44 protein-coding genes and 1 tRNA gene (2 of these 45 only partly in view) are annotated in these 57,671 nt (G+C 36.2%); 37 read left to right on the top strand and 8 right to left on the bottom strand.

The window, feature by feature from the left end; translation table 11 throughout:
• The 4 genes from CSC80_RS17805 to CSC80_RS17790 form a co-directional block, all read left to right on the top strand.
• Positions 1-1,214, top strand: partial view of a ribonucleoside-diphosphate reductase subunit alpha gene (locus CSC80_RS17805; protein ID WP_071339823.1) — the 3' portion only. The gene continues 583 nt to the left of window position 1, outside the view; only the last 1,214 of its 1,797 coding nucleotides appear in the window; its start codon lies beyond the left edge, outside the window; it ends in the stop codon at positions 1,212-1,214.
• A 356-nt stretch (positions 1,215-1,570) separates the two neighbouring features.
• Positions 1,571-2,650, top strand: coding sequence for an efflux RND transporter periplasmic adaptor subunit (locus tag CSC80_RS17800; protein WP_099193274.1), 1,080 nt, complete (start codon positions 1,571-1,573; stop codon positions 2,648-2,650).
• A complete protein-coding gene (locus CSC80_RS17795) occupies positions 2,650-5,730 on the top strand; it encodes an efflux RND transporter permease subunit (protein ID WP_058105481.1) in 3,081 nt (1,026 codons plus the stop codon). The genes CSC80_RS17800 and CSC80_RS17795 overlap by 1 nt, the downstream gene beginning before the upstream one ends.
• A gap of 1 nt (position 5,731) precedes the next feature.
• Complete coding sequence (locus CSC80_RS17790; protein WP_074674407.1) at positions 5,732-7,036, top strand: TolC family protein; 1,305 nt, start codon at positions 5,732-5,734, stop codon at positions 7,034-7,036.
• Between the two features lie 78 nt (positions 7,037-7,114).
• On the opposite strand, the gene CSC80_RS17785 is transcribed toward CSC80_RS17790, so the two are convergent.
• Together CSC80_RS17785 and pta are read right to left on the bottom strand one after the other, a co-directional pair.
• A complete protein-coding gene (locus tag CSC80_RS17785) occupies positions 7,115-8,299 on the bottom strand; it encodes an acetate kinase (RefSeq protein WP_099193273.1) in 1,185 nt (394 codons plus the stop codon).
• Positions 8,300-8,309: 10 nt separating this feature from the next.
• On the bottom strand, positions 8,310-10,403 hold the full coding sequence (pta, locus tag CSC80_RS17780; RefSeq protein WP_099193272.1) for a phosphate acetyltransferase: 2,094 nt from the start codon (positions 10,401-10,403) through the stop codon (positions 8,310-8,312).
• A gap of 431 nt (positions 10,404-10,834) precedes the next feature.
• Between pta and CSC80_RS17775 the strand changes: the two genes are divergently transcribed.
• The 6 genes from CSC80_RS17775 to CSC80_RS17750 all read left to right on the top strand — a co-directional run bounded on the left by CSC80_RS17775 (position 10,835) and on the right by CSC80_RS17750 (position 16,297).
• Positions 10,835-11,275, top strand: coding sequence for a thioredoxin family protein (locus CSC80_RS17775; RefSeq protein WP_099193271.1), 441 nt, complete (start codon positions 10,835-10,837; stop codon positions 11,273-11,275).
• A 25-nt stretch (positions 11,276-11,300) separates the two neighbouring features.
• The gene (locus tag CSC80_RS17770) at positions 11,301-12,254 is read left to right on the top strand and encodes an FAD:protein FMN transferase (RefSeq protein ID WP_099193270.1); all 954 of its coding nucleotides are present in this window, start codon (positions 11,301-11,303) and stop codon (positions 12,252-12,254) included.
• Between the two features lies 1 nt (position 12,255).
• The gene (locus CSC80_RS17765) at positions 12,256-12,465 is read left to right on the top strand and encodes a DUF4266 domain-containing protein (RefSeq protein WP_058105487.1); all 210 of its coding nucleotides are present in this window, start codon (positions 12,256-12,258) and stop codon (positions 12,463-12,465) included.
• A gap of 57 nt (positions 12,466-12,522) precedes the next feature.
• The gene (locus tag CSC80_RS17760; protein ID WP_099193408.1) at positions 12,523-13,809 is read left to right on the top strand and encodes a DUF3570 domain-containing protein; all 1,287 of its coding nucleotides are present in this window, start codon (positions 12,523-12,525) and stop codon (positions 13,807-13,809) included.
• Positions 13,810-13,836: 27 nt separating this feature from the next.
• Positions 13,837-15,312 (top strand): malate dehydrogenase (quinone), encoded by a 1,476-nt coding sequence (gene mqo, locus CSC80_RS17755; protein ID WP_099193269.1) that lies wholly within the window; start codon positions 13,837-13,839, stop codon positions 15,310-15,312.
• 109 nt (positions 15,313-15,421) lie between these two features.
• A complete protein-coding gene (locus CSC80_RS17750; RefSeq protein WP_099193268.1) occupies positions 15,422-16,297 on the top strand; it encodes a DUF6268 family outer membrane beta-barrel protein in 876 nt (291 codons plus the stop codon).
• Between the two features lie 59 nt (positions 16,298-16,356).
• Here the strand turns inward: CSC80_RS17750 and CSC80_RS17745 are convergent, their stop codons facing one another.
• Both CSC80_RS17745 and CSC80_RS17740 read right to left on the bottom strand, forming a co-directional pair.
• Positions 16,357-18,558 carry a molybdopterin cofactor-binding domain-containing protein gene (locus tag CSC80_RS17745; protein ID WP_099193267.1) on the bottom strand — a complete coding sequence of 734 codons (2,202 nt, stop codon included), beginning with the start codon at positions 18,556-18,558 and terminating at the stop codon, positions 16,357-16,359.
• Between the two features lie 48 nt (positions 18,559-18,606).
• Entirely contained in the window at positions 18,607-19,071 is a 465-nt protein-coding gene (locus CSC80_RS17740) for a (2Fe-2S)-binding protein (protein WP_099193266.1), read from the bottom strand.
• A 236-nt stretch (positions 19,072-19,307) separates the two neighbouring features.
• On the opposite strand from CSC80_RS17740, the gene sbnA reads away from it, so the two are divergent.
• The 5 genes from sbnA (at position 19,308) to raiA (ending at position 24,488) form a co-directional block, all read left to right on the top strand.
• Entirely contained in the window at positions 19,308-20,309 is a 1,002-nt protein-coding gene (sbnA, locus tag CSC80_RS17735; RefSeq protein ID WP_099193265.1) for a 2,3-diaminopropionate biosynthesis protein SbnA, read from the top strand.
• Between the two features lie 12 nt (positions 20,310-20,321).
• Complete coding sequence (locus CSC80_RS17730) at positions 20,322-22,139, top strand: FAD/NAD(P)-binding protein (RefSeq protein WP_099193264.1); 1,818 nt, start codon at positions 20,322-20,324, stop codon at positions 22,137-22,139.
• Positions 22,114-23,586, top strand: coding sequence for a Y4yA family PLP-dependent enzyme (locus tag CSC80_RS17725; RefSeq protein ID WP_236973432.1), 1,473 nt, complete (start codon positions 22,114-22,116; stop codon positions 23,584-23,586). The genes CSC80_RS17730 and CSC80_RS17725 overlap by 26 nt, the downstream gene beginning before the upstream one ends.
• 93 nt (positions 23,587-23,679) lie before the next feature.
• Positions 23,680-24,078 (top strand): VOC family protein, encoded by a 399-nt coding sequence (locus tag CSC80_RS17720; RefSeq protein ID WP_099193263.1) that lies wholly within the window; start codon positions 23,680-23,682, stop codon positions 24,076-24,078.
• A gap of 107 nt (positions 24,079-24,185) precedes the next feature.
• Entirely contained in the window at positions 24,186-24,488 is a 303-nt protein-coding gene (gene raiA / locus CSC80_RS17715; protein ID WP_058105497.1) for a ribosome-associated translation inhibitor RaiA, read from the top strand.
• Positions 24,489-24,655: 167 nt separating this feature from the next.
• Here the strand turns inward: raiA and CSC80_RS17710 are convergent, their stop codons facing one another.
• Positions 24,656-25,108 carry a PA2169 family four-helix-bundle protein gene (locus CSC80_RS17710; RefSeq protein ID WP_058105498.1) on the bottom strand — a complete coding sequence of 151 codons (453 nt, stop codon included), beginning with the start codon at positions 25,106-25,108 and terminating at the stop codon, positions 24,656-24,658.
• A gap of 239 nt (positions 25,109-25,347) precedes the next feature.
• Between CSC80_RS17710 and CSC80_RS19535 the strand changes: the two genes are divergently transcribed.
• From CSC80_RS19535 to CSC80_RS17680, 7 genes are all read left to right on the top strand, one after another.
• Positions 25,348-25,491, top strand: coding sequence for a hypothetical protein (locus CSC80_RS19535; RefSeq protein WP_175518911.1), 144 nt, complete (start codon positions 25,348-25,350; stop codon positions 25,489-25,491).
• Between the two features lie 157 nt (positions 25,492-25,648).
• Entirely contained in the window at positions 25,649-26,878 is a 1,230-nt protein-coding gene (locus tag CSC80_RS17705) for a PD40 domain-containing protein (RefSeq protein ID WP_099193262.1), read from the top strand.
• Positions 26,879-26,943: 65 nt separating this feature from the next.
• Positions 26,944-28,728 (top strand): PorP/SprF family type IX secretion system membrane protein, encoded by a 1,785-nt coding sequence (locus CSC80_RS17700; protein ID WP_099193261.1) that lies wholly within the window; start codon positions 26,944-26,946, stop codon positions 28,726-28,728.
• 681 nt (positions 28,729-29,409) lie between these two features.
• Positions 29,410-30,042 carry a response regulator transcription factor gene (locus CSC80_RS17695; protein WP_058105522.1) on the top strand — a complete coding sequence of 211 codons (633 nt, stop codon included), beginning with the start codon at positions 29,410-29,412 and terminating at the stop codon, positions 30,040-30,042.
• A gap of 243 nt (positions 30,043-30,285) precedes the next feature.
• On the top strand, positions 30,286-31,773 hold the full coding sequence (locus tag CSC80_RS17690) for an FGGY family carbohydrate kinase (protein WP_099193260.1): 1,488 nt from the start codon (positions 30,286-30,288) through the stop codon (positions 31,771-31,773).
• A gap of 1 nt (position 31,774) precedes the next feature.
• Entirely contained in the window at positions 31,775-33,100 is a 1,326-nt protein-coding gene (gene xylA, locus CSC80_RS17685) for a xylose isomerase (RefSeq protein ID WP_099193259.1), read from the top strand.
• 159 nt (positions 33,101-33,259) lie between these two features.
• The gene (locus CSC80_RS17680; protein WP_071339803.1) at positions 33,260-34,276 is read left to right on the top strand and encodes a LacI family DNA-binding transcriptional regulator; all 1,017 of its coding nucleotides are present in this window, start codon (positions 33,260-33,262) and stop codon (positions 34,274-34,276) included.
• Between the two features lie 2 nt (positions 34,277-34,278).
• Here CSC80_RS17680 and CSC80_RS17675 read toward each other — a convergent pair whose 3' ends face one another.
• Positions 34,279-35,652, bottom strand: coding sequence for a Gfo/Idh/MocA family oxidoreductase (locus tag CSC80_RS17675; RefSeq protein WP_099193258.1), 1,374 nt, complete (start codon positions 35,650-35,652; stop codon positions 34,279-34,281).
• Between the two features lie 141 nt (positions 35,653-35,793).
• Here CSC80_RS17675 and CSC80_RS17670 point away from each other — a divergent pair, with 141 nt between their 5' ends.
• The 4 genes from CSC80_RS17670 (at position 35,794) to CSC80_RS17655 (ending at position 40,585) form a co-directional block, all read left to right on the top strand.
• Positions 35,794-37,185 (top strand): sialate O-acetylesterase, encoded by a 1,392-nt coding sequence (locus CSC80_RS17670; RefSeq protein ID WP_099193257.1) that lies wholly within the window; start codon positions 35,794-35,796, stop codon positions 37,183-37,185.
• A gap of 118 nt (positions 37,186-37,303) precedes the next feature.
• Positions 37,304-39,025 (top strand): GMC family oxidoreductase, encoded by a 1,722-nt coding sequence (locus tag CSC80_RS17665; RefSeq protein ID WP_058105506.1) that lies wholly within the window; start codon positions 37,304-37,306, stop codon positions 39,023-39,025.
• Positions 39,026-39,029: 4 nt separating this feature from the next.
• A complete protein-coding gene (locus CSC80_RS17660) occupies positions 39,030-39,752 on the top strand; it encodes a gluconate 2-dehydrogenase subunit 3 family protein (RefSeq protein WP_058105523.1) in 723 nt (240 codons plus the stop codon).
• A gap of 11 nt (positions 39,753-39,763) precedes the next feature.
• Complete coding sequence (locus tag CSC80_RS17655) at positions 39,764-40,585, top strand: sugar phosphate isomerase/epimerase (protein ID WP_099193256.1); 822 nt, start codon at positions 39,764-39,766, stop codon at positions 40,583-40,585.
• Positions 40,586-40,675: 90 nt separating this feature from the next.
• Here the strand turns inward: CSC80_RS17655 and CSC80_RS17650 are convergent, their stop codons facing one another.
• Positions 40,676-42,448, bottom strand: a complete 1,773-nt coding sequence (locus tag CSC80_RS17650) for an arylsulfatase (protein ID WP_099193255.1) — start codon at positions 42,446-42,448, stop codon at positions 40,676-40,678.
• 102 nt (positions 42,449-42,550) lie between these two features.
• Here CSC80_RS17650 and CSC80_RS17645 point away from each other — a divergent pair, with 102 nt between their 5' ends.
• The 11 genes from CSC80_RS17645 (at position 42,551) to cls (ending at position 57,052) form a co-directional block, all read left to right on the top strand.
• A complete protein-coding gene (locus CSC80_RS17645) occupies positions 42,551-43,288 on the top strand; it encodes a M15 family metallopeptidase (protein WP_236973431.1) in 738 nt (245 codons plus the stop codon).
• A complete protein-coding gene (locus tag CSC80_RS17640; protein ID WP_099193254.1) occupies positions 43,278-44,207 on the top strand; it encodes an alpha/beta hydrolase in 930 nt (309 codons plus the stop codon). The genes CSC80_RS17645 and CSC80_RS17640 overlap by 11 nt, the downstream gene beginning before the upstream one ends.
• A gap of 167 nt (positions 44,208-44,374) precedes the next feature.
• A tRNA-Pro gene (locus tag CSC80_RS17635) sits at positions 44,375-44,448 on the top strand.
• Between the two features lie 493 nt (positions 44,449-44,941).
• On the top strand, positions 44,942-46,096 hold the full coding sequence (locus tag CSC80_RS17630) for a glycoside hydrolase family 5 protein (protein WP_099193253.1): 1,155 nt from the start codon (positions 44,942-44,944) through the stop codon (positions 46,094-46,096).
• Positions 46,097-46,320: 224 nt separating this feature from the next.
• The gene (locus CSC80_RS17625) at positions 46,321-46,716 is read left to right on the top strand and encodes a hypothetical protein (RefSeq protein WP_236973430.1); all 396 of its coding nucleotides are present in this window, start codon (positions 46,321-46,323) and stop codon (positions 46,714-46,716) included.
• A gap of 93 nt (positions 46,717-46,809) precedes the next feature.
• Positions 46,810-51,195, top strand: coding sequence for a CusA/CzcA family heavy metal efflux RND transporter (locus CSC80_RS17620; protein WP_099193252.1), 4,386 nt, complete (start codon positions 46,810-46,812; stop codon positions 51,193-51,195).
• Positions 51,196-51,200: 5 nt separating this feature from the next.
• Entirely contained in the window at positions 51,201-52,388 is a 1,188-nt protein-coding gene (locus CSC80_RS17615) for an efflux RND transporter periplasmic adaptor subunit (RefSeq protein WP_099193251.1), read from the top strand.
• 9 nt (positions 52,389-52,397) lie between these two features.
• Complete coding sequence (locus tag CSC80_RS17610) at positions 52,398-52,814, top strand: transcriptional repressor (RefSeq protein WP_058105528.1); 417 nt, start codon at positions 52,398-52,400, stop codon at positions 52,812-52,814.
• A gap of 34 nt (positions 52,815-52,848) precedes the next feature.
• Positions 52,849-53,211, top strand: a complete 363-nt coding sequence (locus CSC80_RS17605; RefSeq protein WP_099193405.1) for a DUF3703 domain-containing protein — start codon at positions 52,849-52,851, stop codon at positions 53,209-53,211.
• Positions 53,212-53,224: 13 nt separating this feature from the next.
• On the top strand, positions 53,225-55,237 hold the full coding sequence (locus CSC80_RS17600) for a heavy metal translocating P-type ATPase (RefSeq protein WP_099193250.1): 2,013 nt from the start codon (positions 53,225-53,227) through the stop codon (positions 55,235-55,237).
• Between the two features lie 405 nt (positions 55,238-55,642).
• Positions 55,643-57,052, top strand: coding sequence for a cardiolipin synthase (gene cls, locus CSC80_RS17595; RefSeq protein WP_099193249.1), 1,410 nt, complete (start codon positions 55,643-55,645; stop codon positions 57,050-57,052).
• An 11-nt stretch (positions 57,053-57,063) separates the two neighbouring features.
• Here cls and CSC80_RS17590 read toward each other — a convergent pair whose 3' ends face one another.
• On the bottom strand, positions 57,064-57,671 hold the 3' portion of the coding sequence (locus CSC80_RS17590) for a hypothetical protein (protein ID WP_099193248.1). Its footprint extends 31 nt past the window's final position; 608 of the gene's 639 nt are visible here — the last part of the coding sequence; the start codon falls outside the window, past its right edge; its stop codon occupies positions 57,064-57,066.

Raw genomic sequence — 57,671 nt, 5'->3', positions numbered from 1 at the left:
CTCCTTACTTACCGGTAGAACACGCTGATATTGAAGAGTTTTTGGAAATTGGTACTGAAGGTAACCCTATTCAAGAATTGACTCATGGCGTAACTGTTACGAATGAGTGGATGCAAGAAATGGTAGATGGTGACAATGAAAAACGTTCTATCTGGGCCAAAGTTTTACAGAGAAGAGGTGAAATGGGCTACCCGTATATCTTCTTTAAGGATAATGCCAACAATGGTGCTGCAGATGTATACCAAGAAAAAGGTCATAAGATTTATGCTAGTAACCTATGTACGGAGATTATGTTGCCATCTAGTGACGAGTGGTCTTTTGTATGTGTATTGTCTTCTGTAAACGTTCTTCACTACGATAAATGGAAAGATACAGATGCTGTAGAAACTATGGTATTCTTTTTAGATGCGGTAATTACGGAATTCTGTGAAAAATTAGAAGTATACCGCGATTCTGAAAATAGAGAAGATCGCCAAACCTTTTTGTTCATGGAACGCGCTTATAATTTTGCAAAAGATAACAGAGCGCTAGGTTTAGGAGTATTAGGTTGGCATTCATTATTGCAATCTAAAATGTTGCCTTTCAACAGTCAAGAAGCCTATAATCTAAATAGTGAGATATTTAAAACTATTAAGGAGAAATCTTATAGTGCTTCTGAAGAGTTGGCAGATAAATTTGGAGAGCCAAAGGTTTTAAAAGGTTTTGGAAGAAGAAATGCGACATTGAATGCAATTGCACCTACAACGTCATCTGCATTTATATTAGGTCAGGTTTCTCAAGGTATAGAACCAATTTGGTCAAATACATACGTAAAGGATATTGCCAAGGTGAAAACTACCATAAGAAATCCATTCTTAGTTGATCTTTTAGAGGAGAAAGGCATGAACACTACTGAGGTGTGGAGAAGCATACGTGATTTTGATGGATCTGTACAGCATTTAGATTTCCTTTCTGATTTGGAGAAAGATGTATTTAAGACCTATTCAGAAATTGACCAGATGGACATTATCTATCAAGCAGCAAATAGACAGAACCATATTGATCAAGGTCAATCCGTTAACATTATTGTTCATCCAGAAATGCCAGTTAAGGAAATCAATAAGATTCACGTAACAGCATGGAAATTAGGATTGAAGTCATTGTACTACCAACATAGTATGAATGCTGCCCAAAAATTCAAGCAAAAGAAAGATTGTGCTAGTTGTGAGGCATAAATAATTGTTCTAGAAATAGAATATACAGTTTAAGGTCCGGTGTTTTAGAGAACTAAAAAATTCTACTAAGGCACCGGCTTTTTTTATTAAACAGTTTGTGTTATAATCTTAGTGTAGATACGTTCAGCGTAAATATTCTGAGAGGTTAAAAAATGTTAAATAATAAGGTATATTAAACCATTTTTAAATTTTGAAGTCATATTTAATTGCCTTTATGATAGTCTTTGATATCATTTTTTATATAGTTGAAAATATGGTGCTAAAACCTTGTTAAATATAGCTTAAGATATCCCCAAAATAGGTGTTTAGGTTTAGATTTGTTAGTAGCCAAACTAACTAAAAACAATCCACCACCTATGAAAACAAAATACATTGTTTACGGTATCTTGCTGATAGGGTTGACCGCTTTGATCGTTTATCGAATAAATGCCAATAATGAAATTGGAGAGCCTAAACTGTCAGAGGAATCATCAACAGCTACAACCGTAAAAGGCCTTGTTTTACAAGAACAAGAATTTAATGACAATATTTCTCTCTCTGGAACTATTGAAGCCAATGAACAAATAGAAATTAGAAGTGAAATATCAGGAGTTGTAGAGAGTATTAATTTTGAGGAGGGTAGTAAAGTGGTAGAAGGTCAAGTACTTTTTACGGTAAATGATGTTGAGCTACAGGCACAACTGTCAAAAGTACAAACGGCACAAAAATTAGCTTCTGAAAATGAACGAAGGGCAAAATTGCTTTTAGAGAAACAGGCTATTAGTCAAGAAGAATATGAAATTGCAAGTGCGGATTTTCAGTCCGCAAGTGCAGAATCACAACTCATACAAGCCCAATTATCAAAAACTATTGTTAGGGCGCCGTTCTCAGGTACCATTGGTTTACGTTCCATATCAAAGGGAACCTATGTAACACCATTAACACCTATTGCTAAGTTGGTGAATACCAGTAAACTTAAAATCACCTTTTCCATACCCGAAAAGTATGCATCCCAGGTGGAGATTGGTACAAATCTCACTTTTACCACTTCAGAGGCCAATATAAGTCATGAGGCTACCGTGTATGCTATAGAACCTGAGGTTGAAATTGCTACCAGAACCTTGAAAATGAGAGCAATTGCAGAGAATAGTGATGGGGAAATTTATCCAGGTACTTACGCAAACGTGCTTTTGCCTTTAGAAAGCGTTGATAATGCGTTATTGGTTCCGTCAGAATCTTTGATTCCGGTACAGAACGGTAAACGCATTTTTATATCTGAAAAAGGTAGGGCGAAAGAGATAGATGTAGAGATTGGTACAAGAACTGGAAATGAAGTTAGGGTTTTGACAGGCTTAAAAGCCGGTGATACCATTTTAACTTATGGCGTAATGGCCTTAAAAAATGGCACACCGGTGGAAATAGATTTTAATCAACCAGAAGCAAGAACAGGGGAATAATGAATCTATCTACTTTAAGCATAAAAAGACCGGTACTTGCCATAGTAATGAATGTGACCCTGGTTCTTTTTGGAATTATAGGTTATACGTATTTAGGAATTAGGGAATTTCCGTCAATTGACCCGGCACAAGTTTCGGTAAGAACTACATATTCTGGTGCCAATGCAGATATTATAGAATCTCAAATTACCGAACCACTGGAGAAGGCCATTAATTCTATTGACGGCATTAGAAATTTAAGCTCATCTAGTGTACAAGGTTCAAGTTCTATTAATATAGAATTTAATCTAGACAAAGATCTTGAAGAAGCAGCAAACGATGTTAGGGATAAGGTGTCACAAGCAATTAGAAGTTTGCCCGATGATCTTGACTCTGCGCCTGTGGTGTCTAAATCTGATGCGGATGCACAAAGAATATTGTCAATGACCGTTCAGAGCGATAATAAAAATATTCTTGAATTATCCGACTATGCTGAAAACGTTATCGCTCAAAGAATAGAAACCATACCAGGCGTTAGTAGTGTGCAGATTTGGGGTCAACGAAGATATGCCATGAGGCTCTGGATAGACCCTTTAAAACTTTCCTCATATGGATTAACGGTTTCAGATGTACAAGATGCATTATTGGCACAGAACGTAGAATTACCATCGGGAAAATTAACCGGCGATAACACAGAGCTAACAGTAAAGACCATAGGTAATTTAAGTACTGAAGAACAATTTAATAATATCATTATCATGGCAGATAATGATAAGTTAGTGCGTTTAAGTGATATAGGTCAAGCTTCATTAGAGGGTGAGAACATGGAGACTAAAATGAGCGATTCTGGTCAGCCCATGGTAGCTACTGCGGTAATACCACAACCCGGTACTAACTATTTGGAAATCGCAGATGCTTTTTACGAAGAATACGAAAACCTTAAAAAAGATTTACCTGAAGGTTTTAAATTGAATATTGTAATTGATGACACCGTCTTTGTAAGACGGGCGGTTACCGAAGTAGCCGAGACCTTACTTATTTCGGTAATTCTGGTAATATTGGTCATCTTTGTTTTCTTTAGAAACTGGTCAATGGCCATGCGCCCTTTAATTGATATTCCTGTATCCTTGATAGCTACGTTTTTCGTAATGTGGTTGTTTGGTTATTCAATAAATGTTTTAACACTTTTGGCTATTGTATTGGCGACGGGATTGGTTGTTGATGATGGTATCGTTGTGACCGAAAATATTTATAAAAAGGTAGAAGAGGGTATGAGTCCCATTGAGGCGGCTATCAAAGGGTCTAATGAAATATTTTTTGCTGTAATATCCATATCAATAACATTGGCAGCCGTATTTTTGCCCGTCATCTTTTTAGAAGGGTTTGTAGGAAGGCTATTTAGGGAGTTTGGGGTAGTACTTGGAGCAGCTGTACTAATTTCGGCATTTGTGTCTTTATCGTTAACTCCCATGCTCAATGCCTACTTAATTAAACCGGGTAAACAAAAGCAAACAAAATTTTATCATGTAACTGAGAAATACTTTTTGCAAATGAATAAATCCTATGCAGAATCGCTAAGGGTTTTTATGAAAAGAAAATGGTTGAGTTTCCCTATTCTAGCGGGCTGTATAGCTTTAATTGCGGTATTTTATATTCTTCTACCAAAAGAAACGGCTCCTTATGATGATCGTAGCTTTATACGTTTAAGTGTTAATGCTCCAGAGGGTTCTTCTTATGAGTATATGGATAGGTTAATGACCGATATTACCGAATTGATAAATGATTCGGTACCAGAAAAAAAGGTGAGTTTGGTTTTGACTTCACCTGGTTTTGGTTCTTCATCTGTGAACAGCGGTAGGGCTAATATTGCATTGGTGGATCCTAGTGAGCGTGATCGATCGCAAAGAGAGATAGCCAATGATTTAGGTGAATGGGCAAAAGCTTATGTAGGAGGAAAATCTAACGTATCGGAACGCCCAACTATTTCAGTGAATAGACGTGGAGGTCCACCGATACAGTATATTATTCAAGCTCAGAATTTTGATAAGTTAAAGGAATACATACCGGAATTTATGGCAGAAGCTGAGAATGATGAGACCTTTTCTTATGTAGATGTCAATTTGAAATTTGATAAACCGGAGCTATATGTTTCCATAGATAGGGAGAAAGCGGAGACATTAGGAGTATCTGTTATAGATGTAGCCCAGACTTTGCAATTGTCATTAAGTGGTCAGCGTTTTGGCTATTTTTTAAAGAATGGAAAACAATATCAAGTAATAGGTCAGTTTGATAAGGAGGATAGGAATGCACCAATGGACCTCACATCTATATTTGTAAAGAACAAGGACGGATTACTTATCCAATTGGATAATTTAGTGCATACTACTGAGCATAGTAGTCCGCCACAATTATATCATAACAATCGCTATATGGCAGCTACGGTTTCAGCAAATCTTGCGCCTGGAAAAACTATAAATGATGGTATTGCCGCAATGGAAAGAATTAAGGAAAATGTACTTGATGATACCTTTACCACTGATTTGGGAGGTGAGTCTCGTGATTTTGTTGAGAGTAGTTCCAATACACTCTTTGCATTTGGACTAGCATTATTACTGATATTTTTGATTTTAGCGGCTCAATTTGAAAGCTTTATTGACCCTTTTATCATCATTTTAACGGTGCCTATGGCGGTTGCCGGTGCACTGTTTTCATTGTGGTTGTTTGGGCAATCTTGGAATATATTTAGCCAGATCGGTACTATAATGCTAATTGGTCTTGTAACTAAGAATGGTATTTTGATTGTTGAGTTTGCAAACCAATTAAGGGAGCAAGGTATTGAAAAAAGTGAGGCAATTATGAAGGCTTCAGAATCAAGGTTAAGACCTATTTTAATGACCAGTTTAACCATTGCATTAGGCGCTCTACCAATTGCGTTATCTCTTGGAGCGGCATCAACTAGTAGAATAGGTATGGGGGTAGTAATTATAGGAGGTACCATGTTTTCTTTACTATTGACCCTTTTTGTGATACCTGCCCTGTATTTATTGTGGTCTAGGGAGAAAGTAGAGAGACCGGAGTTTAAAGTACTTGAAACCAACTAGAATGAATATAACCAAGTTACCATTTTTATTATTGATTATTTTACATCTTAACGCCGCCGCACAAGAAATTCTGACTATTGAAGATGCCGTTAAGATTACAGTCAAAAATAACTATCAGATTATTACGGCCGCCAACAATTTAAAAATTGATTCTGTCTCCGTAAGTCCAGGTTTTGCTGGTATGCTTCCTACTTTAGAAGCAAGTATTGAAGATAATAATAGTGTGCAGAATTTATCACAAACAAGAACAGATGGTTCTCAAGTAGAACAGGACAATGCTAAAAATAATAGTTTGGACTATGGAGTAACTTTAGATTGGACCTTATTTGATGGGTTAAGTATGTTTGCGGCATATGATCAATTGAAACAGAACCGGGAATTAGGTGCAGAAGAATTAAAGCAAGTGGTATTGACCAAAGTTGGCGAGGTAATGATCACCTACTACGATTTGGTACAACAACAACAGCAATTAGCCGCTTTGGACAGTACTATTTATATTTCAGAACAAAGAGTAGAATTGGCTAGAAATAGATTCTCTATTGGAAAGGCCTCTAAATTGGAAGTTTTAAATGCGCAAGTAGATTTAAATACCGATCAAACTTTAATGCAACGCCAAAAAGAACTGTATGCAAATACCAAAATTCAGTTGAACGAACAATTGGCGAGAGACTTAACAACCGATTTTAAGGCAGTACCCGAAATATTCGTTGATCAGAGTTTATTGTTACCTGATTTAGAATCTAAATTAATGGCCAATAATCCAGAATTAAATGCAGAGAGAATAAGTAAGAGAATTAGTGAGTTGGAACTTAAACAGGTTAAGGCATCAAGGTACCCCACCATTTATGCTACTACAGGTTATAATTTTGGAAAATCAGAATCTAGTCTTGGTTTTACAACAAGTTCGGAGTCTAACGGATTTAGTTATGGATTTGGGGCAACATTAAATTTATTTGATGGATTTAATCAAAATAGGAATGAGAAAATAGGAAAAATGGAATTGGAAAACGCAGCAATAGCTATTAAAGAAAAAGAACAACAGCTGCTTTCTACTTTGAGTACAACCTATCAAACTTATTTGACCAATATTAGTTTAATTGAACTAGAGGGAAATAATGAAGCAATAGCGAAAGAAAATTTAGACATAACGGTAGAAAAGTACAGGATAGGAATTATTCCTACAATAGAGTTTAGAACGGCACAACTTAATTATATAAATGCAAGGGTTAGGTTTAGTAATGCAAAGTTTCAAGCCAAACTATCTGAAATTATTTTAAAACAAATGTCTGGAGAATTGGACATATGAAACTGGTTCATTATATATGGGAAAGCCTTGGAATTTAGCCATCAATTACAGAACAATTTCCAAGGCTTATAATTAGAACTAATTAATTAATTGGTAAACCTGTTTGGCAATTTCCAATTCTTCATTTGTAGGGATTACCAGAATTTTTACCTTAGAATCCGTGGTATTTATTTCTCTAACATTTTTAGATCTTAAATCATTTTTGGAGTCGTCTAAGTGAAGATTAAAACACTCCATATCCTTACACACAAGTTGGCGCATTAAACTGGAGTTTTCTCCAATACCGGCAGTGAAAATAATAGCGTCTAAACCGTTCATTGCTGCAATATAGGCGCCTATGTATTTTTTAATTCGGTAGGCATTCATTTCTAAGGCAAGAATGCAGTCGGTATTACCTTTACTCGCCTCTACTTCAATATCACGAAGGTCATTGTAACCTGTAAGGCCTAGCATTCCACTTTTTTTGTTCAAAAGTTCATTTACTTCATCTAAACTATACCCAAGTGTTTTCACCATATAAAAAATAATGGAATGGTCAATATCTCCACTTCGTGTACCCATTACCAATCCGTTAGACGGTGCAAATCCCATACTATGATCTATGCTCTTACCATTTTTGATAGCGGTAATACTACAACCATTTCCCAAGTGAATGGAAATGAGCTTGGTATTTTGATTGCCTAAATATTCATTTGCTTTTTCCGAAACATATTTATGGCTGGTACCATGAAATCCATAAGCCTGAACTCTCTTTTCTTCGAACAGGATATTGGGAACGGCATATTTTTTAGCTTTTATGGGTAACGTACCATGAAAGGCAGTATCGAAAACAACGATTTGCTTAGATGATTTAAAAATTTCTTCCGCCATTAGTATTCCTTCTAGATTGGCAGGGTTGTGTAAAGGGGCTAGGGGAGAAAGCGATTTTATTTTTTGCTTAACTTCTTCATTGATTAAAGTAGTATCAACATAATCTTTACCACCATGTACCACACGATGACCAATGGCATCTATTTCCTCAGTACTATCGATCACGCCCATTTCAGCATCAAGCAAAAGAGAAGTAATTCGCTCCAGACCAGCTTTGTGAGTTGCAATTTCATAGGTTTTTTCAACCTTATGTGTATCCGTTTTATAGGTTGAAATAGCTTGGGTACTACCAATACGCTCTATAGATCCTTGACAAATAATCTTTGCCGCAGGCATATCTAAAAGTTGATATTTTATAGATGAGCTACCAGAGTTGATAATTAAAATATTCATGAAAATGAGTTTAGAATCCTTCTGCTTGAATAGCAGTAATTATTACGGTGTTAAAAATATCATCTACGGTACAACCTCGGCTTAAATCATTAACCGGTTTATTTAGACCTTGTAACATTGGTCCGATCGCCAAGGCACCAGTTTCTCTTTGTACCGCTTTATAAGTATTATTTCCTGTATTCAAGTCAGGGAATATAAACACGCTAGCTTGTCCTGCAACTTCAGATTCGGGCAATTTACTTAAACCAACTTTGGCATCAACTGCTGCATCATATTGAATGGGACCTTCCACTTTTAGGTCGGGTCTTTTATCTTTTATGATTTCAGTAGCTTTTCGTACTCTATCAACATCTTCACCAACACCCGATGCTCCTGAAGAATATGATAGCATGGCTACTTTAGGTTCTATGCCAAATGCAGCGCTTGTTGCCGCAGATGAAATTGCAATTTCAGATAATTGCTCTGAAGTAGGATTAGGGTTAATGGCACAATCTCCAAAAACAGTGACCCTATTGGGTAAACACATAAAAAATATAGAAGATACTATAGAAACACCAGGCTTTGTTTTTATAAACTGTAATGCAGGTCTTATGGTATGTTGGGTGGTATGTACGGCACCGGAAACCATGCCGTCAGCATGCCCTTTATAAACCATCATGGTACCATAATATGATACGTCTTCCATTAAATCTTTGGCCATTGCCAAGTTTACGTTTTTATGCTTACGTAATTCAAACAGGGTAGTGGCGTAATCTAAAAAATTGTCAGATGTTGTAGGGTCAATAATGTTTATGGTGCTAAGGTCTATGTCAATATCCAGTTCAGTGATTTTTGAAATAATCTGATCTCTATTGCCTAAAAGTGTAATGGTTACCGCTTCGGCATCTATCAGCATTTTGGTTGCCATCAGAATTCGTTCATCTGAACCTTCGGGCAGTACAATATGTTTTTTAGATGATTTGGCTTTTTGCAGAAGGTTATATTGAAACATTCTAGGGGTAATGCCCTTAGCTTTAAAAGTGATTAACCTTTCGGCCAGTTCTTTGGTAGGAATGTGTTTTTCGAACTCTTGTATTGAGGTCTGTATTTTTTCGGTATTTTCAGCATAAATACGAGGTCTAATAGTCCCTATTTTATTGGTGACATAGAAGGTGCCTCTTGCTACAGATAGAATGGGAATGATGTCTGAAAGTCCCTCTATCAACTTTATAATGGATTCTTCCGGTAATAAACCACCGGTTAGAACAATACCGGACAAGCTAGGGTAGTTCGTAGAAATATTGGCCTGTAGCGCCCCTAAAATAATATCTGCGCGATCACCAGGTGTAATCACCAAGCTATCATCTTTTAAATGCGTTATGTAGTTACGTAATTGCATGGCGCCAACACTAAAACTACCAACTTGATTATTGATATAATCTTCACCAAAAAGAATCTTGGCATCTAGTTCTTGGGCAATTTCCTTTAAAGTAGGGCTACCTAAAATTGGGTTTACAGGTATGGTACCTACCAATACGTCATTGGGTAGTTTCTCTTTTAATCCTTCAGAAACTATAGAGACATTTTCTGGTTGTACTTTATTGGCTACGATTAAAAGTACATCTACACCTTTTTCTTTAAAAGAGTCATAGGCCATGTAAAGATTACCGACCAGTTCACCTAAAGTTTTGTTTTTTCCGCTTGCTAGAATAACTGCAGGTATACCTAGGTTTTTTGCAATAAGCACGTTGATATCCCATTCAATTATGGCACCTTCTCCAGAAAAATCTGTTCCTTCCACTAAAACGAAATCGAACTTGTTTTCAATAGTTTTATACTTGTGTATAATATGCCCTACAATTTCATCGTCTTTATCTAGGTTTTTTAATTGTACTACTTGGCTTCGTGTATATGCAAAAGCTTCTTCTGGCTTCATATCTACATTAAAGTAGCTTAAAACAGTGTCAATATGATTGTCGGTTTTCCCTTCGGGAACATCATCGATAATAGGTCTGAAATAACCAACCTTGGCAGTTCTACCTAAAAGAAGTTGCATAAGACCTAATGAAATAATTGATTTTCCACTATTTGGTTCTGTAGTAACAATATATATAGCTTTACTCACGTGTAAATGGGATTAGTGTTTATCAAATTTATAGGATTTTGTCAGGGAATACTATTCATGGGTTATAAACTGACATTTTTGTTTAAAAAATCATGTTTTTATAATGTGTAGTTTTTGAAATAAACACAACTTATTGATTCTAAATTTTCAAGTTTCAAAAATATAGATCAAGGGTATTCTTAAATATGATGAAAATCATATAATAGAGAAAGATGTTTAAAGAGTTTTGGGGGAATACTATCTCAAATCTTGACTAGCTTACATATAATAACACATTGGTCATTTAAAGTAGTGAACATCAGTATCATCAAGTACACAATTTTTACTAAAAGGTGCGTTAAGCTATTAGAGGCTATTGCATTGCCGTAGCTTTTAAAACGCAGATACTGCAAAGTGCTTTGTATTAATCTGTTGTAGCAGAATTGAATTTTATGAAAAAATACGTAATTACAGTTTTGATGTTGGTCATAGGGTTAAGTACCGCTATTGCCCAAGATTGGCAGACGGATTTTACTGAAGCAAAAGAACTTGCTAAAACTCACAATTTGCCTATTGTCCTTGTTTTTCAAGGTTCAGATTGGTGTGCACCTTGTATTAAATTGGATAGATCGGTGTGGTCAACAGATGAGTTTAAGGAGTATGCCATGGACCATTATATTATGTTACAAGCAGATTTTCCACGTAGAAAAAAGAATGCATTGCCAGTAGTGCAATTAAATAAGAACAAGGTTTTAGCAGAAAAGTACAACCGGCAAGGTATCTTCCCCTTCGTGGTAGTAATGAATGCGGATGGTAAAGTTTATGGCGAAACCAGTTATAAAAAACTGTCACCAAAAGAATACATTGCAGAATTAAATTCATTCATAAAATAGCTTGAAAAAACTAGTTCTCATAGTAATGATATGTTCTGTTGGTCAGCTTCTGGCTCAAGAGCCTTTTAAGCGTACTATGAAATTAATGGGTAGCCGTTTTGATATCACGGTTGTGGCTAAAGATCCTATTGAAGGTGAAGAGTATATTAATTTGGCTGTCAGTGAAATAACAAGAATAGAAAAGTTGATTTCTTCTTGGGACCCAAATTCACAGACATCGGAAATTAATAAAAATGCAGGCGTAAAACCTGTTAAAGTTGATGCGGAATTGTTCAAATTAATACAAAGGGGAATAGGAATTTCTACATTGACCGATGGTGCTTTTGATATTAGTTATGCATCAATGGATAACATCTGGAAGTTTGACGGTAGCATGACTGAAATGCCTGAGGAAGCAACCATTAAAGCATCCGTTTCTAAAGTAGGATATCAAAATATCCTATTGAATAAAGAAAATCTTACCGTTTTCCTCAAATTGAAGGGTATGAAAATAGGTTTTGGAGCAATAGGAAAAGGTCATGCGGCGGATAAGGCAAAAGAACTATTGATTTCCAGAGGTGTGGTAGCAGGTATTATAAATGCATCTGGAGATATGAATACTTGGGGAAAGCAACCTAATGGTGATAGTTGGCAAGTAGGCATTACCAACCCAATGAATAAGAACAAGGTGTTTGCATTATTACCCTTGGATAATGGAGCGGTGGTCACCTCAGGTAATTATGAGAAGTACGTAACTTTTAATAATACCAGATATACACATATTATTGATCCCCGTAGCGGTTATCCGGCAACGGGAATAGTTAGCGTAACAGTATTTGCCCCAAAGGCAGAACTTGCAGATGCGCTTGCAACATCTGTTTTTGTAATGGGTAAAGAAGTGGGTTTAAATAGAATAGAGCAGTTGCCAAAGGTAGAGTGTATCATTATTGACGACTTGGGTACTATAATTACATCTAAGAATATTCAAATAAATAAGTAAAATGAAAAGGATTTTAATTGTGTTGGTAATGATTGGTGGTCTTAGTAGCTGCACGGTATTAAAGGAGTACGATAAAGTAAATATCAACGATCCTGACATGACCTTGCAAGATAAAAAGTGCGATAGAAATGTGATTACCATGCATTCGTATAGAGAAGCAGCGGTAGGCGCAAACGGAGGTAAAACAGGTGGAGGCTGCGGCTGTAATTAGTAAGTAATGAAACAACAAAGACATAAGTTTAAATTTATAGTGCTACTCATTGCAGGTATGCTATGCGGTGCTGGTTACGCCCAGCAAAATACCGGTGCAACCAACTCTTATAAAAAACGTGTGTTGGAAACTACCGAAGTAGATTTCTTGAGCAGTTACTATTCTCAAAACGGTGATAATGCTGCTGTTACCGGTGGTATTGGTACAGAAGAACTTACAGATGTTACGGGAACTATTATAGTATCGGTACCATTGAATGATGATGATATTTTAACCATTGATGCTGGTGTTTCTGCCTACACCTCTGCATCTTCCAGTAATGTTGATCCATTTGATGGTAGTGAAAGGGCAGATTCTTTTGTAGCAAGTACAGGAGCTTCTAGGTCAGATGTATGGACCAACTTGTCCGGCACATATACGCATAGTTCAGATGATAGAAATACTATGTACTCCGGAAATCTATCAGTGTCATCGGAATATGATTATTTTTCATTCGGATTTGGTGGTGGGTTAACAAAACTCTTTAATGAAAAAAATACCGAGGTAAGTATTAATGCAAATATATTTTTAGATACCTGGACTCCTATTTACCCAACGGAACTAAGACCTTTTGCAAGTGGGGCAAATGGTTTGGATAACGGATTCTTTTTAAACAAAACAATTACTGGGAACATAGATTACAGCCCTACTTTTGAGAAGTTTACAGATGAGACAAGAAACTCCTATTCGATAGGTTTGGGCTTTTCTCAAATTCTAGGTAAAAATCTTCAAGGTTCATTGGCTTTAGATTTTGTAAAGCAAGATGGTTTATTGAGTACACCTTTTCAACGCGTTTATTTTGCAGATATAGCCGATTCATTTATTCAAGAATTTCAACTTGCGGATGCTATTGAGCAATTACCGGATAGCCGCTTTAAAGTTGCAGGTGGCGGAAGGTTGAATTGGTATATAAATGAAAGTGTTGTGTTACGATCCTACTATAGATATTATTTTGATGATTGGGGTATTAACTCGCACACGGCAAGTGTAGAAGTGCCTATTAAGCTAACGGATAAGTTTACGGTATACCCATCCTATAGATTTTACCAGCAGTCAGCCGCAGATTATTTTTACAGATATGAAGAAGCATTTTCTACGGATACGTTTTATACCTCTGATTATGATTTGTCAAAATATTCGGCAAACCAATTTGGAATGGGAGTTTCCTACACGGATATTTTTACAAAAATGCATGTCTGGAAACTCGGACTTAAAAGTATTGATGTAAAGTTCTATAAATATGATAGAAATACGACCTTTAGTTCCAGCATTGTTACAGCAGGCTTTAAGTTTGTGATGGATTAATTTTATATTACATTTTAATAATTTATAATGGTTTTACGAGAAGAATACGACCTTATTTGTGTAGGTGCAGGTATCATGAGTGCTACGTTAGCTTTATTGGTAAAACAGTTAAAGCCAGACCTTAACGTTTTGATCGTTGAACGATTAGGTAAAGTGGGACAAGAAAGCTCTGCCGCTTGGAACAACGCCGGTACTGGTCACTCTGCCTTATGTGAGTTGAACTATACTCCAGAAAACGAAGATGGTGCTGTAGATATTAGCAAGGCAATTAACATCTGTACCCAGTTTGAAATATCTAAGCAATACTGGTCTTATTTGGTAGCGGAAGGCTTGATCAAAGACCCTAAAACTTTCATCACTCCTGTACCACATCATAGCTGGGTAAAGGGAGAAGAGAACGCCAACTATCTTGAAAATCGTTTCAAAGCTTTTAAAGAGCATTTTATGTTCAACTCGATTGAGTTTACTAGAGAAGTTGAAAAAATGAAAGAATGGTTTCCTTTAATGATGCATAATCGTACTGAAGATGAGGTTATGGCAGCATCGCGAATAGATAGGGGAACCGAGATGAATTACGGCGCATTAACGGAAAAATTATTTGCTATACTTAAAGATGAATATAATACTGAAGTATTGTTCCATACAGAGGTTGAAGACATAGACCCTGACCATGATGAAGAATGGTTGGTGAAGATGAAAAATTTAGAAACAGGTAAGAAAAATACGATCGATGCCGAACATGTTTTTATCGGTGCCGGTGGCGGTAGTCTTTTATTGCTGCAAAAGGTCGAAATAGACGAGAAAGACGGCTACGGTGGATTTCCCGTTAGTGGCGAGTGGTTGGTCTGTAAAAATCAAGATATCATAAATCAGCATAACGCCAAGGTATATAGCAAAGCAGGTATTGGTGACCCGCCAATGTCGGTGCCGCATTTAGATACCCGTTATATCAATGGAAAGAGAGAATTGTTGTTTGGTCCGTTTGCAGGTTTTAGTCCTAAGTTTTTAAAGGAAGGTTCTTATTTAGACCTGTTTAAATCTATCAATTTTGATAATATACCATCCATGTGGGGCGTGTTTTGGCATAATCTTCCATTGACAAAATATTTGTTGGAACAAGTGGCCATGAGCTTTGATGATCGCATGGAATCATTGCGTCAATTTGTTAAGGATGCCAAAAATGAAGATTGGGAAATTGTAATTGCAGGTCAACGTGTTCAAACCATAAAAAAAGATGAATTTGAAGGCGGTTCGTTGGAGTTTGGTACACAATTGGTAAGTAGTAAAGACGGAAGAATTACATGTTTGTTGGGTGCATCACCAGGAGCTTCAACTTCTGTTAAAATAATGCTCGATGTTATTGAAAAAGCATTTCCAGAATTGATGGCATCGGAACAATGGAAAGATAAACTAAATGAAATGGTCCCATTTTATAACAAGGAAGTCACTAAAGAATTATTCGATCAAGAATTGGCTAGGGTAACCAAAGATTTGAATTTGTAGTTTAAGGTAAATCTTTTAAGATACTTTTATGCTTATTAGAACAACAAGAGTACAATAAATAGGTCGTACTTGCATTATCCTTAATTAGATAGATGGTAAGTACAATTACATGCATCATAAAATTTTAATCCTTTTTTTATTTTTGATTACCGGATCTGCCTCGGCACAGTTGAGCGATTTGGCAAGAATAGATTTTACGTTTATACCCAATAAAAATTCTGATGTAGAATATACCCGTTCTAGAGTATTGATAAATGCTCCAATTCCTTTAAAGGGAGATGGTAAATATTTGTTTTTAGGGTTTGATTATAGCAATATTCATCTTCGCTTTAAAGATGAAGAATTACCATTTGATAGAAATCAATTAAATGACTTTAGAATACTTGATTTTACCATAGGGTATACACAACCACTAAAGAATGATTGGCGATTAGGGGTAAGGTTTCAGCCGGGTATAAGTACAAACCATACGGCAAGAAATTTAACGGTTGATGACATCGTCTTTTCAGGAGATTTGGTTTTTATTAAAAAATATGAAGATGACTATAAGCCATCACGTTTGATCTTAGGGCTTTCGTATTCCCAAAATAGAGGCTATTTATTCCCTTTACCGTTTATAAGCTACTACAAAAAATTTAGTGCAGATTGGTCATATAATTTGGGGATTCCCAAAACCAATTTACAATACCATATATCGGACAAACATAGAATGAAGTTGTTTGCCCAATTAGATGGTTTTACTTCTAATGTGCAGAATGGGGCACTGGTGAATGATACGGATGTTGCGGAACTCATAAATATGTCTTTGATCAATGGTGGTCTACAATATGAGTATCATTTTACAAATCACTTTCAGCTAGATTTAAGGGCGGCTTATAATTTTAGTTTAAGCAATAAGCTAAAAGATGGCGATAATAATACCATATTTACAATAGATAACGATTCTAGAAGTTATTTGAGGGCGGTATTGAAATTTAAAATATGAACTAAAAAAACGCCAGAATTTTTATTCTGGCGTTTTAGTATTACAATAGCATAAGGGTATTAACCTATTACGGATTTCTCCGTAATAAACGGTTGATTATAATGTCTTTGTCCTGTAGCTTTATAAAGGGCATTGGCCAACGCGCCAATAATTGGAGGTAAAGATGGTTCTCCCAAACCTGTTGGGTCAATTCCGTTATCCACAAAGAACGTTTCTATTTCTTTAGGTGCTTCCTTATGTCTTATTAAGCGATAGGTGTCAAAATTCTTGTGCTGTGGTTGCCCGTTTTCAAAGGTCATTTCACTATAGGTGGCATGCCCTATGCCATCTATAATACCACCTTCAATTTGGTTTTTTGCAGCCATTGGGTTGATTACAATACCGCAATCTACCGCACACCATACTTTATCAACTTTTGGAGCATCAGTATCGTCATTTAAGTCTAATACTTGTGCAACATAAGAGTTATGGCAGTAATAGGCAGAAACACCTCTTTTTGCACTACCTTGCCCGTTAGACCAACCGGATTTATCCCTAACCAATTTTAAAACGCCGGCATAACGCTCGGGATCGTAATCGTTCTTCTCTGGTTCACCAACAGGATTTTTAATTGCTCTGTCAAAAAGTTCCAGTCTGAACTCAATAGGGTCTTTACCTGCGGCTTCTGCAACTTCATCAATAAAGGCTTGTTCTGCACCGGCAACAAAGTTTGAGCGTGGCGCTCGCCAAGCTCCGGTAGTAACTACCGTTTCTAAGTTAAACTTCTCAGCTAAGTAATTATCTACGGCACCGGCAGGAAACCTATTTTCAAAAAGTAGGTCGTCATTAGATCCGGCACCTTTAACATGCCATGCAAGCAAGTTACCCTCTTTATCCAATGCTGCTTTATATTTTACCTTGTAGGTAGGGCGATATGTTCCCTGGGTCATATCATCTTCTCGGGTATAAACTAATTTTATGGGAGCTTGCATTTTTTGTGAAATCACCGCAGCTTCTACTCCAAATGTTCCATAGAGGCGTCTTCCAAAACCACCACCCATACGGGTCATTTTAATATCGATTTTTTCAACCGGTAGGCCTAATCTAGAAGCCAATGTTTTTTCTAAAAACTCAGGTGTTTGTATGGGACCGTTCAATAGCGCCCTTTCTCCATTTACATCTGCAAAGAAGTTCATGGGCTCCATGGTATTGTGTGCTAAAAATGGTGCGCTATACGTACGTTCAATAATCTTATCGGCTTTTCTAAATGCACTTGCCACATCACCATCTTTACGTGCAGGTTTTTTAGAAGTAGAATTCAATAATTTAGTCAATGCCTCATCATGGCCTTCGGTACTTTCTAAGGTCGAAGTTTCTTCCCATTCAACCTTCAACGCTTTTTTGGCTTGCATACATTGCCAGGTAGAATCACCTACAATGGCTACCAATTTAGCAATTGCACCACCATCGGACCACTGCTTTTCAACATTTTCAGGATAAACATCAATAGGGAAAACATCTTTAATGCCGGGCATAGATTTTACGGCTTCGGCATCCATTGATTTATAGGTGAGTCCAAAGGCTGGTGGATGTATGATCATGGCAATCATCATACCTTCCTCTTGAATATCAATACCAAATAAAGGTTTACCGGTAACCAAATTAGGTCCGTCAACATTTCTTTTATCCGTTCCTATAATATTGAAATCACTTGTTTCTTTTAACGCAACCTCTTCTGGCACCGCCATGGTAGCAGCTTTAGAGGCCATTTCCCCAAAACCAGCGGAATTATCAGAGGCGGTATGGCTTATAACACCATTGTCAACGGTTATTTCAGAGGCATCTACTTGCCACGCATCCGCTGCCGCAGCAACTAACATATGTCTCGCTGTGGCACCGGCCATTCTAAGTCCAGACCAACCAGCTCTTATAGATTGGCTTCCCCCTGCAAGTTGTCTTTGAAAAATATCGGTATTCAATGGGGCTTGTTCAACCACAACGTCTTTCCAATCAACACCTAGTTCATCTGCTATGATCATAGGCATTGAGGTTTTTACATTCTGTCCAATTTCTGGATTTGGAGACATTATGGTTACCAAACCGTTATCGGCAATTTTTAAGAAACCATTAATGTTGAACCATTCCTTTGGAATACTTTTTATTTGTTCTGGTGTAGGTTTGCATGAAGCAAGCCAGCTAAACCCTAAGATCATTCCGCCACCTGCTAGCGTACTACTTTTTAGAAAGGAACGTCTATTATATGAAGTTTTAATGAGTGTCATCTGTTTGTTTTTTTAGAAGGTTAAAATCTCAATTAGAGTGCAAATCTTTTACGCATTTGAACTACTTGCAGCGTTTTTAATTGCTTTCTTAATTCGAGTATAAGTACCACAACGGCAGATGTTACCGTTCATGGCATCTTCAATTTCAGTATCGGTCGGATTAGGATTTCTCTTTAAAAATGCACTGGCATTCATAATTTGACCGGCCTGGCAATACCCACATTGATACACATCTTCTTCTAACCAAGCTCTTTGAACCGGGTGATCTCCGTTTTCAGAGAGACCTTCAATAGTAGTAATTGATTGCTCGCCAACCGCTGATACGGGTAGTTGACAAGACCTAACGGCATTGTCGCCCAAATGAACGGTGCAAGCCCCACATTGCGCAATACCACAACCAAATTTTGTACCTACTAATTTTAAATGATCTCGTAGCACCCAAAGCATTGGCGTTGATGGGTCAACGTCTACTTCTTGGGTTTTTCCATTAACTTTTAAATTGAAGTTTGCCATGCTATTTTTTGTATTTGTTTGAGTCGCTTGAAATTAAGGTTTTTTTTAGAGTTTTGATATGGATTTAACTTTAAATATTCTTAAAGAAATGCCAACTTTTTGGTTAGCCATTGAAAGTGTCCAATTTGAAAGAGTTACTATAATATTTTATCGTGATATCGTAAGAAAAGTAATGCCGGTACATTTATCAAAATTAATAACCAATTGCTTAAGGGCATTTAATTGATAAGCACGGTATGATTACTCAAAATATAACCTCAATTTCAGAATCTATCATAGACACGGTGGGTAACACACCATTGGTAAAGCTTAATAACGTTCTAGATGATTCGCATTTTAATTTATTTGGTAAACTAGAGGCGGCTAACCCTGCGGGGAGTATTAAGGATAGAACCTCACTTTTTATTTTAAAACAGGCACTTGCTAGCGGAACAATTAAAAAGGGAGATACCGTAATAGAATCAAGTTCCGGAAACATGGCCGTGGGCCTTGCCCAAGCTTGTTTGTATTATGATCTAAAACTTATAGTGGTAGTAGACCCCAAACTAAATTCGCATACAGAAAAGATTTTAAGAACCTATGGCGTACGCATTGAGCATGTTACTGTACCCAAGAAAAATGGCGGCTATTTAGCAGCTAGGCTTGAGAGGGTTCAGCAATTATTGGATCAAATACCCAACAGTTATTGGTCTAACCAATATGGGAATCAAAATAATCCTTTAACGCATCATGAAACTATGTCTGAGCTAATGGATTCTTTACATGGCAAGTTAGATTACCTATTCGTTGCTACAAGTACTTGTGGAACATTAATGGGCTGTGCGGATTATATCCACGAAAACCATTTGAACACCAAAATTATTGCCGTTGATGCCGTTGGAAGTGTTCTTTTTGGCGGTCCACCATTAAAGAGGTTGATACCGGGTCATGGTGCCGGTGTGCCCTCTCAATTTTTAAATACCAGTAGAATTTATGATCATGTGTATGTAGATGATGTGGATTGCGCCCGCGGATGCTGGAGCTTACTGGAAAAAGAAGCCATTTTATGTGGTGGTTCTTCTGGTGGAATGATCAGTGCCGTACGTAAATACAGTCAAAAAATGGAGCAGGATAGTAATTGTGCACTGTTTCTATGTGATCGTGGAGAGCGTTATTTAGATACCATTTATAATAGAGATTGGTTATTAAAAGAACTTCCGGAAAGTAAAAACGCTTTTACGCCAATTGGCGGTTGGTAGAAGAGATATGTTATGAAAAATACACAATCATATAAAATAGGCATTGTAGGTTTTGGACCTAAAGGCTTCTATGCATTTGAAAGATTAATTGCATATATAAAAGCTTATAATCTGCTTGAAAACATACAAGTAAATATTTTTAACACGACGGGTTTTTTAGCCTCGGGAGATGTTTATAGGCAGGATCAACCGGAGTTTTTGATTATGAATTATACCAATGGCAATATTTCTGGTTGGGCTTTGCAAGAGCCATTTTCAGTAGTACCTAAAACTCCTGATTTTGTAACATGGCTTGAAAATAACAATTATGGAAGCACTTCGCCTAATTCATATGCTCCTAGAGCGCTAGTAGGTGAATATTTATCAGATTGTTATCATCAGGTTATGGAACATTTACCAGACAATGTAGAAGTTATAGATCATATAGGTTTGGTCACTAATGTAGTCAAGAATAACAACGAGTATCAGTTGCATTTTAAAAATGATGGGCTATCACAGGAATACATGGTTAATTGTGACAAGGTACTTTTTACTACTGGTCACAATACGTTTAAATCTCAACGAGATAAATCCGTTGATAATGCCAAAAAGATAAACTTTATTTACCCTACCAATGATACATTAAAACATCTGAAAAAAGATTCATTAGTGGGAATTAAAGGCTTTGGGTTAACCGCCATTGATGCTATTTTGGCTTTGACCGAGGGTAGGGAAGGAACTTTTGTCAAAAATGAAAAAGGAGTATTAAAATACGAGGCATCTGGTAAAGAACCATTTAAAATTTATCCGTTTTCAAGAACCGGATTGCCAATGATACCTAGAACTGGTTCCACTGAATCTTCTATAGAATTACATTATTTTACCAAAGAGTGTATGGCTCACTTAATGGAAAATAAACCCGTAAGTTTTGAGTGCACGGTACTGCCTTTGATAAAGAAAGAATTCTATTTTGCTTACTACAGTGTTTTGTTCAAAAACTATGGGCATCAGTTTTATTATGATGAAGATTTTACAGTATTAGAAAATCAAGTGCAGTACTTTCATGAAGATTATCCTGAATCACCCGTTTTTAATTGGGATAGCATAGTAAATCCGTTTAATGATGAGCCTATTTTATCAACTGTGCTTTTACAATGTTATCTAGAATTTTTAATACAGGAAGCAAAAAAAGGAGAGGATGAAAGTCCATTTATGGCTGCGGTTGGCGCATGGCGCAAAATAAGTCCGTTATTCAATGAACTGTACAGTTTTGGAGGATTGGATGCCGCTTCGCATAAATTGTTTGATACGTACTATTTCGGACTGTTCAATAGATTGTCTTACGGTCCGCCAGTACAGAATATGCAGAAAATGCTGGGATTGTGCAAAGCGGGTATTTTAGATTTTACCTATATAAAAGCTTCGACCATTACGGAAAACACCGTGGACGACAATTATACTTTGCAATTAAATGATGCCCAGGCTACAGAGCTAAATTACATAGTCAATGCCACCATTTCCAGAGCAAGAGAAGGTGAATTTAAAAATGAGCTATACCAAAACTTAATAAAGAACGGTCTAGTACGTGCGTTTAAAAATAAACTAAATACCAGTTATACCCCGGGTTGTGTAGATATAGATGAAAACGGTAATGCCATAAATGCACATGGTAAAGTTGATTCCCATATTACATTTTACGGTACTCCAACTGAGGGAATAACCTGTGATAATGATACTTTATCTAGGTCTAGAAACAATTTTGCAACTATTTGGGCAAAGCAAACCTGTAACACCATATTAAAAAAAGCTAGAATCACCGAAAATTATGGAAGAGAAAAAAATGTACTATAAAGGAAAACCAAAATATCAACTTACACCGAAAACATCGGATTGGATGCATGAATTATTTAACAATCAATCCGTTGTTAAGGGTTTGGTAGAAAGATATGGTTCACCCATCAATGTACATCATTTGCCATCTTTCAATAACAATTGTGAGTTGTACAAACAAGTATTTGAGAGTTACGGATTAAAATATAGAATCTTCTATGCCAGAAAGGCCAATAAATCCAGAGGGTTGGTAAAACAAGCATTTGCATCGGGTATTGGTGTAGATACCGCCAGTTTTAAAGAATTGGAACAATCATTGGCATTAGGTGGTAATAGTGAAAATTTAGTGCTTACAGCTGCAATTAAGACAGAACCGCAAATTGAATTGGCCATAAAGAATGGCGTTCCTATCATATTGGATAATGAAGACGAGTGTGTACTAACACAAGCAATTGCCAATAGAATTGGTCTAAAAGCAATTGTAGGTTTTCGCATTAGCGGATTTACGGTAGATCAAGAAAAACTATATAGCCGTTTTGGTTTTGATGTTGATGAGGTAGTAAACTTCATTGCATCATATGTTGGTGACAATAAATCCTTTGATATGCTTGATGTAACCGGACTTCACTTTCATTTAGATGGATATTCCACTTATCAACGCAGTGTAAGTTTGGTTACCAGCATTCAAATTTTTTCAAAGTTGAAAGAAAAAGGATATGCAATGTCCTTTATTGATATAGGTGGAGGTATACTAATGAACTATTTAGAAGATGAAAAAGAATGGAATACATTCAATGAACAATTGAAAAATTCAGTCTTAGAAGATAGCAATGATATTACGTTTAACAACAATGGTCTTGGTTTTAGACTGGAAGATGGTCACCTACGTGGTAAACTGAATACGTATCCGTTTTTTAATGAGATAAACAAAGAAAGTTTTATTAGAGAGGTGCTGGATTTTGTAGATGATCAATCTGGTTTGTCGGTAGCATCATTATTAGTAAAGAATGGAGTTGAATTGCGAATAGAACCCGGTAGATCATTATTAGATCAAGTAGGTATGACAATTGCAAAAGTGATACACCGCAAGAAAGATGCAAAAGGGCAGTGGTTGGTAGGTCTAGAAATGAATATGAGCCAAATGATGAGTTCTAGCGCAGATTTTCTTTTAGACCCATTTATGTTATATAATTCTGAGGTTGAAAAAAACGAGAATGTAGATGTATTTTTTACAGGAGCCTATTGTTTGGAAAGAGATGTGTTGCTAAAGAGAAAAATAACCTTGCCTAGATTACCTGCAATAGGGGAGTATGTTGCTTTTGTCAATACTGCTGGTTATATGATGCATTTTTTTGAAACCGAGGCACATTTATTTGAGTTGTCATCCAATTTAATGTTTACGGGGTCCAATGAAAAATTATCGTTTTTTCAATTTATTGATGATGCAAAAATTTCCTTGGAACAGTAAAGATATCTTGCAATATGTAATGCATCAATAACTGTATTTTTCAAGGTAAGGGAACGGTATGGTATTGGGTAAATTGTATTAAAACAATATATCATGAAAATACAATCATATTTAGCCTTTAACGGTAATTGTCAAGAAGCATTGAACTTCTACGCAAACCTGTTCAGTGCAGACATAAAAAACAAACAAACATACGAGGATAAGAAAATAGATGTTCCGTCTTCTTATCGTGGAAAATTACAGCACGCAGAGCTCAAAGGAAAAGGAGTTCATTTTATGGCATACGATGCCTCTCCAGACACACCTTTGAACAATGGCAATCAAATTAATATGAGCGTTGATGTCGATAATTTGGACGAAGGCAAACAGTTATTTAATGACTTGTCAAGTGGAGGTCAAGTACACCATGAATTTAGGGAACGTGAATGGGGACATTTTGGTAGATGTACCGATCGTTTTGGCATAGGATGGATGGTAAACGTTGATAAGTAAACATCAAAAATAAATAAAGTAAGAGGTATTTTCTAGCGGCAATTATTGTCGTTTGAAAAGCCTCTTTTATTATTAACCTCGCTAGGCGAGTAAAAACAAGAGAATTTATGGAAATTATATATGAGTATGATGGTGTAACAGCAAGTGACAGGTTGGAAACATATATCAAGGACAAGCTGGACAAATTGCATGCAAAATTTGATGATGTAATTAGGGCAGATGTTTTTATAAAGCAAGAAAACACATCTTCTGATGAAACAGGTATGATCTGTAATATACGGTTAAGTGTACCTGGTCCTAGAATTTTTGCAGAAGCCAGTAATCAAAATTTTGAAGAGTCGGTAAACGAATCTATTAGTGAACTGGAAAGACAGTTGAGAAAACGTAAGGATAAAATGAAAACGTATTAAACTTGGATCATGAAAAAAGCATTGATATTATATTTTGGTAAAAAGTTCTACAAAAGTTGGCTAAGGAAAAAACGAGCTCAAGCAGGTAGAACTTAAAATTAAATATTACGTATAAAAAAATAGCCCTTGTTTTAACAAGGGCTATTTTTATTGATAATTATATAATGTTATCTATAGTCTTCAAGAACTTCCGTGGTTTCTAAATCATTCTGTAATTGTTCTCTTTGTGCTCTAATAATTTCCTTTAAACGGTGTGGCATCATGGTTTCTGCCAAGGCATTATCATAATCGTTAATGGCTGCTTTGTCTCCCCTAACTGCTTCCTCTAACATTGCTTCATCATTATCTTCAGCAAAGAATGCCTTAACATCCATCCAAGTTCTGTGTAGTGTACCGGCTGCGCTACCTTCAATTTGAACGCTACCTAAATCTAATTCAGGAACAGAACCTCTAAGTTCTTTCAAGAACTGCATGCGATCTATAATTTTTTTCTCAAAGTAACTTTTAATTCCTACATCCTTTGAATTTTCAGATGCTTTTTCAAAACCTTTAATGGCATCTTCATTTTTACTTACCAAGTCTTTAAGACTATCTTCAATTTTCTTTATATCGTTATTCATAATATTAAATTTAATAGGCGATCATGCCCGTTATTAATCATTTCTGTTATAGGCAATTTAAGGGTAAACGGGTGTTTACATTGACGTTATACGATAGTACTTTAGCTGTATGCAGTTAAGCTTTAAACTCCTAAGAATTAGCTTCTAAAAGAAGGTTTTAGCATAGATTTTATATGGATAGAGTTAAGTTGAAATCTAGGTAGTGCTTACATTGTTATCGAACTTAAAAAAGAAAAACTATGAGATTATCACCACTATTTGGAGTAGCAAAAATGTTAGTAAGAAGTAGAAAATTGAAAATGGCGGCGGTTGGTTTACAATTGGCCTATTTAGGGTACACTTATTATTCAGAGAAGAAAAAAAATAAACAGGTGTCAAAATAATTTAAAAAATAGAGTTAAATATCTGATATTCAATTAATAATGTGTATTTATTAAAGTTATTGATTTACAGAATATGATAAAACCTATGAATTTTTATTAATAATCAATTGAATGAGTTGCTAGACCTTTGGAGTATGAAATCCCAAAATCTAGTATTATGAACAATTCATTTAAAATTAGCCTTTTGTTCGCCTGTATGGCGACCATGGGTTATGGCCAAGATTTGGCCTACAACGATTCTTCAACCAGTTTTCTTGAAAGAAAGGTTACAGAAGTTTCTAACCGCACAGATAATTACAACAAGTTAAAATCACTTGGTTATTCAGATGAAGAAATCTTTGAAGACCTAGGTAATGCCAATTTCCTGACCAAAAAATACGAGAATGCCTTATACTGGTATGGCAGACTTATGGAAATTTCTGAAGATGGTACCTTAAAGAAAAGTTACCAAAAAAGATTTGATCACGCCGTTTCTCAGTTAGGTAAAGAGGTACAAAACGAGATTGCCGATGAAAACTGGACAGAGCTGGTTAAAGATGACTATAAGATGACCCGTAATGTTATTCACCCACGTCTTACCTCAAACAACAGAAGAAATTTTTTACCGTGGGATGACAACCAAGTGAGTAGCGAATTTGCAGCTACAACAAAAACACCGGCAAAAAAAGCATCAGGTGAGTACGCTCCGCCGGTGGCGTTGACCAATGGTGGTAATACGGCATACTATAGTAAAACCGTATATCGTAAACCCGTAACCGGCATGTTCTCCAAGAAAAAAGCAGTCCATAAAATTTATAAAGCTGACAAAGTAGGCGGCGAGTGGAAAAAAATAACCGAAGTAGCGGTTTGTCCAGGTGATTACTCGGCAAAGCACCCAGCCGTATCACCAGATGGCAGTAGATTGTTCTTTGCTTCTAATATGCCGGGAACGTATGGTGAGTATGACATTTATGTGGCAACCATTCAAAAAAACGGAATGTTGGGTCAGGCGAAGAATCTAGGTGAAAAGGTCAATACCGCTAAAAATGATATTCACCCTAACCCTATATCTAACGGTAGTCTAGTATTTGCCTCTGACGGTAGGGAAGGCTATGGAGGTTTAGATGTGTACATGGTAGAGGTTGGTCAACGTAGTGTAGGGCTGGCGGTTAACATGGGTAATACAATTAACAGCTCTTATGACGAATACTCCGTAAACTTATTGCAAGGTGATGGTTCCGGTTACGTGGTATCTAACAGAATTGCAAAAGGTAAGCATACACAGAACGTAGCATTTAACTTAAATGATAAACCTATAAACGAAAGAGACAGAGATGATCGTTTCTTGGAAGCTTTTAACTCAGAAAAACAGATGCAATATTCTAGCTCTGTATTTGAAGATGAATAACCACCCATTATTCATATCCCCCAATTCATAGACAATTTCAATTCTAATCATTAAAATCAAACGTTATGGAAAGTCCGTATAAAATCAGTAGTTTTCTTATTGCTTTATTTTTATTGGCTCTTGTCCAAACAGTAAAAGGTCAAGAAACCAATGCAAACTTAGGCTCCAGTAGTACCTACCACAATCAATTATTCTTCAACAGGTTTTTTATAAACCCAACATTCTCTTTGGTACGTGAGAACAAGTCATATTTAAACATTCTACATAGAAACCAATATGCAACCTTTGATGACAACAGTCAAAACTACTTTCTAGGTTTCAGTAATAAGTTAAATGACCATACAGCTGTAGGTATTGGCGTATATAGCCAATGGTCTGGTGTGGTTCAAGAATTTGGTTTCAATGCCAACTACGCATCATCTGTTCGTTTAGGAGACAAATCTGTATTAACGTTTGGTACCAATGTAACTTACTTTAATCAAGGTTTGGACAAGAACAGAGTTGTTGTAAGTACAGATGACCCAGAGATAGCAGATGCTAGAAAAGAAAGTAAAATTGCGGTACAACCAGGTATCAATCTATCACTTGGTAGTTTTGATTTTGGACTGTATGCAGAAGATTTAGTAAAATACAATCAAACAACGAACGAATTTTTGACCGATTTGTCAACCAAGAGTGTTAAGGCATCGGTTCAATATACCCATTCATTTGAGCATTCAAGAGGACTTTTTGAAAATGCGAGATTAATGCCAATGGCTCAAGTAGGGCAAAATTATGATGGTAGCCTGTACTACTTTGGTTCCATGTTATTGGACTTACCAAATTATGGTTGGTTGCAAACTACGGTAGACCAAGAATATGGTGTAGCAGCTGGTGTAGGTTTTAACTTAAGTGAAAAAATGTCTTTAGGTTATTTAATGGAGAAAGATCTATCAAGTGATGATGCCAACCTTGGCTGGAACCATGAGATTACATTGGCATATAAGTTTAAAGATGATGATTTGGCAATTTCGGTAGCAGATAATTCATCGGACAATCAAATAGATAATATCGTAAGAAATTATGAAGAGCAAATAGCCAATTTAATAGAAGAAAGAGATAGTGCAAGAAAGGCAAGTAGAAGAAAGCAAGAAAGTAGTTCTAATGCACCTGTTTCAGAAAGTAGTTTGGCTTATGAAAATAAAATAATCTTAGATGAACTGATTCTTCGTCAAGATTCAATTGAGAGTGAAAGAATAGCAGCGTTTGAAGAACGTTTTGAGCTAATTGTAAGAATGTTGCGTAACGATATTGATACTACCATTAAAAGCTCTTTACAAGACTTTAGTATAGAGGAAAACTCCTCATATGTGAATAATGATATAGTGGATGATGCTATAGATTTTGTAACAGAGCCTGCCGATGCATTCGCTACGGGTACTACATCAACATCTTCAAATACATCTACAGCGGCAACATCGACTTCTTCAAGAAGGGCGAATTTCAAGGAATTTCCATCAACAAGAGATAATTTTAAAGAAATGCCTGTTAAAATGTTAGTGGATTCAGATGCAATAGATATGAATTCAGGATATTATGTTATCGCAAACGTATACAGCCAAACAAAGTATATGAATGCTTTTATGAAAGATTTACGTGAAAAGGGTTTAGACCCAAAGCAGTTTTACAATAAGGAGAACGGTCTATATTATGTATACTTGGCAGACTATGATTATAAGAACGAGGCACAAATGGCTGCAAGTACGGATTTAAACGGTAAATACAATCAAGAGAAATGGATTATGCAAGTGAACGAAGCAACTGCAACAGCATCCAATACTTTTGAAGACGATTATATAAGTAGAGAATAATGAATTGAGTTTCCATAATTTCCTAAGGTTTTATGGTTGATTTGAATTGTCAATAAAAGGAGGGGTGTTATCCGGGGGGATGACTGGGTCCCCTCCTTTATTATTTGGTTTACATTGGTGGTAATTCTTGATTTTAACTTTACGTTAACTATCGATGAATTACCTTATTTTTTAAGAAAAATTGGTAGTTGAACGAAAATATATGGGTTTTCAACGGCTATGTTGCATTAATTTATATATTTCCAACACCAAAAAGATTCAAACCCAATTGTATAACCCCAAATCCCCCCACAACCATGAATGAGTATTACCTACACAATTCCCATTTTAAAACACATCTTTTTCTTCACAGGTTTTCTAATTTTTTAGAACTCAAAAATCTCACAGATTTACTGTTTGGCAAACGGCTCGGTTTTATGAACTGACACGTTAGCGGTCATCCGTTTTTCAATTAGATTTTTTAACTGAACAATAGCAAAGAACTTTCAATTTTTGATTGCTCTTTAGGGCAACTTTTGTCTATTGATTTGTAAAACTGAATTTATAGTTTTCACTATTTGTTCATTTACATGTCTTTTGTTTAGTGGTTTTAACCTTTGTAAAAGGTTCCTGAAATTATTAAAAACTAACCGTAGTCAATATTCTGTAAATAGAATATTGGCTTCAAAAACTATGGAGATTATGAAAAGCTCAAATATTAGAATAATAGTATTGGAAAAAGATACCTCACTGCATACCGTTTATAGAAATCATTTTGAGGAAATAGAAGGTTATGAAGTAGTGGGCAGTTACACGTCTGCCAAAGATGCCATCAAAGATTTCAAGTTTACAAGACCTCAAATTGTACTTTCTGAAATAGAATTGAACGATATGAACGGCGTAGATGCCATTAAATTGTTTAAAAAGAAAGACTGGGAAATCAAAATTGTAATGTTCAGTGAAAATAATGATTTTGAAGTGATTAAGAATGCGTTTAAAAAAGGAGCAAATGGTTACTTAACAAAACCATTGACCTTGGATAAATTGGAGCACGCCCTAAAGAGTATGGAAAAAGAAGGTGCGGCAATGAGTAATGATATAGTCAAGAAAATCATTAGCAATTTTCATAGAAAAACTTTTGCTTTTTTCTCAGAAAGAGAAAATCAGATCGTAGATTTTCTATGTCAAGGAGCTACTTATAAAATGATTGCCCAAAAGCTTTTTGTAACACCAAGTGCAGTAAATTTCCATATTCAGAATATCTATTTAAAGTTAGATGTTAACTCTAAATCAGAAGCACTTTCTAAATTGGAACAATTACAAAATCAGCTATAAAAGTGGTATAAATTAAAATCCTATTCTTTTGATTGTAAAGGTAATACGAAAACCTTTTCGAAAATTATTAGTAATTTAAAATTAATATAAAGAATTGTAAATCAATACTTTAAGGTTTTTTAAATAAAAATTTAAGTTTGATTAAATTCAGTTACGATAATTTTTCGTAGCCTAAATATCTATTGCTAAGGATAGTACTTATTTTTGGTTTAACTTATTACAGCAAACCAATTTATACTATTTATGTACCATTTAGGATTAGATATAGGAAGCTCATCTATTAAGATAGCCTTGGTAAATGCTTCAACGGGAAAGAGCGTTGGGGTAGTTACTGAACCAGAGACAGAAATGTCTATGGAGGCTGTAAAAAATGGTTGGGCAGAACAAAGTCCATTAGATTGGTGGCGTTATGTTTGTAGCGGCATTGACAAACTATGTACACAAGAAAAAATTGAAAAATCAGATATATCGGGTATCGGTATATCCTATCAAATGCACGGTCTAGTGCTTATTGATAAAGAAGGGAATCCACTTAGAAAATCTATTATATGGTGCGATAGTAGGGCAGTGGGTATAGGTCAACATGCATATGAAGAAATGGGGGCCAATACCTGTAATTCGCATCTACTGAACTCGCCATCTAACTTTACGGCTTCTAAATTAAAATGGGTAAAGGAAAATGAGCCCGATATCTATGCGCAAATCTATAAAATGATGCTTCCGGGCGATTTTATCGCCTATAAGTTATCTGGTGTGGTAAATACTACAGTTTCCGGCTTGTCAGAAGGTATATTCTGGGATTTTAAAAGTGATGCCATAGCAGAAATTCTACTTGATCATTACGGACTGGAAAAAGAGATGATTCCAGATATTGTGGATACCTTTTCTGTACAATCTAAAGTAAATGAAAAAGGTGCATCTGAAAGTGGGCTACAAATAGGTACGCCAATTCTTTATCGTGCAGGAGACCAACCCAATAACGCTTTGACGCTAAATGTATTTAATCCGGGTGAAGTAGCGGCAACGGGCGGTACATCTGGTGTTGTATATGCAGTGACAGATAATCTTTCTGTAAAAGAAAGCTCAAGAGTAAACAATTTTGCACATGTAAACTATTCTCCTGGAAAACCCGCTAGAATAGGAAAATTACTTTGTATCAACGGAGCAGGAATACAGTACCGGTGGTTACTTAATAATTTAAATGTCTCCTCTTACGAAGAAATGAATATACTGGCCAACGAAGTGCCGATCGGGTGCGATGGGGTATCCATGATTCCCTTTGGTAACGGGGCAGAAAGAATGCTGGAAAGTAAGGAAGTGGGTACTAGGATCATCAACCTAAACCTGAACAATCACGGTAAAGGGCACTTATGCCGTGCAGCATTGGAAGGTATTGCCTTTTCTTTTGTTTACGGTATGGAAATTATGGAATCTGACGGAATAAAAGTAAATGTAATGCGCGCCGGGAACGATAACCTATTTCGTTCAGAAATCTTTTCAACTACGGTAGCCACTTTAATTGGTTATGATATTGAAATTTATAATACCACTGGGGCGATCGGTGCTGCAAGGGCGGCCAATCTGCATAAAGGAGATTTTAAAGCTTTTGGTAAAACGGTTTTGGATAATGATTATGTAATGACCTTTAGTCCAAAAGAAGATAAAACGGCATATAAAAACGCGTATGCCACCTGGAAAAATGAATTGGAATTAATATTGAACAACTTATAAAATCAACATAATGGCAAACAAAGAATACTTTAAAGGTATAGACAAAATTAAGTTTGAAGGAAAAGAATCCGATAATCCGTTGGCATTTAAATATTACAACCCAGAACAAGTTATAGCGGGTAAGACCATGCGTGAGCACTTTAAGTTCTCCACGGCATATTGGCATACCTTCTGTGGTCAAGGATCAGACCCATTTGGACCTGGTACGCAGAGTTTTGAATGGGATAAATCATCTGATGCGGTACAAGCGGCTAAAGATAAGGCAGATGCTGCATTTGAATTCTTCGATAAAATAGGATTCGATTACTACTGTTTTCATGATTTCGATTTAATTCAAGAAGCACCCACCTTTGCTGAATCTGAAAAAAGATTGGCAACAATTACAGAGTACCTGAAAGAAAAACAGAAGGAATCCGGGAAAAAATTGCTTTGGGGTACGGCCAATTGTTTCTCAAACCCAAGATACATGAACGGTGCAGCTACCAATCCAGATTTTAACGTTGTGGCAAGAGCCGGTGGTCAAATTAAATTGGCTTTAGATGCTACCATAGCTTTAGGAGGGGAAAATTATGTATTCTGGGGTGGTAGAGAAGGTTATATGTCCTTATTGAACACAGATTTAGGTCGTGAGGTAGATCATATGGGACAATTCTTGACCATGGCGAGAGATTATGCACGTAGTCAAGGCTTTAAGGGTAATTTCTTCATTGAGCCAAAACCTATGGAGCCAATGAAGCATCAATATGATTTTGATTGTGCTACGGCAATTGGTTTCTTAAAAGAATATGGTTTGGATAAAGATTTTAAAATGAACATTGAGGTCAACCATGCAACGTTGGCACAGCATACTTTTCAGCATGAAATTGCGGTTGCCGCAAAAGCAGGTATGTTAGGTAGTATGGATGCTAACCGTGGAGATTACCAAAACGGTTGGGATACCGATCAGTTCCCTAACAACATTCAGGAAACTACTGAAGCTATGTTGGTATTCTTAGCTGCAGGCGGTTTACAAGGTGGAGGTGTCAATTTTGATGCTAAAATTAGAAGAAATAGTACCGATTTAGAGGATGTGTTCCATGCACATATTGGCGGAGCAGATACTTTTGCCAGAGCATTGATCACTGCGGATAAGATTATTTCTTCCTCTTCATATAACAAATTGCGTGAAAACAGATACAGCTCTTTTGACTCTGGTAAGGGTAAAGATTTCGAGAACGGTAAATTAGATTTGAAGGATCTTTACAATATTGCCAGTGAAAACGGAGAGTTAGAATTGCAGAGTGGTAAGCAAGAATTGTTTGAGAACATCATCAATCAATACATATAGTTTTCTTAGTTCAATTTCCTCTGAAAAATAGAGGATTGTTAGCCCGATTTTGAAAAGCTAATTTGAAAGGAAATGCCCCTAGTTTTATAACTTGGGGCATTTTGCTTTTTGCAAATAATTTAAATGTCAATTTAAATCTGTTCTTTTGTAGAATAAGTTATGAAAAAAGTTACCCTAAAGGATATTGCAGGACATTTTAAGGTGTCTATCTCAACCGTTTCAAAAGCGATAAATGATAGTCATGAGATCAGCATTGACCTAAAGGAAAAAATACAGGCCTACGCAAAGGAAAAGCACTATAAGCCTAATAGGTTGGCACTGAATTTATTGAATAAAAGCACCAAAACTATTGGTGTCGTAGTTCCCAATATTTTAAATTACTTCTTTGTTCAGGTGCTGTATGGTATTGAAAAGGTCGCTAATGAAAGCGGTTATAATATCATTAGTTGTATTAGTAATGAATCTAGTGCAAAAGAGACCAAAACTTTGGAGTTTTTTGATGCCGGTACAGTAGATGGCGTAATCATGTCATTGGCAGAAGAGAGTCAGAATGAAGACAAACATGATGCACTCACCGATATCATTAATAACGACATTCCCGTAGTTCTTTTTGACCGAGTGTCAGATAATGTGCAGTGTGACAAGGTTGTGGTAGATGATTTTGAAGCCGGTTACAAGATTACCAAATACTTGGTGCAAATAGGCTGTAAAAATATAGCGGTAGTAAATCCCATATCAAGTTCCAGTGTCGGAAAATTAAGGTTGCTGGGCTATAAAAAAGCACTGCAGGAATTTGAAATTCCTTTCGATCCCAAATTGGTAATTAACCTAACGGTGAAAGATGATTTGGATCTGTTGATGTCTTTTTTGTTGAATTATAAGACAATTGAAGGTATCATAGGTATTGATGAGCTTATTGCGGTACAAGTGTTAGAAGTTGTAAAGGCAAGAGGCTACAACGTGCCCAATGATATTTCAATAATAGGTTTTACGAACGGACAATTGTCAAAGTATGTTACACCATCATTGACCATGGTTAGCCAGCACGGTAAGTACATTGGTGAACAAACGGCTAAATTGTTGATCAACAGAATTAAAAATCCTGAGTTGCCTTACGAGACCAAGACGGTGAAAACCAGTTTGCTGGTAAGAGATTCCACTAAAAAATTACAATAGCCTTAAACTGTTTCTGGGTGAGGGTGTTTCCAGTCTCCGCGATATTCTCTTTGCAATAACGCAGTTGCTTCAGGATCATTTAAAACCGTCCTACTTATTGGGTCATAGGTTAATGGCCTTTTTAGATCCATAGACAAATTGGCCAAAATACAACTAGCGGAAGAGATATGCCCTTGTTCAATATCTGCAACAGGTTTTGTATTGTTTTCAATGGCATTTAAAAAATCGATCATATGTCTACGGGTGGCTGGTGCGGCATGTAATTCAATATCTTTTTCGGTTACATCTTCAGGGTATTTTTCTTTTTCATAAAGCACGTTGAACCTAATGGTGTCACCACCATCAACAGGTACAAATTCAGCCTTCATTACATCGCCCTTGAGTACACCTTTTGATCCGTAGATTTTGAATGCCCAAGGGTAGTCTGCATCATCTGGGTTTCCCCAAGATCTATGTTGCCAATTACAATTAAGATCATCATATTCAAATACGGCAGATTGGGTGTCGGATATATTTGATTTTCCGTCCTTGTCAACAAAAATGCCTCCGTGAGAACTTATTCTTTTGGGCCATCCTAGGTCTAGCATCCAACGAACGGTATCAAGCATATGAACACACATATCTCCGGTAATTCCGTTTCCATATTCCCTGAACGTACGCCACCATCTTTTGTGAGGTAAGCCATCATAAGGGCGTAATGGGGCAGGACCTGTCCACATTTCATAATCGAAGAATTCCGGTACTTTTTGTTCTGGTGGATTGCCATTGGCACGCATATGATAATAACAACACATATCTACATGTCCGACAGTACCTAAAAGTCCGTTGTTTATAATTTTATTTTTAGCATCTACAAGATGAGGTGTGCTTTTTCGTTGAGTGCCCACTTGTACTACTTTATTGTATTTTCTAGCTGCTGCAACCATGGCTTCGCCCTCTATTACATCAACACTAATAGGTTTTTGAACATAAACATGGGCACCATGTATAAGAGCTTCAATACAAGTTAAGGCATGCCAATGATCGGGTGTTCCAATAAGGACAATGTCTAATTTTTTTTCTTGCAACATGGTTCTGTAATCGGCATACAATTGTGGTTTTTTACCGTTTTTTTGCCGTTCGGCAACTAATTGTGAAGCGGTATTTAGTTGATGTTCATCTACATCGCACAGGGCTGTAATTTCAACGTTGGCTACTTGAATAAGGCGTAATAAATCACCAGTACCATACCATCCAGTGCCAATTAGTGCAACTTTCTTAGGTTTTTCATTGGCAAAAAAATCATAGCCATACGGGTTTATAGAAGTAAAAAGTAGTGATGCCGAAGAAGCTTTAATAAAATTACGTCGTTTTATTAAAGATGGTGTGGAAGACATGATTTTGCGAATTTTAACATTGAGAACTTCGTAAAAATAGCATCCATTTTAAAAAATTCATTGAAAATTACACTAAAAATTTATGAATTTGTTAGTGTTTGTTATAATTGGGTATATTTAGATCAATTAATAATACATCTAATGAAGTTACGAAATTACCTACTCGCGTTTTGCATTTTGGCGACATCTTTTGTAAAAGCTGAAATTTCTTTACATGGCATTTTTACAGATCATATGGTTTTACAAAGAGAGACCAGTGTGCTGTTGTACGGATGGGCAAATCCAAATGAGGAGTTCACAGTGTTTACAAGTTGGAACAATGAAACTGTAAAGGTTAAAACGGGCAACGATGCAAAATGGGAAATCAGTGTAAATACGCCAAAGGCAGGCGGCCCGTATGAGATTAGCTTTAAGGGTGAAAGCAATGAAATTACATTGAAAGATGTTTTGATCGGTGAGGTGTGGTTGTGTTCCGGGCAAAGTAATATGGAGTGGAGTGCAAACAGTAACATTGCAAATAAGGACATGGAAATTGCCAATGCCAATTATCCCAATATTAGATTGTTCTCAGTGAACAAAAGAACATCTACATATCCACAGGAAGAGATAAGCGGTACATGGGTTGCCTGTACTCCCGAAACCATGCAGGATTTTAGTGCGGTTGCCTATTTCTTTGCTAGAAATCTTCAAAAAGAAATGAATATTCCCATAGGTTTGATAGATAATGCATGGGGCGCCACCAGTGCGGAAGTGTGGACCCCAAAATCTGTTTTTGATGCACATTCAGATTTAGTGGAAGCGCATAAAAAAGTAGCATCCAACAAGTGGGTTACCGTTGAAAAATCTGTTTTATATAATGGTTTAATAGCCCCGTTGACCAAATTTAAGATAGGTGGTACTATTTGGTATCAGGGCGAATCTAATACGGCGAATGCAGAAAGCTACCAAAAGCTTTTTACAAATATGATTACTTCATGGCGAAATGCCTGGAACATTGATTTTCCTTTTTATTATGCCCAAATAGCACCTTTTAAATATGAGCAGGAATTTGCCGGGGGCGAGGTACGCGATCAACAAAGAAGAACATTGGGACTGAAAAAAACAGGTATGGCCATGACCAGTGATATCTGCACCATAGAAGATATTCACCCGTTAAACAAGCAAGATGTAGGGTTAAGACTAGCGAACATAGCACTTAAAGAGCATTATGGATTTTTGGAGGATAAAGAAATATACGGACCTCTTTACAAGGATTTTAAAGTTGACGGAAATAAAGTAGAAGTTCATTTTAGTCATGCCGATGGCTTGTATAATAAAGGAAAAAAAATTACGCTATTTGAAATTTCCAATGCCCAAGGAGAGTGGTTTCCAGCTAAGGCAAAGTTGAAGAATAAAACGGTATTAGTAAGTGCCAAAGAGGTTAGAAAACCTACAGCTGTTAGGTATGCCTGGAAGAGTACGGATATAGCCACTTTGTACAATAGTGAGGGTTTACCGGCTTCTACATTTAATACAGAGAAGTTAAATGATTAAAAGTGAAGTATTGTACTTCAAAAATATCCGTCCGTCCAATTACAAATGTTATTCAGCTAAAAACGGGGGTCGTTATTCTATTAAAAATTAAATTGTAATCAATAACTAATTTCAAATTATGCAGATAAAAGAATCCTCAGAACTCTTTGATGTGATCATAGTAGGTTCAGGAGCAGGTGGTGGTATGGCTACCAAGCAGTTGGCAGATGCAGGTTTAAATGTAGCTGTTGTAGAGGCGGGTCCGTTTTTTGACCCGGCAGATCCAAAAACCATGACGCAATTAAAACAACCATATGATTCACCTAGAAGAGGGGCAGGAACCACCCGTGCCTTTGGCGAATGGGATATGTCTTGGGGAGATTGGGAAGTTGAAGGAGAGCCATATACACATGCGGAAGGAACTGAATTTAAATGGTGGCGTGCAAGAATGCTAGGTGGTAGAACCAATCACTGGGGGCGTATTTCTTTACGTTTTGGACCAAAGGATTTTAAAGGAAAAACACGTGATGGCCATGGCGATGATTGGCCAATAGGCTATGAAGATGTAAAGCCATATTATGATAAATTAGATAAATTAATTGGAGTATTTGGCACCAATGAAGGTAGAGAAAATGATCCCGACGGATTCTTTCTTCCTCCCCCGAAACCAAGATTACATGAATTATTTTATATCAACGGGGCAAAGAAGTCTAACATACCGGTTATACCAGGTAGGCTTTCCATGTTGACCAAAAGAATTAATAATGACCGTGGTGTTTGTTTCTATTGTGGACAATGTGGTAGGTCATGTCAAATTTATGCTGATTTCTCTGCGGGTAGTTGCTTAATTTTTCCGGCACAGAAGAGCGGTGGTCAAGTGAAATTGTTCGTAAACTCCATGGTACGTGAGGTTACTACAAATGAAGAAGGTAGGGCCACCGGTGTTTCATATATCAATAAAGAAGATAGAAAAGAATACAAACTAAGAGGTAAAGTAGTGGTCTTGGCCGCTTCTGCATGTAGTTCTGCACGAATTTTGTTGAATTCAAAAAGTAAGCAGCACCCTAATGGTTTGGGTAACAGTAGTAACTTGGTAGGTAGATATTTACATGATTCTACCGGGGCTAGTGCAGCAGGTGTTATACCGGGCTTAATGAACAGAAAAACCTCATATAACGAAGATGGTGTAGGGGGTATGCATGTGTATTCACCTTGGTGGGGAGACAACTCTAAGCTTGATTTTCCAAGAGGATACCATATTGAAGTTTGGGGTGGTATGGGCCAACCTAACTATGGTTTTGGTTGGGATCCCAATGCTATGAACAAATACTTCGGGTTAAAATCTGGTGGTTATGGAGAAAGCCTACGTGATGATGTAAAGAAATATTACGGATCAGTTGTTGGGTTTGGTGGCCGTGGAGAAGGCTTGGCCAATATTGATAACTATTGTGAAATTGACCCAACTACGGTAGATGAATACGGTATTCCCGTTTTAAAATTCAACTACAAATGGTCTCAGTACGAAAAGAATCAGGCAAAGCATATGCAAGATACTTTTGAAGAGATTATTCATAACATGGGCGGTCATTACCTTGGTGAAAAACCTGGTAAAGATCAAGATTACGGTCTTCATAAGCCAGGTGAAATTATTCATGAAGTTGGTACCACAAGAATGGGCGATGATCCAAAGACATCGGTAACCAATAAGTTTCAACAATTACATGATGCAGATAATGTATTTATCGTAGATGCGGGAGTTTTTGTTTCTCAGGCGGATAAAAACTGTACTTGGACCATTATGGCGCTTTCATGGAGAGCTTCAGATTATATCATTGAGCAATTAAAGGCACAAAATATTTAGAATGATGGATAGAAGAAAGAGTTTACAAACTATAATACTTGGAGGTGCTGCAGCAGGTACCGGTCTGGTCTTCAATTCATGTAAGACAGAAAGTGGGGAAACTATAGATGAGACTATAGCCACCACTAGTGAAAAGTACTTTGGTAGAACCCCGGCAGAGCTAGAACGCATAGAAAAATTAAACGCGGAACAATTGTTCAATGATCATGAAATGGAAACCATTGCAGCCTTAAGCGTAGTAATTTTACCGCCAAAAGAACCACATGGTGGTCCAATAGAGGCAGAGGTACCTGATCTGGTTGAATTTATGGGTAAAGATATTCCAGAAATGGGTCCTATTTTATTGGGTGGCTTAATGTGGTTGGATCATAAGAGCAATACAGAATTTGGTACGGAATTTAAGTCGGCCACTTTAGAGCAGAAAAAACAGATCTGCGATGAAATTTGCTGGCATGACACGGAAAAGCCTTTAAGCGAGCAACCATTGGAAATTCAGTTTTTCTATACCATGCGAGGGTTGACCGTTACTGGTTATTACACCTCTAAAGTGGGTATTGCGGATTTAGGATATAAAGGGAATACACCTAATGTGTGGGATGGAGTACCGCAAGATGTTCTTGATCAACATGGCGTTGCCTATGATCCGGAATGGATTGCAAAATGCGTAGACCAAAGTAAACGAAACGTCATTGCCGAATGGGATGATGAAGGAAATTTACTTACATAGATAGTAGTAAGATGATAAAAAAAATAGTGATTGCCACTATCCTTATGGGTAGTGGTTTTTTAGCGCACTCTCAAGAAGTTGGTATACAGTTGTACAGTCTTAGAAATCAATTTAAGATGGATGTGTCCAATACCTTAGGGTTGATCAATGAATGGGGAATTGGTAAGATTGAAGGCGGTGATACTTATGATATGCCGTTAGAGGATTTTAAAGCATTACTTGACCAAAATAATTTAGATATGGTAAGTATTGGTGCCACATTTGAAGATTTGGAGAGCGATGTTGAAAAAGTCATTAAAAATGCTAAAGATTTTGGTGCTAAATATGTAATGTGCGCTTGGGTGCCTCACGAGGGGAACACTTGGGAATTAAAAGAGACCCAACATGCTACCGAAGTTTTTAATAAATCCGGTAAAGTACTGAAACAAAACGGATTGGTTTTAGCCTATCATCCGCATGGTTATGAATTTAGAAAATATAAGAGAGGTACTTTGTTTGATTATATGGCACAAAATGCAACGGATTTTACATTTGAGCTGGATGTTTTTTGGGCACAGCACGGAGGTGCGGACCCGTTGGAATTGATGAAGAAATACCCTAAGAAATTTACACTCTTACATCTTAAAGATATGGAGAAAGGTATCAAGGGTAATAATACCGGGCATGAAGAAGATGATACTAATGTTGTTTTGGGCACAGGGCAAATAGACATTGCAGGTGTAGTTGCCGAAGCTAAAAAATTAGGTATTGAATATATGTTTATAGAAGATGAATCTTCTAATGTTGTTACTCAAGTACCAAAAAGTTTAGAATATTTAAAAAGTTTAAAGTAAACCAACTACCAACTTGAATGCAAAACCTTCTATTTTCAAATAAATAGGAGGTTTTTTTATATGCTTTAACTTGATTCTAATATTTAAAGTTTAGTCCAATTTTTTAAACTGTAATAACCTAAAATCGGCTACTCCTTTATTTGGCATTTCCAGAGCTTTAAGAGTCAAAGTTCCTTTGCCTTTAGGTAATGTAATTATACCTAGATTCAAGGGTTTAAATTCCTTTACATAGGACTCCATTCTTAATACACGATCATGTTCCTTACCAACAAGAGGAGAATCAAAAGCTTCTATTATTTTAGCCGTGATCTTACTATCACCAAAACTTAGTTCTACAATTGAACCCAAATCTTTTGGTGGACATGTATAGTACATTTCAACCTGGAAATTACCTTCTTCCAATACATCAACGTTCCAAGTAATAGAGTCGTTTATAGAATTCCAATTGGTGAAAAAAGAATCATTTGGCCAGCGGTTGCTGCGCTCTATGGTACCTTGGGCTTCACCATCTCTAGCTGGTAGTTGAGTATATATGGCTTTTGGATAACCTAAGGTAAAAGCGCGATCATCATTCTGTTTGGTGGTAGTTATGGTTTCGTTTTCCCACTTACGTTTAGCTTCTAGAAATTTGTTGGCCAGATTTGGGTTCTCATTGGATATATCATTTTTTTGCGCTCTGTCAACAGTAATATCATAAAGTCTATTTTCATTATCTAGTCTATATTTTTGACTTCTAACACTTGTTTTTCCGTTCCAATGGTTAAAAAGAAATCGATCCCTACTTTCAAATTTATTTCCCAATAGTAAAGCGCTTAAATCTTCACCATCTACAGGAAATTCTGTTGAATAAGGTATAGAAAGTAAACCACATAATGTAGGTAAGATATCAATACCACCGGCAATTTCATCGAGTTCCAGTCCTTTTGGAATATGTTTGGTCCATTGAATATAAAAAGGGGTGCGAACACCACCTTCGTCAACACTTCCTTTTTTACCTTTCATGTTTCCGTTCCAACGGTAGGCGTTAGGACCGTTATCCGATAGGTAAATAATGATGGTGTTGTCTTCAAGATTCAGTTTTTTGATTTTATCGGTAATCCTTCCAACATTATAATCAATATTTTCTACCATGGCCAAAGCGGCCTTGGTAAACTGCAGGTCTTCATCATCGTTTGTATCGGATAAGAAATTTAAAGACTTGTTTTTCATTTTGTTCCAAAATTCATCGGGCACTTGCATAGGGCTATGCGGTGTATTGTATGGTAGGTACAGAAAAAAGGGTTTTGCTTTGTTGTTTTCAATAAACTCCAATCCTTTATCGGTTAAATCATCCACCAGAAAACCGTTACCCTTTACCAACGCACCGTTTTGTTCCAACATAGGACTAAAATAATTGCCCCAATGACCAGATGCAAAACCGTAATATTCATCAAACCCTTTGCTATTTGGATGGTATGGCGGTTGCATGCCGTTATGCCATTTTCCAAAAGCAGCAGTATGGTAATCTGCTTTTTTCAGTATTTCGGCAATCGTAGTTTCGTTCATATTAATACGCTCACCACCAGAAGAAGTTTCGTAAACACCCGTACGGGTAAAATACCTGCCCGTTAATATTTCTGCTCTGGTAGGAGAACAAACGGGCTGCACATAAAAGTTATTGAATGTTGCTCCATTGGTCTTTAAAGCATCAATATTTGGTGTGCTTAGGTTGTTATTTCCGCTACTGCTTAAATCTCCCCAACCTTGATCATCGGCTAAGAAAAGAATAATGTTCGGTTTTTTAACCGTTGGCTCGTTACGTGATAACTTACCACAAGAAACGTTCAAAATAATGATAAAAATTACAAGTAGATTCTTTGCCATAGATTGATTTTAATTGATGGTCGGTCATTATACATTGAAACTATTTTAAAGATAAAGCACCTTTGTCAAAAATCTGTATCTTCAAACACAAATAAAATAAACATGTTTAAGAATAGAGTTTTAGGTCTGTCTTTATTGGCATTACTTATGTTTATGGTAAGTTGTAAAGAAGAGAATAAGAAAGAAAATACAGCTGCCATTAAGGAAGAAATAGATGATATCGTATTGGATACTATCGTAGAACCTAAGATACAAAAACCAGTATTCAAAAGTCTGGAGGGTGTAGCAGATACTACATTTGTGCGTTTAGCAGACTATAGCGATGGCTTTGCCTATGACCTACGTTACGCTACCAAAAATAATTTTTTAAAAGAAAAGGTGTATGATTGTGGCGAATGTTACACTAGGGCTAAAACGGTGAAGGCTTTGCTAAAGGCAAATGAGGAGTTTAAAAAACATGGTGTAAAAATAAAATTCTACGATTGCTATAGACCTAATTCCGTACAATATAAAATGTGGAAAATAGTCCCTAATCCGCAATATGTAGCCAATCCGGTAAAAGGTTCTATTCATAATAAAGGTGGGGCCGTAGATATAACATTGGTAACCCTGGAAGGGGAAGAGGTTAAAATGCCAACGGATTTTGATTTTTTTGGAAAACGCGCCTACCATGATAATTTTGACTTGCCGCAAGAGATTTTGGATAATAGAAAGTTGCTAAAGGAAACCATGGAGAAATATGGTTTTTGGTCTACCCGAACGGAGTGGTGGCATTATAATTTACAAGGAGCTTCAAATGACCCAATAGCAAATTTTAAATGGGATTGTAATGAAATATAATAGCATTGTAATTAAAGTCGCTTCACTACTAATCTCACTGCATTTAGTTGGTTGTACAACTATGGAACGGACTATTGATCTTTGGCCAAAAGATAACATTCCAAATCAAAAAGAAACTAATATAGAAGAAGTACACGAACAGCGTGATATCTTAAGAATAAGTAAGGTTCAAAAGCCAACATTAGAAGTATTCTTGCCAGAGAAGGCTAAAGCTAATGGTAAAGCGGTGTTGATTTTTCCCGGTGGCGGATATGGTATTTTAGCTTATGATTGGGAAGGAACCGATGTAGCCCAGTTTTTAGCCGATAGAGGTTTAGCCGGTATTGTAGTAAAATATAGATTGCCCTCGGACGAAACGCAAACAGATAAACATAATGTGCCGTTAATAGATGCCCAAAGAGCTATTAAAATGGTCAGAAGTAGGGCAGGAGAATGGGGTATAAATAAAAATGAAATAGGCATTATAGGTTTTTCCGCAGGTGGCCATTTGGCATCAACTCTAGGTACCAAATACAATAACAGTGTTTATGAACCAATTGATGAAATAGATAAAGAAAGTGCAAGACCAGATTTCATGGTACTTATGTATCCGGTAATAACTATGGGTCAAGAAACTCATTTAGGATCCAGGAATAATCTGTTAGGAAAAGAGCCTTCTGAAAAAATGATACAGGAATATTCCAGTCAATTTCATATCAATTCAGAAACACCACCAACATATTTGGTACATGCAATGGACGATGAAGTGGTACCTGTAGCCAACAGTGAATATTTTCATACGATGTTTAATGTAAAGGCTACTGCAAAGAGCGAATTGTATCTTTTTGAAAAAGGCGGACATGGTTTTGGACTGGCCCAAGATAATCCTATTTTAAGAAAATGGCCAATTAATCTAATAGATTGGATTAATAGTTTATAAACCGAATTACTTTTATATTTTTGCAAACTGAATTTCAATGATAGCAATTGTCATTGAGGTTACGGGATGTAGCCCTTCGACTACGCTCAGGATAAACTGCACTACAGTTCATCTCAAGTAGCTGAAAAACTATATGAATTCAGGAAGATATTCTTCCTTTAAATTTTCGGGATGTAGCGCAGTCCGGTAGCGCACTCGGCTGGGGGTCGAGTGGTCGCAGGTTCAAATCCTGTCATCCCGACTGAATAAGAAAATGAACTGTTTTGCAGTTCATTTTTTGTTTCCAAAAGCGTCATAAGCAAAGCTTATGAAAGCGGTTGGGAACAAAAAATGAAAAAGCGATAGCTTTTCTTTTGTTATTTGCAACGAGGGTTCATAAGGATTATCTAAATCCTTTATATCTATTTATGAAAGTGGTTGGGAACAAAAAATGAAAAAGCGATAGCTTTTCTTTTGTTATTTGCAATGAGGGTTCATAAGGATTATCTAAATCCTTTATATCTATTTATGAAAGCGGTTGGGAACAAAAAATGAAAAAGCGATAGCTTTACTTTTGTTATTTGCAACAAGGTTTCATGCGGGTTATACAAATCCGTTGTGTTACATGGATTTTGATAATTGTGTATCTGGCGTGAATAGCATTTTATTTCCTAATTGCTTATATTCCATTTTATGTAAACGAATTATGTTTATGTAAAATCTATATCCATTTATTTCTAGAAAAGTAGCCATTAATGAAAAAATCTATCTTCTTTTTTATTGTTTTAAACATTACTTTTTTAATTGGATGCTCTTCTTCAGAAAGTCAAGTCAAAGAAAGCTCAGCTGAAACTACAGATACCGTTGAAACACCCGAAGAAAATATAGTACAAGAAGAATCCATCAACGGAATTATGCGAGATATATCGCCAAAAGAATTTGTGTTGGACATGGGTTCTGGTTGGAATTTAGGCAATACTTTAGATACTGAGGATGTAGACGTAACAGCGTGGGGAAATCCTTTGACCACACAGGCTATGATAGATGAGATCGCTGCAAAAGGATTTAAAACATTAAGATTACCGGTTACTTGGAGATTTCATACCGGTGCAGCACCAGATTATTTGATAGAGCCAGATTGGTTAAATAGCGTAGAAGAAATTGCAAATTTTGCTCTAGGTAATAATATGTACGTCATCATAAATATTCATCATGATGATGAGTGGATTGTGCCTACCTATGAGAATGCCCCTTCTGTAAAAGATAGGTTGATAAAAATATGGACACAGATAGCTAATAAATTCAAACCTTATGGAGATTATGTAATTCTTGAAACATTGAATGAGCCCCGTCATGAAGGATCTCCCGAAGAATGGGAAGGTGGTACCGCAGAAGGGCGAGATGTTGTCAACCAATATCATCAGGTAAGTGTAGATGCAATTAGAGCAACTGGAGGTAATAACGCTGTTCGAAAAATTATGGTTTCAACCTATGCAGCTGGAACCGGTGCAAATGTTCTAGAAGATTATGTAATACCCTATGATGATGAAAATATTATTGTATCTATTCATAGTTATTCTCCTTATTTATTCAGTCTTGCAGGAACTGATCCAACATGGGGTACAGATGAAGATAAGGCGCAGTTAACCGAAGAATTTAATATAATTCAAGCTAAGTTTGAAAGAGAAGGTAGGGCAGTGGTTATGGGTGAATGGGGATCTACTTTTTCTAATAATGAGAGTGACCGTTTGGCTCATGCCGAATATTATGCAAACCTATGCGCAGAACGCGGTATTTGTCCCATTTGGTGGGATAATGGTAATGCCAGTGAATTTGGTATCTTCAATAGAAATACATTAGAATGGGTCTATCCGGAAATTGCAGATGTTATTGTTGATGCTACGAAGTGATACAAATAAAAAGTAATAGGGAAAATGCCCACAACAACATGCCAGTTTTTCTATAAGTGTGAAAATTATTAAGTATTGCTAAAGCCTAAGGAAGGGTATTGTTGTGCTTATTGTCCTTATGGAAAGGTTAAATGCCCGTCAATTCAGAAAAAGGAAAATGTCTGCGGATGATTCTTATGTTTGCACAACAGTTGCATTAATCAATTTGTAGTTTTGTAAAAATTATGAAAACACTTTTTTCTATATCTATGTCCTTTTTATTCCTTTTTCAAGGAATTAGCTTAGATATGGACTTTTGTGGACCTATCAAAGAAATTTCAAGCATTATAAATCATTTTCAAGAGCATAAGATTTATGGTGACTCATTTATTGAGTATGTAGTGGAAGATTATTTGGATAATGATGTGAAAAACGAAACGCATCATAATGATAAAGATAATGATGATATACCAGTGCACTCACATCATCAATGTTGTCATCCGTTAGTTCTATTTGTTGCAAATGAAAATATAGTTACAACAAATAGGTTAAAGTTTGAAGAAGTAAAACAATTTAGCTTATATAAAGTAAATTTCAATTCAAGATTTCTGGAATCGCTTTTCCAACCTCCCAGAATTTAATAAAAATCTGCAAATGCAGATAATAATATTTACAGCTGTATAATAAACTAGTATATAGCCACTTCCTTATTTTAAATTTAACAATACTTTTATATGCTTAATAAAATTATTAGGTACTCTATAACCCATAAATTGGTTATAGGGCTACTCACATTGGCATTAATAATTACAGGAATATATTCCTTAAATCAACTTCCTGTAGATGCTGTGCCAGATATTACCAATAATCAAGTCCAAGTTATTACCAATTCGCCAACCCTTGCCGCACAAGAGGTGGAACGCTTAATAACCTTCCCCATTGAAATTACCATGGCAACCATCCCACAGATTGATGAAATTCGTTCATTTTCTCGGTTCGGTTTGTCGGTTGTCACTATTGTTTTTGAAGAAGATGTTGATGTGTACTGGGCTCGGCAGCAGGTAAGTGAACGTCTTGCAGAAGCACAATCTCAAATACCCGAAGGCATAGGCAAACCGGGTATTGCACCTTTAACAACTGGTCTGGGTGAAATATACCAATATGTTGTCACTACAAAACCGGGTTATGAAGATAAATACGATGCCATTCAATTGCGTACCATCCAAGACTGGGTTATTAAAAGACAACTTTTAGGAACCAAAGGTGTTGCTGATGTAAGTAGTTTTGGTGGCTATTTAAAACAATATGAAATAGCCATTCGTCCAGAACGTTTGAATGCAATGCAGGTTTCTATTTCCGAAATTTTTTATGCCTTGGAAAATAACAATCAAAATACCGGAGGTGCCTACATCGAAAAAAATGATAAAGCGTTATTTATTAGAAGTGAAGGGTTGGTTGGTTCTGTTAACGATATTGAAAATATTCTTATCAAACAAACAGAAAATGGAATCCCTATTCTGGTTAATGATGTTGCGAAAGTGCAAATAGGCTCTGCCATTCGATATGGTGCAACAACTCGTAATGGTGAAGGTGAAGTGGTAAGTGCCATTGTAATGATGTTGAAAGGAGCAAATTCTGCACAAGTCATAACTGATGTTAAAGATAAAATTGAAATTATAAGTAAAACCTTACCAGATGGTGTTGTTATTGAACCTTTTTTAGACAGGACGAAATTGGTGAATAGTGCTATTGGAACGGTGACCACAAACCTTGTTGAAGGTGCACTCATTGTAATTTTCATTTTGTTGCTGTTATTGGGGAATTGGCGCGCGGGATTGATAACGGCATCCGTTATACCATTGGCTTTATTATTTGCCTTTAGTATGATGCACCTTTTTGGTGTTTCGGCAAACCTAATGAGCCTTGGAGCCATAGATTTTGGGTTGATTGTAGATGGCGCTGTTATTATTGTAGAAGCCACTTTGTTCCATTTAGGGACTCTAAAACTTACGAGAAAGCTTACACAGAAAGAAATGGATGAAGAGGTCTACGAATCTGCCAGTAAAATTAGAAATTCGGCAGCTTTTGGAGAAATTATCATTCTTATTGTGTACTTGCCAATTTTAGCATTGGTTGGCACCGAAGGAAAAATGTTCGGCCCCATGGCGCAAACCGTAAGTTTTGCCATTTTGGGTGCTTTTATATTATCCTTGACCTACATTCCTATGGTATCTGCATTGGTGTTAAGTAAAAACACAGTACACAAAAAAAATATTTCTGATAGGATAATGGGTTTCTTATACCGTATTTACCAACCTATCCTAAAGGGGGCGATGCAAATTCGAATTATTGTTCTTGGAATTACTATTACACTTTTTGTTATTGCTTTTATGGTATTCAGGAGTTTGGGTGGTGAGTTTATACCAACCCTCGAAGAAGGCGATTTTGCGGTTGAAACCAGAGTCATGACCGGAAGTTCATTAAACAATACGATAAAGGCAACCACAAAGGCAGAAAAAATATTATTGGATAATTTTCCTGAAGTTTTACAGGTTGTTTCTAAAATTGGTTCGGGTGAAATTCCAACAGACCCCATGCCTGTTGAAGCTGCAGATTTAATGATTATTCTCAAAGACAAATCGGAATGGACATCAGCTTCAAACAGAGAAGCGTTGGCCAATAAAATGGCTGAAGCTTTAGAGGTGATTCCAGGCGTTACTTTCGGTTTTCAGCAACCCATACAAATGCGTTTTAATGAGTTGATGACGGGTGTACGTCAAGATGTAGCTGTTAAAATTTATGGAGAAGATTTAGACCAATTATCCTATTATGCCAACCAAATTGGTAAAATAGCTGGTACAGTAGATGGCGCAGTAGATGTTTACATTGAAGAAGTTACAGGCATACCACAAATAGTAATTGGTTATGACCGAGGGCAACTGGCAAAATATGGTTTGGATATAAAATCTGTGAATAATACCATTCAAGCAGCGTTTGCTGGTGCATCATCTGGGTTGGTTTATGAAGGGGAAAAGCAATTTGATTTGGTTGTACGTTTGGAAGGCGACCAAAGAACTTCTCTTTCCAATGTCCAAAATTTATACATCAATGGCACTAAGGGGCAACAGATACCGTTGCAGCAAGTTGCGAAAGTTTCCATTATAGATGGTCCCTACCAAATACAACGTGATGATACTCGCAGAAGAATCATCACAGCATTTAATGTTCGAAATCGCGATGTTGAAAGTGTTGTAGATGAAATCAGTAAAAAAATCGAGAGTCAGATTAATTTTGCACCTGGTTATAGTGTGAGCTATGGTGGACAATTTGAAAATTTGGTTGAAGCAAGACAACGCTTGTCCATTGCTGTACCAATGGCGTTATTGCTTATTTTCATTTTGTTGTATTTCACTTTTGGTTCTATTAAGCAAGGTGTTCTTATTTTCACTGCTATTCCATCATCTGCTATTGGAGGTGTTTTTGCACTTTGGCTGCGTGGTTTACCATTTAGTATTTCGGCAGGAGTAGGGTTTATTGCCTTGTTTGGGGTAGCCGTATTAAACGGAATTGTTTTAATAGCGGAATTTAATCGTCTTAAAAAGGAAGGCGTTTCAGATATTTTTGAACGTATTTATCAAGGTGCAAAAACACGCTTACGCCCTGTGATAATGACAGCTGCTGTAGCATCTTTAGGGTTTTTGCCCATGGCAATTTCCCAGACTTCTGGAGCTGAAGTGCAACGTCCCTTGGCAACAGTAGTAATTGGGGGTTTAATTACGGCCACTTTTTTAACACTTATCGTATTGCCCATTCTCTATTATTATTCAGAAAAAACAATCAAACTGAAAACTGATAAAACGGTGATTTCACTGCTTTTTATCTTTTTTGCAAGTGTGGTTTCTTTAAATGCGCAAACAACCCAAAATGTGAAAACGTTTGACAATCTTAATGCAGTTATTGAAATGACACTAAAGAACAACCCAAATATTAGAATATCCAAATTGCAAACACAGAAAGAGCAAGCCTTGAAAGGAGCGAGTTATGATATTCCAAAAACGGAGTTTGGTGTTGAATATGGTCAAACCAATAGTATAGCAGACAATGATACGCGTTTTAATATAAGTCAAACCTTTGCATTTCCAACGTTGTATGGGAATCAGAAAAAATTATCAAAAGCCAAAATAACATCGATCGAGCTTAATGAAGAGGTCGTGAAAAACGAATTGATAGCTCAAATAAAATCCGTCTATTATCAATTGTGGTACCTAAAAAATAAGCATAGCTTATTACAGCAACAAGATAGTATTTATGAAAAATTCCAGTATGCAGCAAATCTGCGTTTTAAAACAGGTGAAAGTAATGCCTTAGAACAAGCAACTGCCAATGCAGAAGTAGCAGATATAAAAATTGGTTTAAAAAATAACGTTTCTGAAATCAAAAACTACCAATTACGGTTGCAGAATTTGATGCAATCGGACAGTCTTATCGATATTAATGTTGGAAAATTAGAGATTGTTTCATCCTTGTTTTCAGAAGCATTAAATGATAGTTTATCTGTATCAAATAATCCTTTGGTCGCATTTTATGAATCAAAAGTGGAAGTTGCAGAAAGAGAACGTACAGTACAATCGGCAAGAATGCTACCTGATATTACCTTAGGCTATTTTAATCAATCCTTTATTGGAAATGGAGATACGGAAAATGGTATGCCAATGGTGTTTGATGCAGCAGACCGTTTTACGGGGGTGCAATTGGGGTTAAGTTTTCCTATATTTTTTAAATCGCACACCTCAAAGATTGAAGCTGCTAAAATCCAAAAAATGGAAAGCGAAACACAATTGGAAGCAGTTACAAATTATACTAAATCACAATTAGAAGCAGCCTTGGAAACATTAAAGAAAGATCAAGGTAATTTAAGTTATTATCAACTTAATGCATTACCTCAAGCTGAGTTGTTATTGAAAAGCTCACAGCGAGGATTTCAAGAAGGAGCCATTGAATATATAGAATACATACAAGGAATTAACAGAGCTTTAGCTATACAAAGCAAGTATCTAGATTATATCAATCACTATAATCAAACATTGATAAACATTGAAAAACTGATAGTTAATAATTAAAAAACATGAAAAATATAATATATAAGATAATTCTGTGCAGTTCACTGATATTCACAATTGGATGTAAAGAAAAAACAGGGGTTGTTGAAAAAATCAATAAAGTTAAAAATGAGAATATCGTTGAGCTCACAGAAGCACAATTTGCACAAACTGAAGTTATAGTTGGTAAAGTTGAAAAACGAAAAATAGGTCACGAAATTTCAGTTAACGGTATGATAGACGTACCACCACAAGGGAATATTTCTGTAACTGTCCCTTATGGTGGGTTTTTAAAATATACTGAAATGCTTCCAGGAAGTAGAGTAAAAAAAGGACAAGTAATTGCGACCGTGGAAAACCCAGAATTCATTGATTTTCAAAGAAATTATTTAGAAGCATTAGCAAATGATGAATATTTCAAAGCGGATTTTGAACGCCAACAAACATTGAACGATGCCGAGGTGACATCCAACAAAATTTTTCAAAGAGCTAAGAGCAATTATATGACTAATAAGGCCAATGTTCAAGCTTTAGAAAGTAAGTTACGGTTAATAGGGATAAGCCCATCGAGCGTAAAAGAAGGTAAGATTTCTTCAGTTATCAATGTATATTCTCCAATTAATGGTATTGTTCGAGATGTGTATATCAATACCGGAAAATATTTCAATCCACAAGATGTTTTGATGGATGTTACTGACGCATCTGATTTGCATGTAGAACTCAAAGTTTATGAAGATGATATACCGCTTATTAGAATTGGACAACGTATTCGGTTTAGATTGGCAAATACACCTAATGAATGGATGGAAGCCAAAGTGTTTCTAATAGGTAATAATGTACGTGATGATAGATCAATTACAATCCATGGTCATTTACAAGAAGTGAATGAGAACTTATTACCTGGCATGTTTATCAATGCAAATATTGAAGTGGAAGCTTTAGAGCAAAATACTGTTCCGGAAGAAGCCATTGTCAGGTACAACGGCAATCATTATATTTTTAAATCTTTAAGTAATCGAAAAGAAGGTGAACAATTAATGAATGATTTTGAGATGATTGAAATTAACAAAGGCAATGAAGAAGACGGTTTTGTAGCAATCACAATGGGGGATACAACCAAAGACATTTCCAAAATGAACATTGTATTAAATGATGCTTTTACTCTTTTGGCAAAGGCAAAAAATGGAGAAGAAGAAGGTGGGCATGGACACTAATTATTTAATATGAAAACAATTATAAAACTATTAGAGTCAAAAGATATACGGGTAACGGCAATGCGTATATTAATTTATAAGTTCCTTGTAAATAAGGATGTTGCTGTAACGTTGAGTGATATGGAGTCTGCTTTTGTTAAGGCAGACCGGACAACTTTATATAGAACTCTAAAAAAATTCGAAGAAAATGGAATTGTTCATCAAATTGATGATGGTACTGGTATTACTAAATATGCTATTTGTGTAGTAGGCTGTAACTGTGATGTTGAAAAAGATTTACACTTACATTTTCACTGTAATGTTTGTAATAATACAATTTGTCTAACTGAACATAAAATACCACACATTAATTTACCAAGTGGTTTTAATGCGGAGAATGTAAATTTAGTTGTAAAAGGAATTTGCGATAAATGTAGTGGACAGTAATGTAATTTCTGGGCATATTTTAATTAATAATATTATGAAATTTAATTATAAGATAACAAGGCATTTAAAAATAGCTTATGATAAAGAAATTAGTTTATATAAAGAATTTCTAGGTAATAAAGATTATGCAAATGCATGGCATCATTTAGAAAGAAGTCATATAATAGGTCAATCTTATCCAATAGAACATACCTATTCACATTGGTTAATGCTAAAGTTTGGATTAAAGCAAAGTAACAGTAAGGAAGTATTTGGTCAAATAATTAGATTATTTGTTGGTGGTTGGAAATCATTTATTGATCATGTGCCGCTTGGCAATACAGGAGGTGCCAATGTTCCACCATTAAAACGAATGAATATTCCCGAGGATATAAACAAGCTATTTCAGACAAAATGAAAAATAAGGATGCATGAAAAAAATAACTACGGAAACAACAGGGGAACATAATCACGAGAATTCTGATAATCATGATCACGAACATGACGGAATTTTAGGAAAGAACACTGAACTTTATTTTGCCATTTTAAGTGGAGTAACTTTAATAACTGGATTTCTAATAGAAAAGTTTTCTGAGCTTTCGGAGAGTGTTCCATTCGTACTCTATATTTTATCTTACATTTTTGGAGGATATTTTACCTTAAAAGAGGCCATTACTAAAATTGCCAAGGGCGAATTTGAAATTGATTTCCTTATGCTTGTCGCAGCCGCAGGAGCTGCCTATTTAGGTGAATGGGCAGAAGGTGCCCTGTTGCTGTTCCTTTTTAGTCTGGGTCACGCTTTGGAAAACTATGCTATGGGAAGGGCAAAAAAATCCATTGCGGCATTGACTGACCTGGCGCCTAAAACAGCATTGTTAAAGAAAGCTGGCGACACTGTTGAAGTGGGTATTGAGGAGCTAAAGGTTGGTGATATTATCGTGGTACGGCCCAATAGCAAAATATCTGCCGATGGTGTTATTGTAAAAGGAAATAGTAGTGTAGACCAGTCACCAATTACAGGAGAAAGTGTTCCAGTAGATAAGTTACCCATTGAATATCCTGAGAAGGAGTACACCTCAAAAAGTGATATACCTGATGAAAACCGTGTGTTTTCAGGAACTATCAATGGTAATAATACGCTTGAATTAAAAGTAATTAAAGAAGCTAAAGACTCTACATTAAATCGTTTGGTTACAATGGTTCAAGAGGCTCAGGATCAAAAATCGCCCACACAATTATTGACTGATAAATTTGAGAGGTATTATGTGCCGGCAGTAATCATACTGGTAATAGCGCTCAACTTTGCTTTTTTGCTTATTGACGAAACTTGGAGTGAAAGTCTTTACCGTTCATTAGCAGTATTAGTAGCGGCAAGCCCTTGTGCTCTTGCAATTTCTACCCCTTCTGCTGTATTAAGTGGAGTAGCCAGAGCCGCGCGTGGCGGAGTTTTGATAAAGGGTGGCAGGCCATTGGAAGATTTAGGAGAACTTACCGCTTTAGCCTTTGATAAAACTGGAACCCTAACGGAAGGAAAACCAAAACTTACCGATATTGAAAGTTTTGGAAATATTGGACATAAAGAGTTGTTAGAAATAGCTGTTGCCGTAGAGGAATTGAGTGATCATCCTTTGGCGAAGGCTGTTGTAAGGGATGGATCGAAAAAGCTTGGTAAAGACATTAAGATACCGGATGCAGATGATTTGGAAGCCGTTCAAGGAAAGGGTATAAAAGCTAACTATCAAGGAAATACTATTTACATAGGCAATTTAGAACTTTTTGAAGATATTCATAATGGTGTTCCAAGCGAAGTTTCGGAAAAGGTAAGAAGACTTGAAGGGGAAGGAAAGACCACTATGCTAATAAAAAGAGATGATGAATTTATAGGTATGCTTGGGCTAATGGACACGCCTCGAGAAAAAGCCAAGGAAACCCTTGCTCAGTTAAAGGAAATTGGTATTAAAAAAATGATAATGCTAACCGGTGATAGTCAGAAAGTGGCAGATGCCGTAGCTAGGGAAATTGGGTTAACAGAAGCGCTTGGAAGTCTACTTCCAGAAGAAAAAGTAGAGGCCATCAGAAAACTTGCACAGCAAGAAAATAAACTCGCAATGATTGGTGACGGCGTTAATGATGCTCCAGCCATGGCTAACAGTACTGTTGGTATTGCCATGGGTGCAGCAGGTAGTGATGTAGCTTTAGAAACGGCAGATATTGCCTTAATGGCAGATAAGTTAGAAACACTTCCTTTTGCAATAGGTTTGAGTAGAAAAGCAAAGTCGGTTATTAAGCAAAATTTATGGGTTAGTTTGGGGGTGGTAGCACTGTTAATCCCTGCAACTATAATGAGTTGGGCTAATATTGGCATTGCCGTGGCTATCCATGAGGGCTCTACGCTAATTGTAGTTATCAATGCGTTAAGGTTATTGGGCTACCAAAATAGATAATATGTTAAGCTCTCAGGATACATCTAATTGTCGTCAATAACTGCATTTGTATTCTGAAATTATAAATAAAGAATATAATAGAATTATTTGTATAATTTAAAAAGGAACTTTGTTATTTGGCTTTCCTGCTGTACATTCCAATTTCCATATAGCTTCATATGTGAAATTTTAGGAGTTTTATCAGAATGAGGTATCGTATTATATTATCTCCTTGTGTATAATCCACAATAACTTTTGAGGGGTCATACAAGTTATATTTATCATATTCAATTATATAGCAATGGACAAAAAAGAAAAGCGAGAAATTGTTAGACTAATATTTATCATATTTTCTTTGAAAATTGAATCTTATTTTGCGCATTAATAGCAGTCTGGGATTTGATGGTTAGTAAAATGGCATAAACGATGTGGACTTCAATATTTATAGGTATTTACGTAGTTGTGGCATTTTCTATTGTGCTGTCAATTTTACTTTACGGGGCAAAACCAACAAAAAGTTTGGCGTGGCTGCTTGCAATATTTGCTATACCCATTGGTGGAATTTTCCTTTACCTCTTGTTGGGCAGAAACAGAAGAAGATATAAACTTATTGAACTGGAAAAAGACCTTTTTAACAAACAACCTAAACCTAGTCATCAGCATGTGAATGAATTCAATGGTAGGTATAAAAAATTGATGGCGCTAAATTATAGGAATTCACATTTTCCACCTACTACGGGTAATGACCTAACTATTTTAAAAGACGGTAAAACAACCTTTGAGACTATTTTTCATGCTTTGGAATGCGCCACCAAACGAATTCATATTCAATATTACATATTTGAAGAAGGTGATCTAGCATCTAGGTTGTTAGAATTGTTCGAGAAAAAAATAGCTGAAGGTGTTGTAATAAGGTTAATATATGATGGCATTGGTAGTTTCTCATTGAGAAAGAAATATCTAAAAGAATTAATTAAAATAGGGGTAGAAGTTTATTCTTTTCTACCTTTTAAGTTCGGTAGATATTTTTATTCCCTAAACTTTAGAAACCACAGAAAAATTATAGTAATCGATGGTGAAATTGCATTTACAGGAGGAATAAATATATCTGATAAATACCTTAAAGGGCAGGTTGGTTTGGGTAAGTGGCATGATATGCATTTAAAACTTATTGGTGCTGCTGCAACGCAATTGGACCAAGTATTTATGACAGATTGGTATTTGGTCAGTACACAATTGTTAGAGTCTATACCAATAAAGCAGAACGATTCTATTGAGTTTATAACTAATGAATTGGTACAAATTGTTGCCGGTGGTCCAGATGATGATTTTCCGGCATTGGAGCAAACCTATTTTACCATTATTAATATGGCTAAAGAATATGTGTATATTACCAACCCCTATATAATACCGGGTCAGGCATTGATACGAGCTTTACAGACTGCGGCTTTAAGTGGGGTAGATGTTAGGTTACTGGTATCTGAGAATGCAGACAATAAAGTAGTAAGTTGGTCTGTACATTCTTATTTTGAACTTTTCTTGAAAGCTGGTATAAAAATCTATCTATTTCCAGATGGTTTTTTACATAGTAAAATAATGGTAAGTGATGATGCGGTTTCATCTATTGGAACGGCAAATTTAGATGACCGTAGTTTTGAACAGAATTATGAGGTCAATGCTATTATGTACCACAAACATATCGCCGAACTTTTAAAAGAGGATTTTTTACAAGATTGTAGTATCAGTAATGAATTGATTTACGAAGAATACATAAAAAGAAAGTGGACCAAGAAATTACAGGAAGGGATAGGCAGGGTACTTAGTCCGTTGTTCTAATATATTAGTATTTATTCTATTTGGGAAGTAAAGACCAAATCCTGGTCTTCCATAGCTATGATAACCATGTTTACATAGTCTTTTATTGCCTTTTCAATATTATCGGGTTCTGTTATTTCAATAATGCCACGCCAAATCATGGCTCTTTCCTTTCCTTCGCAGATACAATATAAGGTAGTCTCTGCATGGTAAACAGTAAATTTTTCATAGTAGTTGTCATCGTAATAAATACCTTGGTGTTCTAAGTAATCGTCATTGAATCTAGATTGGTGGTCATCCCATCTGGAAATAGATTTTACAAAGCTTTCACGATTTTCAGAGCCTGTAATTTTGGTTAATAGAATAGCATCAAAATCCTTATCTAGTAAGCTCTGTTCTACATTGTCCAATTCGGTTTCGGTTTTACGAGAATCTGTAAGTGATAAGTCGAAAATATCAATACTTCGCCATGCCTCAACCCCTCTTTCAGAAAATTCATGCTGTAGTTTGGTTTCAAAGCTTTCCCTGTTATTTTTATCTTGTGCCATGCCAACTATAAGTACTTTATTGGCGTTGAAAAGTACAATATCCGGATTTTTCCAATTTTCAACTAAACTGATAGATGAGCAGCCCATCAACA

It is taken from the genome of Maribacter sp. 6B07, from assembly GCF_002700155.1.
Taxonomy (GTDB): Bacteria; Bacteroidota; Bacteroidia; order Flavobacteriales; family Flavobacteriaceae; genus Maribacter; species Maribacter dokdonensis.
This window is presented reverse-complemented; position numbering and strand designations above follow the sequence as displayed.

Coding starts and splice junctions, on each gene's coding strand:
- CSC80_RS17615 (WP_099193251.1), top strand. CDS start 51,201: ATGAAAAATATAATATATAAGATAATTCTGTGCAGTTCACTGATATTC.
- CSC80_RS17630 (WP_099193253.1), top strand. CDS start 44,942: ATGAAAAAATCTATCTTCTTTTTTATTGTTTTAAACATTACTTTTTTA.
- CSC80_RS17645 (WP_236973431.1), top strand. CDS start 42,551: ATGTTTAAGAATAGAGTTTTAGGTCTGTCTTTATTGGCATTACTTATG.
- CSC80_RS17605 (WP_099193405.1), top strand. CDS start 52,849: ATGAAATTTAATTATAAGATAACAAGGCATTTAAAAATAGCTTATGAT.
- CSC80_RS17640 (WP_099193254.1), top strand. CDS start 43,278: ATGAAATATAATAGCATTGTAATTAAAGTCGCTTCACTACTAATCTCA.
- CSC80_RS17730 (WP_099193264.1), top strand. CDS start 20,322: ATGAAAAATACACAATCATATAAAATAGGCATTGTAGGTTTTGGACCT.
- CSC80_RS17750 (WP_099193268.1), top strand. CDS start 15,422: ATGCATCATAAAATTTTAATCCTTTTTTTATTTTTGATTACCGGATCT.
- CSC80_RS17675 (WP_099193258.1), bottom strand. CDS start 35,652: ATGTCTTCCACACCATCTTTAATAAAACGACGTAATTTTATTAAAGCT.
- CSC80_RS17655 (WP_099193256.1), top strand. CDS start 39,764: ATGATAAAAAAAATAGTGATTGCCACTATCCTTATGGGTAGTGGTTTT.
- CSC80_RS17610 (WP_058105528.1), top strand. CDS start 52,398: ATGAAAACAATTATAAAACTATTAGAGTCAAAAGATATACGGGTAACG.
- CSC80_RS17740 (WP_099193266.1), bottom strand. CDS start 19,071: ATGGCAAACTTCAATTTAAAAGTTAATGGAAAAACCCAAGAAGTAGAC.
- CSC80_RS17670 (WP_099193257.1), top strand. CDS start 35,794: ATGAAGTTACGAAATTACCTACTCGCGTTTTGCATTTTGGCGACATCT.
- CSC80_RS17800 (WP_099193274.1), top strand. CDS start 1,571: ATGAAAACAAAATACATTGTTTACGGTATCTTGCTGATAGGGTTGACC.
- CSC80_RS17600 (WP_099193250.1), top strand. CDS start 53,225: ATGAAAAAAATAACTACGGAAACAACAGGGGAACATAATCACGAGAAT.
- CSC80_RS17725 (WP_236973432.1), top strand. CDS start 22,114: ATGGAAGAGAAAAAAATGTACTATAAAGGAAAACCAAAATATCAACTT.
- CSC80_RS17745 (WP_099193267.1), bottom strand. CDS start 18,558: ATGACACTCATTAAAACTTCATATAATAGACGTTCCTTTCTAAAAAGT.
- mqo (WP_099193269.1), top strand. CDS start 13,837: ATGGTTTTACGAGAAGAATACGACCTTATTTGTGTAGGTGCAGGTATC.
- CSC80_RS17705 (WP_099193262.1), top strand. CDS start 25,649: ATGAACAATTCATTTAAAATTAGCCTTTTGTTCGCCTGTATGGCGACC.
- CSC80_RS17665 (WP_058105506.1), top strand. CDS start 37,304: ATGCAGATAAAAGAATCCTCAGAACTCTTTGATGTGATCATAGTAGGT.
- CSC80_RS17650 (WP_099193255.1), bottom strand. CDS start 42,448: ATGGCAAAGAATCTACTTGTAATTTTTATCATTATTTTGAACGTTTCT.
- CSC80_RS19535 (WP_175518911.1), top strand. CDS start 25,348: ATGAGATTATCACCACTATTTGGAGTAGCAAAAATGTTAGTAAGAAGT.
- CSC80_RS17795 (WP_058105481.1), top strand. CDS start 2,650: ATGAATCTATCTACTTTAAGCATAAAAAGACCGGTACTTGCCATAGTA.
- CSC80_RS17695 (WP_058105522.1), top strand. CDS start 29,410: ATGAAAAGCTCAAATATTAGAATAATAGTATTGGAAAAAGATACCTCA.
- raiA (WP_058105497.1), top strand. CDS start 24,186: ATGGAAATTATATATGAGTATGATGGTGTAACAGCAAGTGACAGGTTG.
- CSC80_RS17765 (WP_058105487.1), top strand. CDS start 12,256: ATGAAAAGGATTTTAATTGTGTTGGTAATGATTGGTGGTCTTAGTAGC.
- sbnA (WP_099193265.1), top strand. CDS start 19,308: ATGATTACTCAAAATATAACCTCAATTTCAGAATCTATCATAGACACG.
- CSC80_RS17770 (WP_099193270.1), top strand. CDS start 11,301: ATGATATGTTCTGTTGGTCAGCTTCTGGCTCAAGAGCCTTTTAAGCGT.
- CSC80_RS17790 (WP_074674407.1), top strand. CDS start 5,732: ATGAATATAACCAAGTTACCATTTTTATTATTGATTATTTTACATCTT.
- CSC80_RS17775 (WP_099193271.1), top strand. CDS start 10,835: ATGAAAAAATACGTAATTACAGTTTTGATGTTGGTCATAGGGTTAAGT.
- CSC80_RS17660 (WP_058105523.1), top strand. CDS start 39,030: ATGGATAGAAGAAAGAGTTTACAAACTATAATACTTGGAGGTGCTGCA.
- CSC80_RS17760 (WP_099193408.1), top strand. CDS start 12,523: ATGCTATGCGGTGCTGGTTACGCCCAGCAAAATACCGGTGCAACCAAC.
- CSC80_RS17620 (WP_099193252.1), top strand. CDS start 46,810: ATGCTTAATAAAATTATTAGGTACTCTATAACCCATAAATTGGTTATA.
- cls (WP_099193249.1), top strand. CDS start 55,643: ATGTGGACTTCAATATTTATAGGTATTTACGTAGTTGTGGCATTTTCT.
- CSC80_RS17680 (WP_071339803.1), top strand. CDS start 33,260: ATGAAAAAAGTTACCCTAAAGGATATTGCAGGACATTTTAAGGTGTCT.
- CSC80_RS17700 (WP_099193261.1), top strand. CDS start 26,944: ATGGAAAGTCCGTATAAAATCAGTAGTTTTCTTATTGCTTTATTTTTA.
- CSC80_RS17720 (WP_099193263.1), top strand. CDS start 23,680: ATGAAAATACAATCATATTTAGCCTTTAACGGTAATTGTCAAGAAGCA.
- CSC80_RS17785 (WP_099193273.1), bottom strand. CDS start 8,299: ATGAATATTTTAATTATCAACTCTGGTAGCTCATCTATAAAATATCAA.
- CSC80_RS17690 (WP_099193260.1), top strand. CDS start 30,286: ATGTACCATTTAGGATTAGATATAGGAAGCTCATCTATTAAGATAGCC.
- CSC80_RS17625 (WP_236973430.1), top strand. CDS start 46,321: ATGAAAACACTTTTTTCTATATCTATGTCCTTTTTATTCCTTTTTCAA.
- CSC80_RS17710 (WP_058105498.1), bottom strand. CDS start 25,108: ATGAATAACGATATAAAGAAAATTGAAGATAGTCTTAAAGACTTGGTA.